This window comes from Pseudomonas sp. C1C7 (assembly GCF_013359595.1).
Lineage (GTDB): Bacteria > Pseudomonadota > Gammaproteobacteria > Pseudomonadales > Pseudomonadaceae > Aquipseudomonas.
In genome coordinates, this window is sequence record NZ_JABFMP010000001.1 from 1 (window position 1) to 55,460 (window position 55,460).

Consider the following 55,460-nt stretch of genomic DNA (forward strand, 5'->3'; position numbering starts at 1 on the left):
CCACTCCGGGCAGCCGAAAAGGACTGCTCTCACGAGAGGACTATCTGGCGCCTCCCGCTGTCCCGACAGGGCAACCACCCAAGGATGTGCTCAATACCATCTGGCGCAAGAACGAGGTGTTTCTCGATATCGGTTCTTACAGCATCGGCTCTTTTGTCATGGTGCTTTGGCCGGTGGTCTTGATCTTTATATGGATGGGGTGGGCGATGGGTTCGGAGTCGCTGGATGCTCTCTACTGGTATGGATTCATGTGTTTTTGCGGCTTTCCGATAATGATGCTCATCTACATTTTAAGATGCCCTGTGCCTCTTCCCGTGCGCTTCAACCGTCAACGCCGCGAAGTTTGTGTGCCATTCGAAGATGGTCGTTACTGGATCGTGCCGTGGGAGCAAGTCACTGCCCAAGCCGTGGCGATGGATTCAGTCGGCCAGCACGGAAAAATCACTCAAGGTCTATTGGTGGTGGGCTTTCGAAATCCCGACCCCGATGCGCCCGAAAAGGAGCGCGACTTCAGCCTGGGATTCAGTTGCGGCGGCGGTGAAACGGCAATGTGCCTCTGGGAGTGCATACGCAGTTATATGGAAGTTGGCGCAGATGCAGTCCCAGCGAGTCGATTGGGACGAAGGCCTTACGCGGAAACTCAAGTCGGTTCCATTGTTACCAGCTTGTTCAAGGGCGATGTTCTCGATGTCTTGCACGGCGTGTTTTTCATTACTTTCCTGGGAACATATTGGGCAGAGAAAGTGCAGAACTGGAAACTCGCGCCACCACCTGAGCTGACAAATCCCGACATCATCGAATGGTCCAAACCTCTGCCTCCCGAACAGTGGGTTCAACGCTCAGCGGAACTGGAGGTAGCCATCTCCATGCGTGAGGCCGAATTAGCTGCGCAGCAACATACCCATAGCAGTCGATTTACCTGACACAGCGCTCTCGCAGGAATTGGGGCGGCTTCGCCGCCCAACGGGGATAAATCCCCTCACCACAGAAATTACCCTCTTCACAGATAACCCGCCTCGCCCCCACAAAACGACACCACCCACCGGAGTTTGCAGCGCCAAAACAGTGCAGGCTTTCCACCGCGCCCATTTTCGTGCACTAATCGCTTCCGGCAATTTCCTGAATACCTTTTAAACGCTTGTTCGGCACTCTGGTTCGGAAATTGCTACCTTCATTAGGTCTTACGCGTACCAGTAACAATAATTCTGCGCCACAAGCGCTCATATTGGTTCTTAGGGATTGAATAATGAAAAAAGCATTGCTGACCCTGTCTGCACTGGCATTGTGCGTAGCTGCTGGCTCTGCGCTGGCGAAGGAATACAAGGAATTGCGCTTCGGTGTTGACCCTTCCTACGCACCGTTCGAGTCGAAAGCGGCCGACGGCAGCCTGGTAGGCTTCGATATCGATCTGGGCAACGCAATCTGCGCCGAGCTGAAGGTCAAGTGCAAATGGGTCGAAAGCGATTTCGACGGCATGATTCCGGGCCTGAAGGCCAATAAATTCGACGGTGTGATCTCCTCGATGACCGTCACTCCGGCCCGCGAAAAAGCCATCGACTTCTCCAGCGAGCTGTTCTCCGGCCCGACCGCCTATGTCTCCAAGAAAGGTTCCGGCGTGACCACCGACGTCGCGTCCCTCAAGGGCAAGACCGTCGGCTACGAGCAAGGCACCATCCAGGAAGCCTATGCCAAGGCCGTTCTGGACAAGGCTGGCGTGAAAACCCAGGCCTACCAGAACCAGGACCAGGTGTATGCAGACCTGATGTCCGGTCGTCTTGATGCCGGTATCCAGGACATGCTGCAGGCTGAACTGGGCTTCCTGAAGTCGCCACAAGGCGCCGGTTATGAAGTCAGCCAAGCGGTGGACAGCGAACTGCTGCCAGCCAAAACCGCCGTCGGCATTAAGAAAGGTAACACCGAGCTGAAGGCCCTTTTGGACAAAGGTATCAAAGCGTTACACGATGATGGCACCTACGCCACCATTCAGAAGAAACACTTTGGCGATCTGAATCTGTACAGCGGCAAATAATGCCCGGGCGCCCATCTCGCGATGGGCGCTTTTTTCTTCCGCTCAGGTTGCTGATTTATGTTCGAAAACCTAATACAAAATCTGGGGCTCTCAGCCTTCAGCCTCAAGGGCTTCGGTCCGTTGCTGATGGAAGGCACCTGGATGACCATCAAATTATCGGCGATGTCGCTGCTGGTGGCCGTGTTGCTCGGCCTGATCGGTGCCAGTGCCAAGCTGTCAAAAGTCAAACTGGTGCGCCTGCCTGCCCAGTGCTACACCACGCTGATTCGCGGGGTGCCGGACCTGGTGCTGATGCTGCTGATCTTCTACAGCCTGCAAACCTGGCTGACGTCATTCACCGACTACATGGAATGGGAATACATCGAGATCAACCCGTTCAGCGCCGGGGTGCTGACCCTGGGCTTCATCTATGGCGCGTACTTCACCGAGACGTTCCGTGGCGCGATCCTCGCCGTGCCCCGCGGGCAAGTCGAAGCGGCCACCGCCTACGGCCTCAAGCGCGGCCAGCGTTTCCGCCTCGTGGTGTTCCCGCAGATGATGCGTTACGCCCTGCCGGGCATCGGCAATAACTGGATGGTGATGCTCAAGGCCACCGCGCTGGTTTCGATCATCGGTCTGGCCGATCTGGTCAAGGCTGCGCAGGACGCCGGTAAAAGCAGCTATCAACTGTTCTACTTCCTGGTGCTCGCCGCCGTGATCTACCTGCTGATCACCAGCGCCTCCAACATCATTCTGCGCTGGCTGGAACGCCGCTACGCCGCCGGCACACGGGAGGCCGTACGATGATCGAACTCCTGCAGGAATACTGGAGGCCTTTCCTCTACAGCGACGGTCAGAACATCACGGGCCTGGCCATGACCATGTGGCTGCTCAGCGCGTCGATCTTCTTCGGCTTCATCGTCTCGATTCCGCTGTCCATCGCCCGGGTCTCGAGCCGCTTCTACATGCGCTGGCCGGTGCAGTTCTACACCTACCTGTTCCGTGGCACGCCGCTCTACATCCAACTGCTGATCTGCTACACCGGGATCTACAGCCTGGCTGCCGTGCGTGCGCAACCGCTGCTCGACAGCTTCTTCCGCGATGCGATGAATTGCACCATCCTGGCGTTCGCCCTGAACACCTGCGCCTACACCACGGAGATTTTCGCCGGAGCGATCCGCAGCATGGCCCATGGTGAAGTCGAAGCGGCCAAGGCTTATGGCCTGACCGGCTGGAAGCTGTACGCCTACGTGATCATGCCCTCGGCCCTGCGCCGCTCGTTGCCCTACTACAGCAACGAAGTGATCCTGATGCTGCATTCGACCACCGTGGCTTTCACCGCGACCATTCCGGACATCCTGAAAGTGGCTCGGGACGCCAACTCGGCGACCTTCCTGACCTTCCAGTCGTTCGGCATCGCCGCGCTGATCTACCTGGCCATCACCTTTACGCTGGTCGGCCTGTTCCGTCTTGCCGAACGCCGCTGGCTGGCCTTCCTCGGGCCGACCCACTAGCACCTATCCTGTTTCAGGGAACAAGCGATGCGCCACCAGATACATGACCTGCTGTCTCCGGTACCGGGGACAGCACGACAGATTCACAGCTTCCACTTCGGGCCGATCTCGGAGCCTACCGTGACAAGCCCACGAGGCAAGATCTACATCCAGTCGTCCCTTCACGCCGATGAAATGCCCGGCATGCTGGTGTCCTGGCACCTCAAGCAACGTCTGGCGGAGCTGGAAGCCGCCGGCCGTCTGCGCAGCGAAATCGTGCTGGTCCCGGTCGCCAACCCGGTCGGCCTGGAACAGGTGCTGATGGATGTGCCGCTGGGCCGCTACGAGCTGGAAAGCGGGCAGAACTTCAACCGCTGGTTCGTCGACTTGAGCGAAGAGGTCGGCAACGAGATCGAGGGCCAACTCGGCGACGATCCGCAACACAACCTGCAACTGATCCGCACCAGCCTGCGCCACGCCCTGGCCCGGCAGACCGCCAGTACCCAGCTGCAATCCCAGCGCCTGACCCTGCAACGGCTGGCCTGCGATGCCGACATGGTGCTGGACCTGCATTGCGATTTCGAAGCGGTCGCTCACCTCTACACCACTCCCGAAGCCTGGTCGCAGGTCGAACCGCTGGCGCGCTACATCGGTGCCGAAGCCAGCCTGCTGGCCACCGATTCGGGCGGTCAGTCGTTCGACGAATGCTTCACCCTGTTGTGGTGGCAATTGAAGGAACGCTTTGGCGAACACTTCGATATTCCGCTGGGCAGCTTCTCCGTGACCGTCGAGCTGCGTGGCCAGGGCGACGTCAATCATCCGCTGGCCAGCCTCGACAGCCAGGCACTGATCGATTACCTGACTCACTTCGGCGCCATCGCCGGCGAACCGGCGCCCCTGCCCGAGCTGCCCTACCCGGCCACCCCGCTGGCCGGCGTCGAGCCTGTCGCCACGCCGGTCGGCGGCCTGCTGGTGTTCACCGCGTTGCCGGGGGAATACCTGGAAGCCGGACAACTGATCGCCGAGATCATCGACCCCATTTCCGACAGCGTCACGCCGGTGCGTTGCACCGCCAGCGGCCTGATGTATGCCCGCTCGCTGCGGCGCATGGCCACTGCCGGCATGGTGATCGCCCACGTCGCGGGCGCCGAAGCCTATCGCAGCGGCTACCTACTTTCGCCTTGAGGATGCTTGTTCCATGTACAAACTGACCATTGAAGACCTGCATAAAAGCTATGGCGATCATGAGGTGCTCAAGGGTGTTTCGCTCAAGGCCAACACCGGCGACGTCATCAGCCTGATCGGCGCCAGCGGCTCGGGCAAAAGTACCTTCCTGCGTTGCATCAACTTTCTCGAACAACCCAACGACGGCGCGATGACCCTCGACGGCCAGTCGATCCGCATGATCAAGGATCGCCACGGCATGCACGTGGCCGATGCCGATGAGCTGCAACGGATCCGCACTCGCCTGGCGATGGTGTTCCAGCACTTCAACCTGTGGAGCCACATGACGGTGCTCGAGAACATCACCATGGCGCCACGCCGGGTGCTGGGCTGCAGCAAGCAGGAAGCCGAAGACCGCGCCCGCCGCTACCTGGACAAGGTCGGCCTGCCGGCGCGGGTGGCCGAGCAATATCCGGCGTTTCTTTCCGGCGGCCAGCAACAGCGCGTGGCGATTGCGCGGGCGCTGGCGATGGAGCCGGAAGTGATGCTGTTCGACGAACCGACCTCGGCGCTGGACCCGGAGCTGGTGGGCGAAGTGTTGAAGGTGATCCAGGGCCTGGCCGAGGAAGGCCGGACCATGATCATGGTGACCCACGAGATGAGCTTCGCGCGCAAGGTTTCGAGCCAGGTGCTGTTCCTGCACCAGGGCCGGGTGGAGGAAGAAGGTGCGCCGGAGGAAGTGCTGGGTAATCCGAAGAGCGAACGCCTCAAACAGTTCCTGAGCGGTAACCTCAAGTAAACACCACCCCGCGCAAGAGCTGCCGAAGGCTGCGATCTTTTGATCTTGTCTTTTAAAAGCAAAGTCAAAAGATCGCAGCCTTCGGCATCTCCTGCACGGGATCGTGGCGGGTCATTTAAACCTTTGCCATTGCCGTGTGGTCACTGAAAGAAGACTTTCAGAGCGCACACCACCGGCATGGGAAGCTCCTCCGACTTCGCAAGACAATGGTTCACCGCCCGCGACTGGAAGCCATTCGCCTTTCAGAAGCAGGTGTGGGCCGCCGTCAAGAACGGGCAATCCGGATTGCTGCACGCCAGCACCGGGGCCGGTAAAACCTACGCCGTCTGGTTCGCCGCGCTCAATCGCTTCGCCCGCCTCCCTCCTCCCGTTGAAACCCCGCGCAAACGCAAACCGCTCGCGGAACCGCTGACCGTGTTGTGGATAACCCCCATGCGCGCCCTGGCAGCCGATACGGCTCGCGCGCTGCAAACGCCCCTGACCGATTTGCAGATCCCCTGGACCGTCGGCCTGCGTACCGGCGACACCAGCAGCAGCGAACGGGCACGGCAGAGTCGACGCCTACCAACCACCCTGATCACCACCCCGGAAAGCCTGACCCTGATGCTCGCGCGGGCCGACGCGGAAACCGCGCTCGCGACCTTGCGCATGGTGGTGGTCGATGAGTGGCACGAACTGCTGGGCAACAAACGCGGCGTGCAGTTGCAACTGGCGTTGGCGCGTTTGCGTCGCTGGCAACCGCAGCTGATCGTCTGGGGCGTTTCCGCGACCCTGGGTAATCAATCCCACGCCGAGCAGGTGCTGATACCACAGGGCGGCGGCATCAGCGTTCAAGGTCAAACCCGCAAAACCTTGCAAGTCGACACCTTGCTCCCGCCTGCCGTCGAACGCTTTCCATGGGCCGGGCATATCGGTTTGAAGATGCTGCCGCAGGTGGTCGCCGAGCTCGAAGTCAGCGCCAGCAGCCTGGTGTTCACCAACACCCGCGCTCAGTCCGAGATCTGGTATCAGGCCTTGCTCGATGCCCGCCCGGATTGGGCCGGGCTGATCGCCTTGCACCACAGCTCGTTGTCCCGCGATACCCGCGACTGGGTCGAACGCGCGCTCAAGGACGGACAACTCAAGACGGTGGTCTGCACCTCCAGCCTGGATCTGGGCGTGGACTTCCTGCCGGTGGAGCGGGTGCTGCAGATCGGTTCGGCCAAGGGCGTGGCGCGCCTGATGCAGCGCGCGGGGCGTTCCGGTCACGCACCGGGACGGGTATCGCGGGTCACGCTGGTGCCGACTCACAGCCTGGAACTGGTGGAGGCCGCAGCGGCACGGGACGCGGTGACACAGGGCCGGATCGAGCCGCGCCTGTCGCCGGTCAAGCCACTGGATGTGCTGGTGCAGCACCTGGTCAGCATCGCCCTGGGCGGCGGGTTTGTGCCCGATGAGCTGTACGACGAGGTGCGCGGCGCCTGGGCCTATCGTGACTTGAGCCTGGCCGAATGGGCGTGGGCGCTGGCTTTCGTACGCCACGGCGGGCTTTCTCTGACGGCCTATCCGGATTACCGCCGGGTCGAACCGGATGATCAGGGCGTGTGGAGGGTGCCTGATGCGCGACTGGCGCGGCGGCACCGCATGAGCATCGGCACCATCGTCAGTGACGCGAGCATTCATCTGAAGTTCTGGAGCAAGGGTGGCGGCGGCAAACAACTGGGCAGCGTCGAGGAAGGTTTTATCGCACGCCTCAAACCCGGTGACGGTTTCCTGTTTGCCGGGCGTTTGCTGGAACTGGTGCGGGTGGAAAACATGACCGCCTATGTCAAACGCAGCACGGTGAAAAAAGCGGCGGTGCCGCGCTGGAATGGCGGACGCATGCCATTGTCCAGCGAACTGGCGGATGCGGTGGTCGCACGCTTTTCTGCGGCGGCCCAAGGCACGTTCGAGGGTCCGGAAATGCAGGCGGTGCGGCCGTTGCTGGAGGTGCAACAGCGCTGGTCCGGACTGCCCACCGAGCACAGTTTGCTGGCCGAAACCCTGAAGTCCCGGGAGGGTTGGCACCTGTTCCTTTATCCCTTCGCCGGACGCCAGGTGCATCTGGGGCTGGCCAGTCTGCTGGCGTGGCGAGTCAGTCAGCGCCAGCCGCTGACCTTCTCGATCGCGGTCAACGATTACGGTCTGGAGTTGCTCAGCGCCACCCCGATCGAGTGGGCGCGGGAGCTCGATAGCGCGCTGCTCAGTCCCGAGCACCTGCGCAATGATGTGCTGGCCAGCCTGAATGCAGGCGAGCTGGCCTTGCGTCGCTTCCGGGAAATCGCCCGGATCGCCGGGCTGGTCTTCGCCGGTTACCCCAGCGCACCTAAAAGCACGCGTCAGGTCCAGGCCTCCAGCGGATTGTTCTTCGAGGTGTTCAAACAATATGACGCGCAGAACCTGTTACTGGCTCAGGCCGGGGAAGAAGTGCTGGCTCAGGAGCTTGATATCCGCCGCCTGGAACAGACCCTGGAGCGGATCAACCGGATGAGGCTGGACCTGCACCCGATCAAACGCCCTGCGCCCCTTGGCTTTCCGCTGCTGGTGGAACGCATGCGCGAAAGCATGAGTTCGGAAAAACTCGCCGATCGCATCAGACGCATGGTCAGCGATCTGGAGAAAACCGCCGAAACCGGGAAGGAATGATGAGCACGCCCTACCCCATTAGCCTGGCGGGAGAAACCCTCTGGTTGTTGCCGGAAAAAGCCGTTTATTGGCCGGCGCAGCAGGCGCTGTTGGTGGCGGACGTGCATTTCGGTAAGGCGGCTGCCTATAGAAGCCTTGGCCAGCCCGTTCCTCGGGGCACCACCACGCACAATATTGCGGTGCTTGATGCGCTTGTGGAGGCCCTGCCCTGTCGGCAGCTGATTTTCCTGGGTGACTTTCTCCATGGCCCGGGCTCCCATGCATCGGCCACGCTGGATGCGCTGGCGTTATGGCGTGCGCGGCATGCTGATCTGTCGATGACGCTGATCCGGGGCAATCACGACAAACGCGCCGGGGATCCGCCGGCGTCGCTGGACATTCGAGTGGTGCCTGAGCCGATGCTGCTCGGGCCGTTTTCCTTGCAGCACGAACCGGATCCGCATCCTCGCCTGCATGTACTGGCCGGGCATGTGCACCCGGTGTATCGGCTGCATGGCAGAGGACGGCAGAGCTTGCGGCTGGCGTGTTTCAGGATTGGCGAGAAGGTGAGCCTGCTGCCGGCGTTCGGGGCGTTTACCGGGGGATATCAGGTCGAGCGCGGCGATGACTCTCGGATCTTCGTCATCGGCGACAACGAAATCTGGCCGCTGACCCTGTAGGAGCGAGCAAGCTCGCTCCTACATATAAAGGAAAATCAAACCACGGGCGCTGGCGGCGGTTCGTCCGGCAGGGTCGGCTCACCGGGTTCGGTGGGTTGTTCATTGGGGGTATCGGGATCAGGCTGGCCGGGAATGCCGCCTGCCATGCTGATCGGCGGGTGTGCCAACAAGGACCAGGCCAAAACGCCAACCTGATTGGGCTCGAGCCTTGCCAGTTCGGCAGTTATTTGCGGGTCGATCTTCATAAAGCACTCCTGAGCGATGGCCCGGTCCGCCTTGCGCGGATCGGGGCAGTACACTCCATAGAGTGTACGCCCGCTCAGGAATTCCCCTGTTTTGTCAGACGGCTGACTCAGGTCCGTGGCAGGGTCACGCCGCGCTGGCCCTGGTACTTGCCGCCTCGGTCCTTGTAGGACACTTCGCACTCTTCGTCGGACTCGAGGAACAGCATCTGCGCCACGCCTTCGTTGGCGTAGATTTTCGCCGGCAGGTTGGTGGTGTTGGAGAATTCCAGGGTCACATGGCCTTCCCACTCCGGCTCCAGCGGGGTCACGTTGACGATAATGCCGCAACGGGCATAGGTGCTCTTGCCCAGGCAGATGGTCAGGACGTTGCGCGGGATACGGAAGTATTCGACGGTGCTGGCCAGCGCGAAAGAGTTCGGCGGGATGATGCAGACATCGCTTTCGACGTCGACGAAGCTGCCGGCGTCGAAGTTCTTCGGGTCGACGATGGCCGAATTGATGTTGGTGAACACCTTGAATTTATTGGTGCAACGCACATCGTAGCCATAGCTGGACACACCGAAGGAAATCACCCGGCTGTCGCTCTCGCCGCGCACCTGGCGCTCGACGAAAGGCTCGATCATGTTGTGTTCCTGCGCCATGCGGCGAATCCACTTGTCCGATTTGATGCTCATGGCGGTGTCCTGAAATAGCGAGGTGGAAAAATCTGTCCGGCATCTTACCGGGGAGCGCCTTGCGGTTCAAAGCGCCGGGCACAATTCTCGACGATCACGCACGATGAACGGACCTTCGAAACAATAGGGCGCACCGTCGATCATGAAAACCGAGAAACCTTCGCAAGAAGCATTGGCACCTTTGGGAAAAACAGTTAAGGTGGCGCCACTGTGTTGCTTGTGTCACTGAGAATCTCTGCACGATATGTTGAATTTCGATCCAACCATCTACAAGAATTTTTCCTGCTCTTTGCACTCAGTCTCGGCCAGGGTTCTTCCTGAGTCGCAGTTATCTTTGTTCAAGGAGTTACACCATGTCTAATCGCCAAACCGGTACCGTTAAGTGGTTCAACGATGAAAAAGGCTTCGGCTTCATCACTCCACAATCCGGTGACGACCTGTTCGTTCACTTCAAAGCTATCCAATCCGACGGTTTCAAAACCCTGAAAGAAGGCCAGCAGGTTTCTTTCATCGCTACTCGCGGTCAGAAAGGCATGCAAGCTGAAGAAGTACAAGTTATCTAACTTGTCCTTGCTTTAGTAAAAAGCCCCGCCCTCAACAGCGGGGCTTTTTTGTGCCTGTCGGCTTCTCACAGGCAAAAAAAATCGCAGCCTTCGCCAGCCCGTGCAGGCGCCGGCGAAGGCTGCGATCCTTTGCTCTATTACCAGGTCACGCCAAACCCCGCGGTGTACCGGGTCTTGTCCAGATCGGCATCGTCGGTGCCATCGATGATGTCACGCTCGGCCTTGATATTGAGCGACGCCCAATCCGTGACCTTGTAGCGCAGCCCCACCTCCGAATCCAACGCATATTCGGCCACGCCGGACAGCGGCTTGCCCACTTCGCCATTGGTGAAGAACTCGACTTTCTTGCCAATCAGGTAGCGGTTGTAATCCCACTTCATCGCCACGGAATAGAAGTTTTCCTTGCTGCCGTCAGCGAACTCGTAGTCCGTGCGGTTGACCAGCGAACCGAGGGAGAACGCGCCCAGTTCGTCATCCCAGAACTGGTAGCCGGGACCGGTACCGACGGTACGCTGACGGGACAGGTCTTCGACCTTGTCGCGCTTGTAGACCAGTCGACCCTGCCAGAACCACTTATCCGTCAGGAAGCGATCGAGAGAATACTCGGCCCGCCAGTTGTCAGTGGTGACCACGTCATCCTGGAACTCGCGGTTGTACTCGCCTTCGGCCGTGTGCCGCCAGCGACCGTGGCGCGCGGTGGTCTTGAAATCGATGTCGTAATCGTCGGTGTCCTTGTCGGCCCGCTGGTAATCGAGGGCCGCATCGATGTTGCCCTTCCACACCAGATCCTCGACCACAGGCTTGGGCTTGAGGATCTGCTGGACGCTCGCCAGTTCCACGGTCTTCGGCGCATCGCCGTTGGCCAGGGTCACCTTGCCGTCTTCGGCGGCGTGCAGCGATTTGGCCTTTTCACCGGTGTAGGCGTCCTGCTTGACCAGCAGTTCCTGATCGCTCTCCAGGGTCTTGACCTGCTTCCAATCGATCGGGACGGCGCCGGCGTATTCGGTCTGGACCAGCAACTTGCCACCGTCGAACAGGATGATCTTGCCGCTCAGCTTGTCACCGTTCTTCAACCAGACGGTATCGGCGAGCAAGGGAGTGGAAGCACTGATAACAGCGAGGCACAGCAGTGTTCTGGACAACATAAGCAACAACGAACTCGGGTTTGCGAAAAAAGTCAGCATTATCCTGGAAATAACGCCCTGGTTAGGACTGACCCGACTATTTCTATTGAGTTCATTTCTCATCTCGTCATCCACGATTTACTCTACAGACGGTACTGTGAATTTTTTCAGGAATACCCGCACGTGAAAGAACCCACCCCTGACGCCGAGAGCGAGGCACAAATCCGACGCACGGCGCTCTACCTGACCCTCGCGCAAGTGCCCGAAGGCAAGGTGGTGAGCTATGGTCAGTTGGCCGAGCTTGCAGGCTTGGGCCGCGCCGCCCGCTGGGTGGGCCGGACATTGAGCCAGCTGCCCGGCGACAGCAAATTGCCCTGGCACCGGGTGCTGGGTGCAGGTGGACGCATCAGCCTGCCCGCAGGCAGTCCTTCCGGGGATGAACAACGCGCTCGATTGCGCATGGAGGGCATCAGTATCCTGAATAATCGTGTTGATATTCGGCGTCATGGGTGGCGCCCGGTAGAGCACAGCGGTTAGAGTGCGCGCTTTGTTTTCGTATTTCTTGAGGCAGACTCCAGCCCATGCCCCGTAAAACCTGGCGCGCCGCGCTCGCTGCCTATGCCAGCCCCTCGACGCTTGTACTGCTGCTGCTGGGTTTCGCTGCCGGCTTGCCCTACATGCTGGTGTTCTCGACGCTTTCGGTCTGGTTGCGCGAAGCCGGTGTGGCTCGCGAAACCATCGGCTATGCAAGCCTGATCGGCCTGGCCTATGCCTTCAAATGGGTCTGGTCACCGCTGCTCGACCAATGGCGCCTGCCGTTGCTCGGCAAGCTGGGACGACGACGCTCGTGGCTGGTGTTGTCCCAGGGCCTGGTGATCCTGGGCCTGATCGGCATGGGCTTCTGTGACCCGCAAAAACATCTCTCCTGGCTGATCGCCATCGCGGTGATCGTCGCCTTTGCCTCGGCCACGCAAGACATCGCGGTCGACGCCTATCGCCTGGAAATCGCCGAAGACAATCGTCAGGCAGCCCTGGCGGCCAGCTACATGTCCGGCTATCGAATCGCCGCGCTGCTCGCTACTGCCGGCGCCCTGTACTTCGCCGAAGGCTTCGGCTCCACCGGCTTCAACTATCAACACTCCGCCTGGGCCGGCACCTACATCCTGTTCGGCGTCCTGATGATCCCGGCGCTGCTGACCAGCCTGTTCATGCGCGAACCACCAGTACCGCTGCGCACCCAGCTGCAGGCCGGACGCTACAGCTTCGTCCACCAGCTGGCGTCGGTCTTCGTGCTGATCGTGCTGCTGGTGTCCGTACCGGCCATGTTCACCCAGCTCTACAACACCGACTTCGCCAGCGTGCTGTTCGACGGCGTGAGCCTGCTCGACCTGCTGCTCCAGGACCGCGCCTTCCTGCGCGCGATCCTCTACATCACCCTCACCGCCCTGTGCCTGTCGTCCATGGGACGCCGCGGCCTGGCGCCGGTGCTGACGCCGGTCAACGACTTCATCCTGCGTTACCGCTGGCAGGCATTGCTACTGCTCGGACTGATCGCGACCTACCGGATGTCCGACACGGTGATGGGCGTAATGGCCAACGTGTTCTACATCGACCAGGGCTTCACCAAGGACCAGATCGCCAGCGTCAGTAAAATCTTCGGCCTGATCATGACCCTGGTCGGCGCCGGCATGGGCGGCCTGCTGATCGTACGGTTCGGCATCCTGCCGATCCTGTTCATCGGCGGCGCCGCGTCGGCCGCCACCAACATCCTGTTCCTGATGCTGGCCGACATGGGCCCCAACCTGAAGATGCTGATCGTCACCATCTCCCTGGACAACTTCAGTTCCGGGCTGGCGACTTCGGCGTTCGTGGCTTACCTGTCGAGCCTGACCAACCTCAAGTTCTCCGCCACCCAATACGCCCTGCTCAGCTCGATCATGCTCCTGCTGCCACGCCTGATCGGCGGCTACTCCGGGGTGATGGTGGAGAAGTTCGGCTACCACCAGTTCTTCCTGATCACCGCCCTGCTGGGGGTTCCGACCCTGGTGCTGATCGCCCTGCACTGGTTCCAGGAGAGCCGCCGGGAAGGTCCGAAGCCAACGCCGGAGCCTGTTCCAGGCCAGGTTGCGGAAGAGTCATAAGAAAAAAACCGCGAGGGCGCAGCGACATTCGCCCTCTGCCACACCACCGACCGCACGCCTGTACGCCAGCGGATCTCGCCCGTACAATGCTCCGTCATTTCTCGTCATCAGCTATCGATAACGGCCAACCATGCGTACCAGTCAATTTTTGCTCGCCACACAGAAAGAAACGCCTTCCGACGCGGTCGTGATCAGCCATCAGCTGATGCTGCGCGCCGGCATGATCCGTAAACTCGCCTCGGGCCTGTACACCTGGCTGCCGATGGGCTTGCGAGTGATGCGCAAGGTCGAAGCCGTCGTCCGCGAAGAAATGAACGCCGCCGGCTCCCTTGAAGTGTATATGCCGAGCACTCAGCCGGCCGAGCTGTGGCAGGAATCCGGTCGCTGGGAAGAGTACGGTCCTGAACTGCTGCGCTTCAAGGATCGCCACGGTCGCGACTTCTGCGCCGGCCCGACCCACGAAGAAGTCATCACCGATCTGATGCGCAACGAGTTGAGCAGCTACAAGCAGCTGCCAATCAACCTGTACCAGATCCAGACCAAATTCCGTGATGAAATCCGTCCACGCTTCGGCTTGATGCGCGGTCGCGAGTTCGTCATGAAAGACGCCTATTCGTTCCACGCTGACCAGGCTTCGCTGCAGGTCACCTACGATCGCATGCACCAGGCCTACTGCAACGTGTTCACCCGCCTGGGCCTGAAATTCCGCCCGGTTGAAGCCGACAACGGTTCGATCGGTGGCGCCGGCTCCCACGAGTTCCACGTACTGGCCGAATCCGGCGAAGACGATATCGTCTTCAGCAACGGTTCCGACTACGCGGCGAACATCGAGAAAGCCGAAGCCGTGCCACGGGAAACTTCCCGTCCCGCACCGTCTGAAGAGCTGCGCCTGGTGGACACCCCGGACACCAAGACCATTGCCGCGCTGGTGGAAAAATTCAATCTGCCGATTGAAAAGACCATCAAGACCCTGATCGTGCACGCCGAGGAAGAAGGCAAACTGATTGCCCTGATCATCCGTGGCGACCACGAACTCAACGAAATCAAGGCCGCCAACCAGCCTGGCGTTGCCAGCCCGCTGGTCATGGCCAGCGATGCCGAACTGCGCGACGCCATCGGCGCCGGCGCCGGTTCCCTCGGCCCGCTGAACCTGCCACTGCCGATCATCATCGACCGTTCGGTCGAGCTGATGAGCGACTTTGGCATCGGTGCCAACATCGACGACAAGCACTACTTCGGCGTGAACTGGGAGCGTGACCTGCCGGTGCCGACCGTTGCCGACCTGCGCAATGTGGTCAGCGGCGACCCAAGCCCGGACGGCAAGGGCACCCTGGAAATCAAGCGCGGCATCGAAGTCGGGCACATCTTCCAGCTGGGCAACAAGTACAGCAAGGCGATGAAGTGCGAAGTGCTGGGCGAGAACGGAAAGCCGGTCACCCTGGAAATGGGTTGCTACGGCATCGGCGTTTCCCGCGTGGTGGCCGCCGCCATCGAGCAGAACAGCGACGACAAGGGCATCATCTGGAGCGACACCCTGGCGCCGTTCCAGATCGCCCTGGTGCCACTGCGCTACGAAACCGATCTGGTGCGCGAAGCCACCGACAAGCTGTACGCGGAACTGACCGCCGCCGGCTTCGAAGTGCTGCTGGACGATCGCGACAAGAAAACCAGCCCGGGCATCAAGTTCGCGGACATGGAACTGATCGGCATTCCGCACCGGATCGTGGTCAGCGACCGCGGCCTGGCCGAAGGTAACCTGGAATACAAGAGCCGTACCGAAGCCGAGCCGCAAGCGCTGCCGGTCGCCGACGTACTGTCGTTCCTTCAGGCCCGTATCCGCCGCTGAATCCAGATAGAGACGTCATGTTCAAGCGAAACACCTTAGGCCTCGGTGGTGCCGCCCTGTGCGGCACCCTGATGGTCAGCGGCTGTGCCAATCACATGTCGCAGCGCAGCGAACACGAGGAACGTGTCGAGCGCAAACTGCTTGATCACAGCCTGCAGATCGATGTCGGCGAGCCCAAGGTGCTTGAGCTGCCGCAACGTCGGGTGAAGATCCACGAGCAGAAGACTTTCGAAGTCACCGAGTTCGAAGTCACGCGTCATTACGATCGCTATACGCCTTACCAACCCTGGCGGGAGATCTATGAGATCCCGCTGGGTGCGGTAGCCGTGGTGGGTGGTATCGGTGCGAATGTGGTCAACGTGTTCGCCTTCGGCAACCTGCCCGATAGCATGACCAAGGACTGGTTCAACTATGGCTTTGCCGGCCTGAACCCGTTCATGAACACGCAATCCAACGGTCGCGCCCAGCAGAACCTGGCCGGGATCGATGAGGTTCAGCTGGACAAGCGCACCGAATACTCGAGCCTGCCGTGGAGCGAGCGTCCGGTTGAGGTCAAGGCCGGAAAGGAAACCTTCGAGCTCAGTACCGACAAGAATGGCGTGCTGCGCCTGAACCTGCTGGACAGCCCGTTCGCCGAATACGACCTGAACCATCTGACCCGATTGCAGATCCGCGTCGAGAACCCTGCTGATGACGTGCACACCGATTCGTCCCTGGCCGTCAGCAGCAAGCTGCGCGGCAAGTTGCTCGAAGCGCACGGACTGATCTACGACGACCTCGAAGACGATGAAGTGAGCCAGTGGGTACACCGGGTCAAGCGTCTGTCGGAGCTGGGTCTGGAAGAAGAAGCCGTCGAGCTGGAACAGAGCCTGATCGAACTGACCCGCAACGATCCAGAACTGCAGACCGAATTCCTCAAGTCCTTGACCAAGGATGCCGGGCGGTTGGTGGCGGATCCGGGGCCGCATTAATCGCAAAAAGCTTCGCGGGCAAGCCTTGCTCCTACGTAGGAGCGAGGCTTGCCCGCGAAGGCATTTTCATTTTCACCACTATCTTTCAAACAACTCCATCTGCTCAAACCCGCCCCGCAAATCCTCCAGCCTCACCCCCACCCCCAACAACCGCACCGGCTTGCCGCCACGATTGAACGCCTGGGTCAGCAACAGCTGATAACTGCCCAGATCCCGCCCTGCCCCGGCCTGCTCCAGTGTGGTCTGGGTGAAATCATGGAACTTCACTTTGACGAACGGCTTGCCCGGCCGGTAGCTGCTGTCGATTCGCGCCATGCGCCCGGCCAGGGTCTCGAGCAACTCTGGCAATTTATCCAGGCAGCTCTTCAAGTCCGGCAAGTCGGCGTCGTAGGTGTTTTCGACGCTGATCGACTGCCTGCGACTGTCGTTATGCACCTGCCGCTCGTCGATGCCACGGGCCAGGCTCCAGAGACGCTCGCCAAAGCTGCCGAATTCGCGCACCAGGGCCAACTTGTCCCACTGGCGCAACTGCGCACAATCGGCAATCCCGAGCTTGCCCAACTTGTCGGCGGTGACTTTGCCGACCCCGTGCAGCTTGCTCACGGGCAAACCGCTGACAAAGTCCTCGACCTGATCCGGCGTAATGACGAACAGGCCATTGGGCTTTCTCCAGTCGCTGGCGATCTTGGCGAGAAACTTGTTCGGCGCCACACCCGCCGAGACGGTGATGTGCAACTGATTCGACACCCGCCGCCGGATGTCCTGGGCGATGCGTGTTGCGCTACCGCCGAAATACGCGCTGTCCGACACATCCAGGTAAGCCTCGTCGAGGGAAAGCGGCTCGATGATGTCGGTGTAATCGCGAAAGATCGTATGAATTTCCTTCGACGCTTCTCGATAGGCATCCATACGTGGCTTGACGATGGTCAGGTCCGGACAGAGCTTCAACGCATGCCCCGAGGACATGGCCGACCGCACGCCATAGGCCCGAGCCTCGTAATTGCAGGTCGCAATCACGCCACGGCGATCCGCCGCACCGCCCACGGCCAGCGGCTTTCCGGCCAGTCGCGGGTCGTCGCGCATCTCGATGGCGGCGTAGAAGCAGTCGCAATCCACGTGGATGATTTTTCGCTGGCTCATATCGAAGCGGTATTCAGATGAAGAAAAGGCGATAGGTCGTGTCAGGTCGGCAGTATCTCACTGACACCTGTATATAGCACCAGTAGTCTGAATCTTCTCCGATGACTGTAGGAAAAAGCAGCGGGAAAATTTATTTTCTCAATCAGCCGCTTCCGACTGATAGAGCCGGAACCCTTGCCCTGCCTGCCTCTCAGGCCGATCCGCCGACGTTTGAAACAGCTAAGCAATTGAACCAGAACAGGTTTTATCGGTCTTGAAGGTTGACAGCCTGCGAATCCTCTGTAGAATGCCGCCTCATCAGACGCGGGATGGAGCAGCCTGGTAGCTCGTCGGGCTCATAACCCGAAGGTCGTCGGTTCAAATCCGGCTCCCGCAACCAAACATCAGAAAAGGCCATTCGAAAGAATGGCCTTTTTTGTGCGCGCCTGTTTTGTCTACAAACACCTGCCCTCAAGTTTGTGCGCAAACGAGAATCCTTTCAGATTCCGAAACTTAAGCCTGCCGTGCGACCACTTAACGTTTATTTGACCCGCTTTGAGATTAACGGTTGACACCCCGGCGTATCTCTATAGAATGCCGCCTCACAGACGCGGGATGGAGCAGCCTGGTAGCTCGTCGGGCTCATAACCCGAAGGTCGTCGGTTCAAATCCGGCTCCCGCAACCAAACGTCTGAAAAAGGCCACTCGAAAGAGTGGCCTTTTTTGTGCCCGATGAAAAAGTCCTTTCGCAACAATGATCTGTCACCGTGTCGCAAGCCTTCGAAGGTCACCAGGTCGCCAAGTTCAGACTATGCTGAAATCGCGCCCCGAACACCCGGCGACTAGCGATTCGCCATCGCCGAGACTCGGTGATAGGCGTTAATATTTGTGATTATTTTTTTCCACAGGGATTGGTAACTTGGCTGGATACCTCCATCCTGTCGCGCACAATCCAAGAGGTGATTGATGCGCGCCAACTCGTCTGACTCTCAAGACACCGCGACAGCGACACAACCGATCAAGGCTGAACGGTTGCGCTTGCTTGATCTCATCAGCAAGTACCGACAGCCCATCGGCCTGGCGGTCACGCTGCTATTGTTTGCCATTGCACTGGTTGCCTGTCGCCACCTGCTGAGCGAACTGGATCTGGATGCACTGCATGACTCGATCCTGGAAGTGCCCAAACCCGCCCTGCTCGGTGCACTGGGCGCGACCGTGGCAGGTTTCATCATTCTGCTGGGCTACGAATGGTCGGCCAGCCGCTACGCCGGCGTGACGCTGGCTCCTCGCACACTCGCACTGGGCGGCTTCACCGCGTTCGCCATCGGCAATGCCATCGGCCTTTCGATGCTTTCCGGTGGCTCGGTTCGTTACCGCCTGTATGCACGCCATGGCCTGGGGGCTGGCGAAGTTGCCCACATGACGCTGTTCGCCAGCCTCTCCCTGGGCTGCGCCCTGCCGCCACTGGCCGCGCTGGCAACCTTGAGCAACCTGCCCGGTGCTTCCGTGGCCCTGGGGCTCTCGCAAACCTTGCTGGGCACCATTGCGGCCGTCGTGTTGCTGCTGTCCGCCGTGCTCGCGGTGGGCATCTATCGCCGGCGCCTGCCGGAGCAACCCTATCCCGACAACCTGCTGGTCAAGATCGGCCGGCGCACCTTGCGCCTGCCGGGTCGCCGCCTGACGTTCCTGCAACTGGTGATCACCGCGCTGGACGTCGCCGCCGCCGCCACGGTGCTCTATCTGCTGCTGCCCGAAGCACCACCGTTCGGCGCTTTCCTCCTGGTTTATCTGCTGGCGCTGGCGGCAGGCGTGCTCAGCCACGTACCGGGCGGTGTCGGGGTGTTCGAAGCGATTCTGCTCGCAGCCTTTTCCGATACCCTGGGCGCCGCGCCACTGGCCGCTGCCCTGCTGCTGTATCGCCTGACCTACGTCGTGCTGCCGATGCTGGTGGCGTGCCTTTTGTTGTTGATCAACGAAGGCCAGCGCCTGTTCCAGACGCGCCAGACCCTGCGCGCCGCCTCGGGCCTGGCCGCACCGATCCTCGCCGTGCTGGTGTTCCTATCGGGCGTGGTGCTGCTGTTTTCCGGCGCCACTCCGGAGATCGACACCCGCCTGGAACACATCGGCTTTCTGATCCCCCATCGCCTGGTCGATGCCTCGCACTTTGGCGCCAGCCTGATCGGCGTGCTGTGCCTGCTGCTCGCCCAGGGCCTGCGCCGGCGACTGTCGGCGGCGTGGATGCTGACCACCATTCTGTTGCTGGTGGGCGCCCTGCTCTCCCTGCTCAAGGGTTTCGACTGGGAAGAAGCCACACTGATGACCCTGACCGCCGCGCTGCTCGGGGTTTTCCGCACGTCGTTCTATCGCCCCAGCCGCCTGACCGAACTGCCGTTTTCGCCGATGTATCTGGTGGCCAGTGTTTGCGTGCTCGCCGCTTCGATCTGGCTGCTGCTGTTTGCCTATCAGGACGTTCCGTACAGCCATCAACTCTGGTGGCAATTTACTCTGGACGCCGACGCCCCCCGTGGCCTGCGCTCGCTGCTGGGTGCCGCGGTACTGCTGATGGTCATATCCCTGACCTGGCTGCTGCGCACCGCGCGCCCGGTGATCCATCTGCCGACGCCCGACGAACTCGAGCGCGCGCACAAGATTCTCATGGCTTCGGCGCAACCCGATGGCGGTCTGGCACTGACCGGTGACAAGGCGCTGTTGTTCCACCCCAACGACGAGGCGTTCCTGATGTACGCCCGCCGCGGCCGCAGCCTCGTGGCCCTGTATGACCCGATCGGTCCGGGCCAGCAGCGGGCCGAGATGATCTGGCAGTTCCGTGACCTGTGCGACATCCACCACGCGCGCCCGGTGTTCTACCAGGTCCGCGCCGAGAACCTGCCTTATTACATGGACATCGGCCTGACCGCGATCAAGCTCGGTGAAGAGGCCCGCGTCGACCTGCAGCGCTTCGATCTCGAGGCTAAGGGCAAGGAGATGAAGGACCTGCGTTACACCTGGAACCGTGGCACCCGCGATGGCCTGTCGCTGGAGATCCATGAGCCGGGGCAGGCGCCGATGGATGAGCTCAAGGTGATTTCCGATGCCTGGCTGACCGGCAAGAACGTGCGCGAGAAAGGTTTCTCCCTCGGCCGATTCAGCGACGACTACCTCAAGTATTTCCGCATTGCGGTGATTCGTTTCGAAGGGCGCCCGGTGGCGTTCGCCAACCTGCTCGAGACCCACGGCCATGACCTGGCCAGCCTCGACCTGATGCGCGCGCACCCGGACGCCCCCAAGCTGACCATGGAGTTCATGATGGTCGGCCTGATCCAACACTATAAGAGTCACGGATACGCGCGCTTCAGCCTGGGCATGGTGCCACTGTCGGGGTTGCAACCCCGCCGCGGTGCACCCCTGACCCAGCGCCTGGGCTCGATGGTTTTCCGCCGTGGTGAGCAGCTCTACAACTTCCAAGGCTTGCGCCGCTTCAAAGACAAATTCCAGCCTGACTGGGAACCCCGTTATATGGCCGTGCCCGCCGGACTCGATCCGCTGGTTGCGCTGGCCGACACTGCTGCCCTGATCGCGGGCGGCTTGACTGGATTGGTGAAACGCTGATGATTCAACGCTCCTTGCGCTACATACTCGGCACGCTGATTGTGCTGGCCGTGATTCTCGGTGGTGGCTACTGGTACCTGAAACGCCCGGCTCCGGAGCCGACACTCGAACAACTGACCCCGACCGACGGCCCGGCGATGACCCGCGTCATTCCGGGGAACACGCCACGCGCCCAGGTGCTGGTGGCGGTCAATGAAGACCAGAAACTCAGCGACAAGCAATTGCTGACCCTGAGCCGCAGCGGCTCGGCACAGATCGTCCAGGTGATCCTGCCCAAGGACTGCCTGCTGCAAAGCCGCGCCCTGCAAACCGGCCTGCGTGAACTCAAGGGCCCGGCGACCCTCGTCAGCGGCATCGGCCCGGGCGCCGTGCTGGCGTGGCGCTGGTTGTCCGAACAGAAGAACGACAAGGCCCAGGCCGTTTCGGTGGACCTGGCCCTGGAAAAACCCGGCTGCACCCACCTGCTGCCCAAAAGCGCCGCCCACGGCCACTGGCTGGTGGCGTGGAACGACAACCCCGATGACACCAGCGCCGGCTTCGTGCGTGACCAGCCGAACGCCGAAACCAGCATCAGCGACTACGACATCAACCTGCCGCAAGTGCTGAACAACGAACTGCGCAAAATCCTCGTCGGCGGCGACAAGGCGGCCGGCGGCCTGCAAATCCCGGTGGTCGAAGTCCCGGCCGGACAAGCGAAAGACACCGTGACCCTGTTCCTGTCCGGCGACGGCGGCTGGCGCGACCTGGACCGCGATGTGGCGGGCGAGATGGCCAAGATTGGCTATCCGGTAGTGGGCATCGATACCCTGCGCTACTACTGGCAGCACAAGAGCCCTGAGCAAAGCGCCCTGGACCTGACCGAACTGATGCAGCACTACCGGCAGAAATGGGGCACCAAGCGCTTCATCCTGACCGGCTACTCGTTCGGCGCCGACGTCCTGCCAGCCATCTACAACCGCCTGCCCGAGTCCGAGCAACAGCGGGTCGACGCAATCATCCTGCTGGCCTTCGCCCGCACCGGCAGCTTCGAAATCGAAGTCGAAGGCTGGCTCGGCAACGCCGGCAAGGAAGCCGCCACCGGCCCGGAAATGGCCAAACTGCCACCAGCCAAAGTGGTGTGCATCTTCGGCGAAGAGGAAATCGACGAAAGCGGCTGCACCGACAAGACCGCCGTGGGCGAAACCATGAAACTGCCCGGCGGCCACCACTTCGACGAAAACTACCCGGCCCTGGCCAAGCGCCTGGTGGATGTAATCGAGAAGCGCCAGGCCAAGGAAACCGAGGCTCAGGAATAATCTGAAGCCCGAAAAAAAAGCCCCCGCTACCGAACCGGTAGCGGGGGCTTTGTCTGCGGAGCCTTACATCTCCACCTGCGTCCCCAACTCAATCACCCGGTTCAACGGCAGATTGAAGAAGCGCAAATTACCGTTGGCGTTCTGCAACATGAACGCGAACAAGGCTTCGCGCCAGCGGGACATGCCGACCAGTTTGGAGGCGATGACCGTTTCGCGGCTGAGGAAGTAGGTGGTGCGCATCGGGCTGAAGTCCAGCTCGGCCAGATGGCACAGCTTCAGCGCCTGTGGCACGTCCGGTTCGTCGGTGAAGCCGAAATGCAGGATCACCCGGAAGAACCCTTCGCCGTAGGCTTCGACTTCGAAGCGCCGGTTCGTCGGCACCCGCGGAATGTCTTCGTACACCACGGTCAGCAGCACCACTTGCTCGTGCAACACCTGGTTGTGCAGCAGGTTATGCAACAAGGCGTGGGGCACGGCGTCGGGTCGCGCGGTGAGGAACACCGCGGTGCCCTGCACGCGATGTGGCGGCTGTACGGCGATGCTGCTGATGAAGATATCCAACGGCAGCCCGCCCTCATCGATACGGTCCACCAGCAACTGCTTGCCGCGCTTCCAGGTGGTCATCAGCACGAACAGCGCGAGGCCAGCGATCACCGGGAACGCACCACCCTGAACAATTTTCGGCACGTTGGCGGCGAAATACACGCCGTCCACCAGCAGGAACCCGAGACAGACCGGCACCGCGAGCACCGGCGGCCATTTCCACAGCAACAACATCACCGCCGACACCAGGACGCTGGTCATCAGCATGGTCCCGGTCACCGCCACCCCGTAGGCCGAGGCCAGGGCGTTGGACGATTCGAAACCCAGCACCAGCAGCACCACACCCACCATCAGCGACCAGTTCACCGCGCCGATGTAGATCTGGCCCTGCTCGGCGCTGGAGGTGTGCTGGATGTGCATGCGCGGAATGTAACCGAGCTGGATCGCCTGGCGAGTCAGGGAGAAGGCACCGGAAATCACCGCCTGGGAGGCAATGACGGTGGCCATGGTCGACAGCGCCACCAGCGGAATCAGCGCCCAGTTCGGCGCCAGCAGATAGAACGGGTTGCGCGCGGCCTGCGGATCACCCAGCAGCAACGCTCCCTGGCCGAAGTAGTTCAGCACCAGCGCCGGCAGCACCAGGATGAACCACGCACGGGCGATCGGCTTGCGGCCGAAGTGGCCCATGTCGGCGTACAGCGCTTCGGCACCGGTCAAGGCCAGCACCACCGCACCGAGGATGGCCACGCCCATGCCCGGATGCACGATGAAGAAACGCACACCCCAGACCGGATTCACCGCCTTGAGCACTTCCGGGTGCTGCATGATGCCGTAGACACCCAGGGCGCCGAGCACCACGAACCAGGTGACCATGATCGGCCCGAACAGAATGCCGATGCGCGCGGTGCCGTGGCGCTGGATCAGAAAAAGCCCGACCAGCACGATCAGCGACAGCGGCACCACCCAGTGATCGATGCCTTCGAACGCCAGACCCAGCCCCTCGATGGCCGACAGAACGGAAATCGCCGGGGTGATCATGCTGTCGCCATAGAACAGCGCCGCGCCGATCAGCCCGCACACCACCAGCAGGGTGCGCAGCTTTGCACGCCCCGCCGCCGCTCGCCGGGCCAGCGCGGTCAGGGCCATGATCCCGCCTTCGCCCTGGTTGTCGGCGCGCAGCACGAACATCATGTATTTGATCGACACGACCCAGATCAGCGACCAGAAGATCAGCGCCAGAATGCCCAACACGCCGTCGTGGTTGACCGGCACGCCATAGCCGCCGGAAAACACTTCTTTGAGGGTGTACAACGGGCTGGTGCCGATATCGCCATAAACCACCCCGACCGCCGCCACCAGCATCCCGATCGGATTCACCGTCGAATGCCCCGCGCCCGCCGCGTGACTACTTGCCTGACCCATCCAACACTCCTGATTCCCAGATCGGCTTCTTCGAACGAAGCACTAAGCTTTGTAATGCAGCATGGGCTGTTTTACCCCTTGTTACAGACGTTTTGTTGACTGTAAAAAAACGGTAAGGCCCAACGGCGCGAAGCATAGCGCAGCACTCGTCGTATTTCCCTGCATAAAGCTGGTCAAGTGAACGTCTCATCGATAGAATTGCGCACTTTTTGATCAGAGGCGCAAAAAAGCGTCCGTCTGTCGCCTTGCCCCTGTTGGCTTGAGGCGTCCCAAAATACCGAGGTTAGACATGTCCACCACTCCTGCGCCGGCCAATCCGAAAGTTGGCTTCGTATCCCTGGGTTGCCCCAAAGCACTGGTCGACTCCGAGCGCATCCTGACTCAGCTGCGCATGGAAGGTTATGACGTTGTGTCCACCTACCAGGACGCGGATGTCGTGGTGGTCAACACTTGCGGCTTCATCGACTCGGCAAAGGCAGAGTCCCTGGAAGTGATCGGCGAAGCGATCAAGGAAAACGGCAAGGTCATCGTGACCGGCTGCATGGGCGTGGAAGAAGGCAACATCCGCGACGTGCACCCGAGCGTGCTGGCCGTGACCGGTCCGCAGCAGTACGAGCAAGTGGTCAGCGCGGTGCACGAAGTCGTGCCACCCAAGCAGGATCACAACCCGCTGATCGACCTGGTGCCGCCACAAGGCATCAAGCTGACCCCACGTCACTACGCCTACCTGAAGATTTCCGAAGGCTGCAACCACAGCTGCAGCTTCTGCATCATTCCGTCGATGCGCGGCAAGCTGGTCAGCCGCCCGGTGGGTGACGTGCTCGACGAGGCCCAGCGCCTGGTCAAGTCCGGCGTCAAGGAGCTGCTGGTGATCTCCCAGGACACCAGCGCCTACGGCGTCGACGTCAAATACCGCACCGGTTTCTGGAACGGCGCGCCGGTGAAAACCCGCATGACCGAACTGTGCGAAGCCCTGAGCACCCTCGGTGTCTGGGTGCGTCTGCACTACGTTTACCCGTACCCGCACGTCGACGAGCTGATCCCGCTGATGGCCGCCGGCAAGATCCTGCCGTACCTGGACATCCCGTTCCAGCACGCCAGCCCGAAAGTGCTGAAGTCGATGAAACGCCCGGCGTTCGAAGACAAGACCCTGGCGCGAATCAAGAACTGGCGCGAAATCTGCCCGGACCTGATCATCCGCTCGACCTTCATCGTCGGCTTCCCTGGCGAAACCGAAGAAGACTTCCAGTACCTGCTGGACTGGCTGACCGAAGCCCAGCTCGACCGCGTCGGCTGCTTCCAGTACTCGCCGGTCGAAGGCGCTCCGGCCAACGATCTGGATCTGGAAGTGGTACCGGACGACGTGAAGCAGGACCGTTGGGAGCGCTTCATGGCGCACCAGCAGGAAATCAGCTCGGCGCGTCTGCAAATGCGCATCGGCCGTGAAATCGAAGTGCTGGTCGATGAAGTCGACGAGCAAGGCGCGGTCGGCCGCTGCTTCTTCGACGCCCCGGAAATCGACGGCAACGTGTTCATCGACAACGGCAGCAACCTCAAGCCTGGCGACAAGGTCTGGTGCAAGGTGACCGACGCCGACGAATACGACCTCTGGGCCGAACAGATTTAAACGCTGAAATTATGAAAAGCCCCGCTCTTTTGACGAGATGCGGGGCTTTTTTACGGCTATCGTTTGGTGGATGAATGGATTCTCAAGTTCGTTAACGACGGCAATCGAAACAAGGAGCAGCCGGGAATGCGCCAACATTCGGTCATCCACACGCCGAAACTGAGTGACTACCAGGAATTGACCCGGGTCTGGGAAGCGTCGGTGCGCGCCACCCACGACTTTCTGCCGGACAGCTACATCGAGCTGCTGAAGAACCTGGTGCTGACCCGCTACCTCGATGCGGTGATGCTGATCTGCACCAAAGACTCGCGCCAGCGCATCACCGGGTTCGCCGGGGTTGCGGCGGGCAAGATTGAAATGCTGTTCATCGACCCTGCGCATCGCGGTCAGGGCCTGGGCAAGCAGCTGTTGCGTTATGCCATGGAGCATTTGAACGCTGACGAACTGGACGTCAACGAACAGAACCCGCAGGCGCTGGGGTTCTATTTCAAGCAAGGGTTCGAGGTGATCGGACGGTCGGAGGTCGATGGCATGGGGCAGCCGTATCCGTTGCTGCACATGCGTTATCGCCAGCCCGAACAGCTGACGCGCAAGGCCTGACACGACACGGATCAAATGTGGGCTTGCTCGCGAATGCGGAGTGTCATTCAACACATTTGTCGTCTGATCCACCGCTTTCGCGAGCAAGCCAGCTCCCACCCAGTCGCCCTGCGACGAAATGGGATCGCGATTAACTCGAGCCATGCAGGTACAATGCCCACCCTTTTTTTCTCACGGCCCCGACATGACTGACCCGATTCGACTTTCCAAACGCCTTATAGAACTCGTCGGCTGCTCCCGTCGGGAAGCCGAACTGTTCATCGAAGGTGGCTGGGTGACCGTTGACGGCGAAGTCATCGACGAGCCGCAATTCAAGGTCGGCGACCAGAAAGTCGAACTCGACAAGGACGCCAAGGCCACCGCACCGGAGCCGGTGACCCTGCTGCTCAACGTGCCCGCGGGCATGGACGCCGAGTCCGCCATGGCCACCTTGGGCGCCGACACCTTGAGCGAAGAGCACCGCTTCGGCAAACGCCCGCTGCGCGGCCACTTCCTGCGCCTGACCGCCAGTGCCGATCTGCAACCCGGCGCCAGCGGCCTGCTGGTGTTCACCCAGGACTGGAAGGTGCTGCGCAAGCTCACCGCCGATGCCGCGAAAATCGAGCAGGAATACGTGGTCGAGGTCGAAGGCGACATGATCGAGCACGGTCTCAACCGCCTGCAGCACGGCCTGACTTACAAGGGCAAGGAGCTGCCGCCGGTCAAGGCCAGCTGGCAGAACGAGAACCGCCTGCGCTTCGCCTTGAAGAACCCGCAACCGGGCGTGATCGCCCTGTTCTGCCAGGCCGTGGGCCTGAAGGTCGTGGGCATCCGCCGCATCCGTGTCGGCGGCGTATCCATCGGCAAAGTGCCGTCGGGGCAATGGCGCTACCTGTCCGGCAAAGAGAAGTTCTAAGGTTTCTCACGCCGCCACACATTTCGGCAGCGCGCCCTGGTGCGCTGCCCACAGCTGAATATCAGGACTGCACACATGATTCATAACGACGTACTGCGCAGCGTGCGCTACATGCTCGACATCAGCGACAAGAAAGTCGTCGAGATCATCAAGCTCGGCGGCATGGACGTGAAGCTGCAAGACGTGGTGACCTGGCTCGACAAGAAAGAGGAAGACGAAGAAGGCTTCGTACGCTGCCCGGACGACGTCATGGCGCACTTCCTCGATGGCCTGGTGGTGTTCAAACGCGGCAAGGACGAAAGCCGCCCGCCCATGCCGATCGAAGTGCCGGTGACCAACAACATCATCCTGAAAAAGCTGCGGGTGGCCTTCGAACTCAAGGAAGACGACATGCACGCGATCCTCAAGGCCGCCGAGTTCCCGGTATCCAAGCCTGAGCTGAGCGCGCTGTTCCGCAAGGTCGGCCACACCAACTACCGTCCGTGTGGCGATCAGTTGCTGCGCAATTTCCTCAAGGGCCTCACGCTGCGCGTGAGAGCGTAAGGCAGCCGCAAGCTACGAGCTGCAAGCGCTTTTACTTGCAGCTTGCAGCTTGACGCTCGCAACTGGGCCGAATGGCCCTCCATTCCGCGTAAAAATAGTGGCTCCGCTTCCAGCGGCTGACGACTAGGGTGTAATGACCTTCAGCTCTCAGGATTCGCCATGCACCACTACTTCTCCCTGCAAGGCCGCATCGCTCTGGTCACCGGCGGTACCCGTGGCATCGGCAAAATGATCGCCAAGGCCTTTGTCGAAGCCGGCGCCACCGTTTACGTCTGCGCCCGCGACGTCGAAGCCTGCCAGCAAACGGCCGACGAACTCGGCGCCTATGGCCGCTGCCATGGCGTGGCGGCCAACCTGGCCACTGAAGAGGGCGTGCTGCAACTGGTCGCGCGACTGGGCGAACAGATCACCCACCTCGACATTCTGGTCAACAATGCCGGCACCACCTGGGGCGCACCGCTGGAGAGCTACCCGATCAAGGGCTGGGAAAAGGTCATGCAGCTGAACGTGACGTCGGTATTCAACTGCATCCAGCAATTCCTGCCACTGCTGCGCAAAGGCGGTTCGGCGGCCAATCCTGCGCGGGTGATAAACATCGGCTCGGTCGCCGGCATCACTTCCCACGGCGAGCAGGCCTACGCCTACGGCCCCAGCAAGGCGGCCCTGCATCAACTGTCGCGGATGCTCGCGCGGGAACTGGTGGGCCAGCACATCAACGTCAACGTGATCGCACCGGGACGTTTCCCGAGCAAGATGACCCAGCACATTGGCAATGATGAGCGGGCGCTGGCGGAGGACACGGCGCTGATCCCGATGAAGCGCTGGGGACGTGAGGAGGAAATGGCGGCGTTGGCGATCAGCCTGGCGAGTACGGCGGGGGCCTACATGACCGGGAATATCATTCCGCTGGATGGGGGGTTCAGTCTCTGAGGTCGGTGGTGTGGCCTTCGCGGGCAAGCCTCGCTCCTACAGGGTTTCGTAGTGAACACAAGATATGTGTACACCCCAAACCCCTGTGGGAGCGGGCCTGCCCGCGAAGACTGACTAACAGGCAACATCGAACCACCAGTCGATCGGGTTATGATGCCCACCTCATTCCCCCTCGACCGCCACCCATGACCTACAGCGTTTCCCCCATCGGCTTCGTCCACTCCTGCTTCAAGGAGAAGTTCGCCATCCCGCGCCAACCGCAACTGGCCCCGGCTGCCCGCGGTGTCCTGGAACTGGTGGCGCCCTTCGATCAGGGCGATGCGGTGCAGGGCCTGGAGCAGGTCAGTCATGTGTGGCTGCTGTTTCTGTTCCATCAGGCGCTGGAAGAAAAGCCGCGCCTGAAGGTCCGCCCTCCCCGCCTGGGCGGCAACAAGTCCATGGGCGTGTTCGCCACCCGCGCGACACATCGGCCCAACGGCATCGGCCAGTCCGTGGTCAAACTGGACAAGGTCGAAGCCAATCGCCTGTGGATATCCGGCATCGATCTGCTGGACGGCACGCCGATTCTGGATATCAAACCCTACGTGCCCTACGCCGACATCATCGACACGGCCTCCAACAGCATCGCCAGCGCTGCGCCGCAGTTGATTGAGGTGCAGTGGAGCGACAACGCGTTGCAACAGGCTCACGGACACGCTCAGCGCCTTGCGGAGCCATTGGTCGAGCTGATCGAGCAGTGCCTGGCGCAGGATCCGCGCCCGGCGTACCAGACACCGGCGCCGGAGCGGGAATATGGCGCGCAATTCTGGGACGTGGACGTGCGCTGGCACTACCCGACGCCGGAGTTGATCCGCGTACTGGAAGTCGTCCTGAAACCCGACCTACAGCGTTTTGCGTCGGAAACAAAAAAGCCCGCGCTGCCTTGAGGCAACGCGGGCTTTTTGGTGTTGCGCCGTCTTACTTCTCGACGAACGCACGCTCGATCAGGTAATCACCCGGCTCGCGCATACGCGGCGAAACGGTCAGGCCGAAGCTGTTCAACACTTCGCTGGTCTCGTCAAGCATGCTCGGGCTGCCGCACAGCATGGCGCGGTCGTCCTGCGGGTTGATCGGTGGCAGGCCGATGTCGCTGAACAGCTTGCCGCTGCGCATCAGGTCGGTCAGGCGGCCCTCATTCTCGAACGGCTCGCGGGTCACGGTCGGGTAGTAGATCAACTTGTCACGCAGCGCTTCGCCGAAGAACTCGTTCTGCGGCAGGTGCTCGGTGATGAACTCGCGGTAAGCGACTTCGTTGACGTAACGAACGCCGTGGCACAGGATCACTTTTTCGAAACGCTCGTAGGTTTCCGGATCCTGAATGACGCTCATGAACGGCGCCAGACCGGTACCGGTGCTGAGCAGGTACAGATGCTTGCCAGGCTTCAAGTCATCCAGCACCAGGGTGCCGGTTGGCTTCTTGCTGATGATGATCTCGTCGCCTTCCTTCAGATGCTGCAGCTGAGAAGTCAGCGGACCGTCAGGCACCTTGATGCTGAAGAACTCGAGATGCTCTTCCCAGTTCGGGCTGGCAATCGAGTAAGCGCGCATAAGCGGGCGGCCGTTTGGCTGTTGCAGGCCGATCATCACGAACTGACCGTTCTCGAAGCGCAGGCCCGGATCGCGGGTGCACTTGAAGCTGAACAGAGTGTCGTTCCAGTGATGAACACTGAGGACACGCTCGTGGTTCATGTTGCTCATGTACGGGGACTCCTGGAGATTATCTGCGCGTGCTCCGAACTCTCTGGAAGGGTGCGCAATTGCATCGCATTCTAATAGCAGAGAGAATATCTGTTAAATGGATTATTAAGATAAGGGTTATCGGTTATATCGATATGCGATTTACTCTTCGTCAACTTCAAGTCTTCGTCGCCGTCGCCCAGCAGGAGAGCGTTTCCCGCGCTGCAGGCCTGCTCAATCTCTCGCAATCGGCGGCGAGCACCTCGATCACCGAACTGGAGCGTCAGTCCAGTTGCCAGCTGTTCGATCGCGCCGGCAAACGGCTGAGCCTCAACGCCCTCGGCAAGCAGCTGCTGCCGCAAGCGGTGGCCATGCTCGACCAGGCCAAGGAAATCGAAGACCTGCTCAACGGCAAATCCGGTTTCGGCTCGTTGGCAGTCGGCGCCACCCTGACCATCGGCAATTACCTGGCCACCCTGCTGATCGGCGGCTTCATGCAGCGCCACCCGGAAAGCCAGGTGAAGCTGCATGTACAGAACACTGCCAATATTGTGCAACAGGTCGCTCATTACGAAATTGATCTGGGTCTGATCGAGGGCGATTGCAACCACCCGGACATTGAAGTGCAGAGCTGGGTCGAGGACGAACTGGTGGTGTTTTGCGCCCCTCAGCACCCTCTGGCCCAACGCGGCACCGCGACCATGGACGAACTGAGCCAGGAAGCCTGGATTCTGCGCGAACAGGGTTCGGGGACGCGGTTGACCTTCGATCAGGCCATGCGTCATCACCACAGCGCGCTGAACATTCGCCTGGAGCTGGAGCACACCGAAGCGATCAAGCGCGCGGTGGAGTCCGGGTTGGGGATTGGCTGCATTTCACGGCTGGCACTGCGCGATGCGTTCCGTCGTGGCAGCCTGGTGCCGGTGGAGACGCCGGATCTGGACCTGGCGCGGCAGTTTTACTTCATCTGGCACAAACAGAAGTACCAGACCTCGGCGATGCGCGAATTCCTCGATCTGTGCCGCGCTTTCACCGCAGGGGTCCAGCGCAGCGACGAGATCGTACTGCCGGCAATCGCCTAGAGCAGAATCACGGCCCAGACCAGGGCAATCATGGTCAGTGCCACCAATTGCGCGGCGCTGCCCATGTCCTTGGCGTTTTTCGACAGCGGGTGTCGTTCGAGGGAGATGCGGTCGATCGCCGCTTCCACTGCCGAGTTGAGCAACTCGACGATCAGCGCCAGCAGGCAGACTGCGATCAGCAGCGCCTGTTCGACGCGGCTGACGTTCAGGAAGAACGACAAGGGAATCAGAATGACGTTGAGCAGAACCAGCTGCCGAAAAGCCGCTTCGCCGGTAAAGGCGGCGCGCAGACCATCAAAGGAATAGCCGGAGGCATTCAGGATGCGTTTAAGGCCGGTCTGGCCTTTGAAAGGGGACATAAGAGTAGGCAACTGACCAGAAAAGGAGTGAGGAAACTAGATTAACCCAAGTCAAAAAAGCGTGAAGACGCCAACCCTCAGTGGCTCGAAATTGACTCAAGTTGTTGCAGGAGCAACGCTGCCTGGGTCCGGGTTCGTACGTTGAGCTTGCGGAAAATCGCCGTCACGTGCGCCTTGATGGTCGCTTCGGAGACACCCAGCTCGTAGGCGATCTGCTTGTTCAGCAAACCTTCGCAGACCATGGTCAGCACCCGGAACTGCTGCGGGGTCAGGCTGGCAAGGCCTTCACTGGCCGCCTTGGCTTCTTCGGAAACGGCAACGGCTTCAAAGGCCTGCGCAGGCCAGTACACGTCACCATCGAGCACCGAACGCACGGCTTTCTGGATCACCTTCAAGTCGCTGGACTTGGGAATGAAGCCGCTGGCGCCAAACTCTCGGGACTTGACCATCACCGAGGCTTCTTCCTGAGCCGATACCATCACCACCGGAATCTGCGGGTATTGGCCGCGCAACAGCACCAACCCGGAAAAACCGTAGGCCCCGGGCATGTTCAGGTCCAGCAGCACCAGATCCCAGTCGGCCTTTTCGGTCAGACGGGTTTCCAGTTCGGCAATGCTTGCCACTTCCACCAGACGGACATCCGGGCCAAGACCCAGGGTCAACGCTTGATGCAAGGCGGAACGAAAAAGCGGGTGGTCATCGGCAATCAGGATTTCGTATGTGGCCATGCTCAAGTGATCCTGTTTTCAAACAACGCCAAGTTTCAAACAACGTCAGGTACGGCCACGGAGCTGCACCCACGGGGCACGTTCAACACCAGTACATAAGGTGTATCAAATTCAGGCCGTGCCCTAATCGGCGCCAAGCATGCCCAGCGAAACCGGGGTGGTCAAGCCGCATTCCGAGTACAGATCTTTGCAGTATGGGCGACAATCAGCCCATGACCGCGCCGTTGTTTTGCACAAACGGCAACAACTCGGCATGCGCCGGTGTTTCAACATTCATGTCCAATTGTCGCTTGGCATCGAGGTAATGCTGACTGAACACATCGAAATAGGCTTCCAGGGCCGACGCGGCCTGGACATCGCCCGCCAGATCCAGGCACAACGCCGCGACTTCGGCCGTGCACAGGTGCTCGCTGCGGGTCGAACGACGCAACTGATAGCGCGAGAGTTTTTCGGGCAGCAGGCTGAGGATCGGCAGCGCGTCGAAATAAGGGCTTTTGCGGAAAATCTTGCGGGCTTCGGTCCAGGTCGCGTCCAGCAGAATGAACAGCGGGCGCTTGCTGCTATCGGACGTCACCGTGTTGGTCACGCGCTCAGGCGCCACGTACTCGCCGGGGAACACCAGGTAAGGCTGCCATTGCGGATCCGACAGCAGCGCCAGCAATTGCTGATCGACTTCAGTCCGCGACCAGATGAACGCATGGTTGTCGCGCACCACATCGGCAATCAGCCAACCGGTGTTGCTGGGCTTGAACACTTCCTTGCTGGTCATGATCAGGCAGATGCCGGAACGGCTCTCGACCTGCGGGCGCCAGGCGCACAGGCAATGGCTCTCGATCACCCGGCAGGCACGGCAACGGGGCGCGCGCCAACCGCGGGCCTGAAGCGGCTTGACACCTTCATCTTCACGTTGATCACGCAGGCGGGCTACGGCGTTGGGGGCGTGGTTCATCAAAGGCAACGCCGGCAGACAGGGAAACTCGACACGAACGGCACTCGGGAAGGCAATAAAGACCGGCAGTTTACCAGAGCCGCCGGTGCAAGCCTGTACCGTCCAGACGGGCTCCCCTATAATTCGCCGCCACTGAACGCACAGTCACGTGGCTGGTCGAACCACCAGTCACTGAACCAGGAGAGTTTCATGCTGCGCCTTATCGTCCCCACCGCTGCCATTCTGCTGGCGTCGCCCTTCAGCGCTCAGGCTGCGTCCCTGAGTGAGCAGAATCTGAACAAAGAGCTGCGCAATGTCGCCGTACAAAGCAGCGTTGGCACGCCACGGGCGATCAATGAAGACATTCTTGATCAGGGCTACACCGTCGAAGGCAACACGCTGATCAACCACCTGAGCGTGCAGAGCAGCCACGCCCAGAAGATGCGCGCCGATCCAAAGGCGGTGTATTTCCAACTCGGCGCCTCGGTCTGCAACAACCCCGGTTTCCGCAAGCTGATGGCAAAAGGCGCGGTGATGCGTTATGACTTCACCGAGATCAAGACCAATCGTCCGGTAGGCTCGGCAAGCTTCCAGGAATCGGACTGCCCGAAAGCAACGCCGAAGAAAAAGTAATCAGTGGGATTTGGCGCGCCGCTGTTCATCCTCGGCGCGCAGTTCTGCCAGCAGTGCCTGCAAGTAACGCGAACGATGCTCTCCCCCCTCCAGTCGTCGGCAGCACTCTTCTTCAAGACTCAAATGATTGGTCTCAGCCGATGACTTGAGCAATCGATACAGTTGCGTATCGATCTCTATTTCCAGAACGACTCTGGCCATGGTTCCCGCCTCCTTGCAACTCGCTCTTGTTGAGCGATCAATCCCTGTACCGCTTGAACCTTAAGCCCTGCTTTGACGCAAAGCTGTCGTATGACGCCTGTAAATTAGTAAATCAGAGTGGCAGACGCACGGTGCAGCTTCAGACGAGCGGTGAAACTACCTTGTAAATAGTCAATAAGCGGTTGCCAGGAAAGACTTTGCGGCGCAATGATCAAGTCAGCGCAAATCACCACAAGGGTCTAGATTTCAAGGTATCGATCGTTATGTTTCAGGGCTGAAGGGGGCTGCCCGTTACCCGTTGTGTCATGCGAACGTTTCTTTCATCCAAGGGAAAAACAGAGCCTGTATGGATGACCCGATGTTGTTCGGGTCAAGTGGATCGCCCAGGCATGGGCCTGGGCAGACAGCGACACAGGACGTGTCGTGGCGTCGACGAATGCGTTGTCGACGCCTTGGGTTCTGTGCAGAAGGAGAAGTTGAATGCCTTACCAACCGAATGACCTCCTGAGCCGTCATTTTCAGGAAAGCGGCCACGACCTCATCAGCAAGGTCGAAGAACAACTCAACCTGGTTTCACCCAACAGCCCGAACATCCCCATCTACCGCGACATGATCCTGACCGTGCTGCGCATGGCCCAGGAAGATCACAATCGCTGGAATGCCAAAATCACCCTTCAAGCCCTTCGTGAACTGGAGCAAGCGTTCCGGGTACTCGAACAGTTCAAGGGGCGACGCAAGGTCACGGTATTCGGCTCAGCCCGCACACCGATTGAACACCCGCTGTACGCCATGGCCCGGGAACTCGGTGCCGCGCTCGCCCGCTCGGAGATGATGGTCATCACCGGCGCCGGCGGCGGCATCATGGCCGCAGCCCACGAAGGAGCCGGACGGGACAACAGCCTGGGCTTCAACATCACCCTGCCATTCGAACAGCACGCCAACCCCACCGTCAACGGCACGAGCAACCTGCTGCCGTTCCACTTTTTCTTCACCCGCAAGCTGTTCTTCGTCAAGGAAGCCGATGCCCTGGTGCTCTGCCCGGGCGGGTTCGGCACCCTGGATGAAGCGCTGGAAGTACTGACACTGATCCAGACCGGCAAAAGCCCGCTGGTGCCGGTGGTGTTGCTGGATGTACCTGGCGGCAAATTCTGGCAAGGAGCGCTGGACTTCATCCACCAACAGTTGGAGGAAAATCGCTACATCCTGCCTACAGACATGAAACTGGTGAGACTGGTCCACACCGTCGAGGAAGCGGTCGAGCACATCAACCAGTTCTACAGCAACTTCCACTCCAGCCGGTGGCTGAAGCATCAGTTCGTGATTCGCATGAATCACCGGCTCAGTGATCGAGCACTTGAACACATGCAGGAGGCGTTCGCCGACTTGTGCCTGAGCGATCGGTTCCACCAGCACGCCTACAGCGGTGAAGAGCACGATGAAGCGCAGTTCAGCCATCTGGCCCGGCTGGCCTTCGCCTTCAACGCCCGTGATCATGGCCGGCTGCGAGAGTTGGTGGATTACATCAACCTGCCGGAAAACTGGGAGCAATCTCAGTCTCAACTTCAGGCCCAAACTCAACCGCAAGTGCAGCAACGCTCGCGGGAAACGTCGAAAGAAATCTGAGGCAAAAAAGGCCCGCTATCGAAATAGCAGGCCTTTTTTATTCAGTCAGTAGTCCATGCCTCGGCCGCTGAGCAAGCGGCTGATCATGTCCATCGAGTATCCCCGATAGGCCAGGAACCTGCCTTGCTTGGCGCGCTCCCGTGCGTCTATCGGCAACTCGGAAAACTTGCGCCGCCAGGTGTCTTTCAGCTGCTCTTGCCAGTCGATACCGCATTCGCGCAAGGCCAACTCGATATCGCTGCGTTGCAGGCCACGCTGGCTCAACTCTTCACGGATGCGCAAAGGGCCATAACCGGAACGGGCACGGTAGGAAACGAAGCTTTCGAGATATCGGGATTCGGAGAGCAAGCCCTCTTCCGTGAGTCGGTCGAGCGCTGTTTCGATCAGTTCGGGGAGAGCGCCGCGCTGACGCAATTTACGCGTCAGCTCGACTCGACCGTGCTCGCGTCGAGCGAGCAGGTCCATGGCGGTTCGCCGCACCGCGACGAGTGTATCGAGTACGGCGGTCGTCATCGGATCAATCAGATGTCAGCGTCAGCCAGATCGTCTTCGGTCTCTTTAACCGCAGAGGCCTTGGATTCAGCTACCGCAGATGGAGACAGCAGCTTGTCACGCAGTTGCTTCTCGAGCGCCGCTGCAACGTCCGGGTTATCCGCCAGGTACTTGGCCGAGTTGGCTTTACCCTGACCGATCTTGGTCCCGTTGTAGGCATACCAGGCACCGGATTTTTCAACGAAACCGTGCAGAACACCCAGGTCGATCATCTCGCCATTGAGGTAGATGCCCTTGCCGTAAAGAATCTGGAACTCGGCCTGACGGAACGGCGAAGCCACCTTGTTCTTCACAACCTTGACGCGGGTTTCGCTGCCGACGACTTCATCACCTTCTTTCACCGCGCCAGTGCGACGGATATCCAGACGAACCGAAGCGTAGAACTTCAGCGCGTTACCACCGGTGGTGGTTTCCGGGCTGCCGAACATCACACCGATTTTCATACGGATCTGGTTGATGAAGATCACCAGGCAGTTGGCGTTCTTGATGTTACCGGTGATTTTACGCAGCGCCTGGGACATCAGACGGGCTTGCAGGCCCACGTGCATGTCACCCATTTCGCCTTCGATTTCAGCCTTTGGCACCAGCGCCGCCACGGAGTCGACGATGATCACGTCAACCGCATTGGAACGCACCAGCATGTCGGTGATTTCCAGAGCCTGTTCGCCGGTGTCCGGCTGGGAAACCAGCAGGTCGTCGACGTTGACGCCCAGCTTGCCGGCGTATTCAGGGTCGAGGGCGTGTTCGGCGTCGACGAATGCGCAGGTCGCGCCAGCTTTTTGAGCCTGGGCGATCACAGACAAGGTGAGAGTGGTTTTACCGGAAGATTCAGGACCGTAGATTTCAATGATGCGGCCTTTTGGCAGACCGCCAATGCCCAGAGCGATGTCCAGACCCAGAGAGCCAGTAGAAATGGCCGGGATCGCCTGACGGTCCTGATCGCCCATACGCATTACGGCACCCTTGCCGAATTGACGTTCGATCTGACCCAGGGCCGCAGCCAAGGCTTTCTTCTTGTTGTCGTCCATTAAAGTCCTCACGTAATCAATAAGGCCTGACGGCCAACACCTGTATAAGTAGCCAGTATTATTCCACAGCGTTTGTGGATCGCCTACCCCTGATTTGAGATTTCTGCCGCGGCATACCGCAGCAACCCCTCTAGCGCGGCCTTCACCGTTTGTCGGCGGACCTCGTCGCGGTCACCGGCGAAGTGCTGCAGCTCGCTGAATACCCGCTCGCCCACGCCCCAGGCCAGCCATACCGTGCCCACCGGCTTGTTCGGCGAACCGCCGTCCGGCCCGGCAATGCCACTGACCGCCACCGAGAAAAACGCCCGGCTTTTCTCCTGCGCGCCCCTGGCCATCGCCTCGACCACCTCCTGACTGACAGCGCCCACCGTCGTGAACAACTCGACCGGGACACCCAGCTGCATGTTCTTCTGCAAGTTGGAGTAGGTGACATAACCGGCCTCGAACCACGCCGAGCTGCCTGGAATGCGAGTGATGGCCTCGGCGATCCCGCCACCGGTACAAGACTCGGCCGTGGAGACATGGGCGTTGAGCATCTGCAAGTGCCTGCCAAGGTCGGCGGCCAATTGGGTGGTTACTTTCACGGTCATCTCCTGATGGGCGGAATGAGACCTACCGTACACGAGCGCATCGCGCTTGCAAGTTACAGGGTCAGTCAAAAATGTTAGCGGATTAGCGCCCTCACATAAGCCTGACACGCCTGCAACGCAATCAGTCCCCGGTCGCCGGCATCGGTGATGGCGATAATTCGCTGAGCATGCGCCGGGTCAAGTCGGGCGCGTACGGGGCCAGGATCCACGCCGCCGGGGCCGGAGGCGGGCGGCACTGCACGGATTGAAGCCGCGTCAGCGGCATCGAGGAGGACTGACAGCCGCACATCAGCAGTGGCAAGACGATCGCGCAGGCGATCCTGATCACGTTGGACATCGCTCAACACTCGGAAATGGTTTTGTTCGCTGGTCGACAGCTGCTGCTCGAGAGTCAGGCGCTTGCCCTGCTCGATCTGTTGCTGCATCGCCGCCGCCAGATTCAACTGATTCAGCGCTTCACCGTGCAATCGAGCCTGCTCCGCCAGTTGCCGGCCATAACGCCAATCCTGAATCCGCCAGGCCAGCGCCGCCGAGCCACAGGCCAACACGAGCAGCACCACGACAGCACCGAACCATCGATAGGCCGCAGGCATCAAACCGAAGGCTGACATAACACCGCCCTCGCCCGCGCCCAGAGCTGCAAACGATCCTGCAACCCGTTCAAGCCCCCGTTGATACGCCGCGTGATGCTGTTGAACTGGCCGCGATCGGCCAGTTCATTGAGGCCGTTCTGCTCCCAAAACCACGCCGCGGACTCGGCGGCCCACTGCGGTTGCTCGAGCAGTTCCGGCAAGGCCAACAAACGCTCATCACCAAACAGGCCAAGGCTGCACTGGCGATAGTTATTGCGCCCGGTGATCTGAATCAGACCCCGACCCCGAAAACGCTGACCATCGCCGTCCGGCGCCGGCGTATTGCCCAGGCGAGCAGCCAGGACGCCGGTGTCGTACTTGCTCAGGTATTGGTCGCTGCCCAGCTCACGCACGTACTGCAATTGCCCGGATTCATGACCGATTTGTGCGAGGAATGCGGCGATGCGTTTGGGTGAGTTGATTTTGCGGCGAGCCATGGCGGCGTTGAGGGGGGAAAGGAAAACGCCCGCTTGGGGGCGGGCGTTGGGAAACAGCTGCTGTAGTTGTTCAGATGTAAGCGGCATGGATTACCCTCCGCTAGCCGTAGCCTGCAACCAGAGCGGTGCCGCGGGCTTACTGAAGTCTTTGGGAAAGTTGCCGTTCAACGGCCAGTCGCGCAGGTCTTGCCGGTAATCGAGCAGCTCATGGTATTGATCGGTGCTCAGGGTCATCGGGGTACCGGCGGCTTGCTCGTCGCGATCGCGATCAACCAACCATTGGCTGGCAGCCAGTTGTTCGTTGCGCCAAAGACGCGCACGCACTGTCGGATCAGCGTCGGCCACCGGAACAATGCTGACCATGGCCGGCAATGGCGTGCCGCCGCTCGCCAGCCATTCCTGATACGTATCCCAGAACCGGTGATGCCGAGGCACGGTGGCACCGTCGGACAGTCGAATGACCGTGTCTGGATCTGTCGTCAATTGATAGCTCACAAGATCTCCTTAAAGCTCGGCATCGGCTGTGGCATGGATGTAGTAAGTCTGGGTGACCAGCGCGGTATCGAAGTTGTCCACCCAGACCCCTCGAGTTGATGCACCAAGTGCTCGTGCGCTGGCCGATGACACTTCATCGCTACCTGAACGCCATTGCCCCGGCGTGCCCTTCGAAGTAGGGGCAAAAAGGCTGATGCTCGGAACGCCTCTCTTTTCGACCTTGAAGGTCCACTGCGCCAATGGTTGTGCGGAAAAACTCGCCTGCCCCAGCCTCACTGTGGATATCAATGATCCATACGCCCCGATGAAAGTGCCAGGCGACACTTCCTGGCTGTAGGTCTTTTCGTAGTAGCGCTGACACAGCATCAACTCGTCCCCCGGACTGCGCAATTCGAAGAGCGTCGAAACCGGTCCTTCCTCCAACTGCACCTGTGCGAGATCGATCACCTGCAAGACGTTCAACGGCAAGTCGAACGAAAGCCGCAAACAATCATTGCCTCCACTGCCCAGCACCTTGCCGGCCAGCGAAGGCAATTGCACCGTGGCACTGAATCGGGTCCATGAGGTTTTCAACTGGAAACTACCGACAGGCGTCACCGTCTCCCCTCCACCACCGCCCGTGCCCGGAAACTGCCCCAGGGTGACATTGACCTGACGCGTCGTATCAGCCTTGGCCCAAAAGGTGAGCGTTGCGGTTTTACCCGCCAGGGTCCGGACCGATTCGATCGCCTGGGAAATCCGATGTATGCTCCCACCTGCCCCCGCTGTGACTTGCTGCCAGCGAAAGAAAAAACGCGGTTCGTTCGGCACTTCACCCTGTCCCGGAACAAAGTTCTGCCGCGAGATATTGACCCCGGCATTGCCGTTCCAGTCGCAACGAAAGCGATCGGCAATATAGGCCCCGATATTGGGCGCCAAGTTAACTGCGCCACGCTGCCAGATATCAAAGTTGCCGTTGATGATCAGGTTCTTGCGATAGACCTGAACCGGAAAACGCTGTTGCGGATCGAGCTTCGCCAACTCCTTGATCGCCAGGCTCAACTGATCCGTCTGATTCTCGGAGGGCACCAGCCCGGCCCCACTGATTACGTTGAGGATTTCCTGAGTAACAGCGTTGCCCCAACTGGCAGGGATCAGGGAACCGGGCGTGCCGGCAATTGGATCTTCGTCGACGAACCTGCCGTTTGCCAGGCCGGCGCCGGGGGTATTTTTTGGATAGTCCATCATTCAACTCTTGAGTGGGTTCTGAAAGGCAGGCTGTAGACCGTTTGGCCCGGGTACAGCTATCGAGCTAGCGGAAAAAAGAAAACGCCCGCTTGTAGGCGGGCGTTGACGGTTCGATGTTCGCTGCTGATTCCAGCCTCGCCCGAAACTCCAGGTATCGTTGGTCATCCAGAGAGACAGCCCCCTGATTAGTCCAGGCTGTGGAGTCCTGAGACGCTGAAAACGCAGCCACGATGACCTCTCTCTTTTCGTCCTCGAACTGCACATTGATTACATCCATGATCACCCCTATCAACTGAACGAATAACTGGAGATATACAACTCAAATACCGGTAACCCAGCCGTACTTTGGCAGCTCATATAGATGGTTTGGTTTCCAAGCACGGGCATTGAGTAATTTCCTGCCAGGCCTGCACCACTCCCTAGATGACCGGCAATTATCTGTTGCCCCAATCCGATTCCATTGGCGTTCAATACCATGTTGATATAGGACAATGTTGTAGAGCCATTGGAGATCACCATTTCCCCTGCAAACTCATACGCATTGACGGGAATGACACCTGCAACGGATAAGGGGGAGCCATTCAGGATTGCCGATCCCAGGTAGGCTTGTGTCAATGACAAATAGACTTTGCGCCCTCTCTGAGCCCCAACCTTGAATTTACCCGTGGCATCGGTGGGCCAGACGCTGATCAATGCCGAGGCGTCATAACCCGTCGGCATCTTTGCGCCTTGATAAACACGCGGTGCAAAGACTGACGTGCTATTGACCGCCAGAATATTGCTCTCGCCAGTCAACGAGTTGCAGATCGCATAGAGAGCCACAAACCCGCTTGTCGGAGCAGGCCCGACGTCCATGCCGCCGGCTCCTGTCATCGCAAGATTGATCGTCTTGCTGAAATTGGCCATGCGATAACCGGCGCCACCCGATGCTGGCTGTACCGTGAGTTCATCGGCCTTGAAAATGCCGCTCGCAGCGGCTGTTGGTATTGAAAACGATGCGTTCCGCAACAGACCGGAAACAGTCCCAACCCGCTGAGCAGAAGTGCTCATGAGTTTGTTGATCGCTTCCAGCAATTGAGTGTTGTTCGACTCGGCAGCCACCATTCCGGCACCGGCGATAACGCCCCGAATTTCATCGGTCACACCGTTGCCCCAACTCGCAGGAATCAATGAACCGGGCGTACCCGCTACGGGATCCTCGTCGACAAACCTGCCATTCACCAGACCGGCGCTGGGCACACTTTTGGGATAGTCCATTACATTTTTCTCCGTGAAATCACGCGCCTGCGGGTGTGCCTGGCGTGATAGGCCACATCACCTCATTGGGAAATCCGGCCTGCATTTCGATGCGGTTCAACTCGACGCTGTAGAGCTTCAATTCAAGCAACGCCAGTTGCTCATCCTGTGAGGCATCGCCGATGTCTTCGGCGTACTGAAGCGGTGCAATTCGCAGGACGGCATCGCGAAGCAGAACGTCGCGTCGAACCAGGATTTCGGCCTTCAAACCGGACAAGCGCGCCGCCTCGTCGAGCTTCCAGGTGCCATCTCCCCAGACGAAGTAGTCGCCCGGCGAAGGTTCGATGGTGTAGGTATCCGGCAATTCACCAAACTCGGTCCATTTCCGCCGGGCGCCGTTTTCCTTGAGATAAACCTCACCACGTCGATCAACCAACTCTCGAGGCACACCGCTCACAAACACCCACGTACGGCCGGGTTCGGCGGGTGGCAATTCGAACGAAAGTTCTATGGCATTGGCGGGTAATTGAACGCCTATACCCGGCGTGACCGGAAACTTCACGGGGCCGGTCAAAGCCCCCGCACTATCAAGCAGATAATTGAACATGGGGCACCTCAGATAAGTTTGATACGACCGGGATAGGCGATGTTGCGGGGGCGGGATTTGAAGGCATACAGCAGCGTATTGGCAGTATCCGTCTGGTAAACCGTACCGGCGGGATAGACAGGTCCTCCATTCAACAATCCGCTAACGTATTGCGGCTCCTCCCGGGTCGCCGCACCAAATCCGGTGAGACTGTCGGACCAACGCGAACCCACAGCGCCTGCCCCGTTCGCACCTTGCGCATAGGAGTGGATAGAACCTGACTGGGCACTGCCCATATCCCGTCCACTGTCCACCCCGCGCCCCTCGTCCAGAACCCTCAGGAACTCCCCTCGATTTTCAGGACCACGGAAAGTCAACGAACCATCGCCTGCCGTCCATTTGCCTTCATTGCCGACCCGCGCGGCTTCGGTGCCAAGCATTCCCGATTGCTGAGCGTGATCCCACAACCATGGCCACTGCGCGCGATTCATCACGGCGCCATTGAGCGCGCCATAGCCGCCGGGATTCAGAACCGAGGTCGTCTCGAAAAAAGGGCGCCCCAAAGGTGTGCTGTCAAACCGGCCCACTGGCCACCAACTGCCCGCACCGTCACTGCGCAGGTGCCACCAATCGCCCGCCCCCATCAATACCAGGAAGGAATATCCGGCCGCGGACAGGTGGGTATGGAACCTGATTCGATCCGTACCGACCGCCTGCACGACCAGGCGGTTGCCGCTGTTATCCAGTCGGCGAACGATGACATCACGAACCCCCAGTGCGACGTTGGCCGCCGGCAAGCTGATCGTGGCGGCTGCCGAGCCGGAATCGATCAGTACCAGCCCCAGTTCCTGACCCGACAACGTCTTCGATGCTGTTACCTGGGTGATCACTGAGCGCATCGGGTTGCTCGCGCCGATGATTGACTGAATCGCCTTGAGCAACTGGCCATTGTCTGATTCGGACGGAGTCAAGCCACCGCTGGAAATGACGCTCACGATCTCTTGAGTGACCGCGTTGCCCCACACCGCCGGTATCAGCGAACCGGGTGTACCTTGCACCGGATTTTCATCGACAAACCGGCCATTGACCAAGCCGACACTGGGGACGCTTTTTGGATAGTCCATAGATATGTGTTCCTCTGAAATAACAAACGACCCGAGCCATGGCATCGCCGCAGCGACACCGCTCAGAGTCAATCTCCTGAAAAGAAAAAGCCCACATTGAAGTGGGCTGAGTGAAGCGGGACAGGGAAAGGATCTAGCTGGATTGACTGGTAATCAGTTCGCGAATCAGCACCAACGCTTCATCGCTGACACTGCGTGCCAGATCCATCTTGCCCTTGGCTGCATGCGTGCGGATCTGTGCCTTGGCCTTCAGGCGCAAGGTGCGCAACGTCAGCAAATTGTCGGTCAACTGTTGGGCCTTCCCGAGGATCTGCTCGGCAGCCTGTCTGGCCGTACGCCCCTTGATGACCCATGCAGCAACTGACAATGGCACTTCTTTTTTCGGGTAACCGGCGTCCTGATAAGCCTGAGCGTCGGCTGCGGCCTGGGCGTACTCCATGGCCTTGAGCGGGTCGCCGGCCAGGAAGGTGCGGGCATTGTCAGCGGCGTTATCGACATTGGCACACAGACGCTCGACTTCCTGCTGTTTCTGCATTGCATTAGCGGAAGCATCGAACACCCATTTTTCACCATCCCATACATGAGCGAAGGAAGGTTGTATCGGTCGCAGCCCTTCTTCAAATTGATGCAGTTCTTGAATGACGTTCATCGAATCAACTCCCAGGAAAGGCTGACATTGACCGCCGCACTGAAGTTAACCGCGATACCCACGGAGTAATCAGTGATCGGATGATTTTTGATCCCCATGGCAAACAACAACTCATCGCTGACGGCACTGGTCGATCCAAGCGTGTGTTCGGCTTGATAGGACTGCCACAGAGAGCGCAATTGGTTGTGATCGAAACTGGCGGTAAGGGTCGTGACGGTGGCGTCGTTGACAAAATTGTTGGTAAAGATCGTGCAGGGTGACGGAGTCGTCCAACCCGTGTCGTAGTTGGAACTGGTGGTCAGCGCCGGAGAGAGGAAGCAGTAGTTGGCTCCAATCCACCCTGCTGGTGCGAATGACACCCCTGAGATCTCAGTTGGCAATGGTGTCGGGTTACCAACCACCAGACGTGCCGCTCGGGCATGGGGATCCAGGGGAAGGTAAACCACACCATTGCCATTGACGGTCTGCGTCCACGATAGCCGATGGCGGTTGTAAATTGGCCTGATGACGGGCACGGAACCCGGCGCTGCCGTGAATACCCAAGCAAGGCAGATGTCCAGCGGCGTGGACTGAAATCCGCCGCCTGCTGCAGCATTAGCCGTACCCTTCAATCCTTCAGGAACAACGTCATAAATTGTTCCCCGCTGCATATAGAACGTCAGCAAATCGCCAATCACCTGGGCTCGCAGAAAATAGCTGGTCGACGGAAGCAGCTCAGCCGTGCTCCATGCCTGAGTGGTAAATGTACGCATTCTCCCCAGCTTTCCTGCCACGACCTCCTGACCGATGCTGACCAGTACTCCAGCTGGAACCGAAACCTTCCCGCCATTGACCGAGGCAATTGCTGTTACAGCCAGGCGGCCATCGGCAGTTGCAACGGTAGGTTGTGGCAAAGAGGCAATCGGTAGCGCCGAATCCAGGTTCCAGCCCTTGGCCGAAACAATCTGGATCGCCAGCAACAACTGATCAAACCTCGTCTCATCCGGCATCAGATCCCCGGCCTTGATCACATTGACGATTTCCTCCGTCACACCATTGCCCCACGCCGCCGGAATCAACGACCCTGGCGTTCCGGTGAGCGGGTTTTCATCGATGAACTTCCCATTCACCAAACCGGCGCTGGGCACGCTTTTCGGATAATCCATTTCACTTTTCCCTAGTCATAATTGATGTGCACCTTGGTGTGCGCGGGCGCGCTGCGGTGGATCAGGCATTCCAGGGCGGAGCCCGGATTCATGCCGAAACGCTCGCCCCAGTAGCTCGCGCCGAAGCGCCGCCCAAGTAGCAGGCGACCGCCGGTGTTGAGCGTCCACATGAACTGCGCTTCCCAGGTGCCGAAATGCGCCGAACCAAAGCGCGATCGCCCCATGCGCGGTGCTTCAAGCTCAGTGATGGAGGCGTTCGGGTAGCCCTGGCCCTTGGCCATTTCCAGGTAGTAACCGATGGCCTGACTGCCAACCGTCAACAATCGGCGACGGACCGCCAGGCGCCGGTCGTCGAACAACGGCGTGGCACCAAGACAGGGATCAGGCAGTTCCATCACCCGCTCCCAATCCGGCACCAGTTCGCTGATGCCGGCCGGGTCCATCTCGTTGAGCAGATCGGCGGCACGGGCGTCGAGGCGGGCCAGTTCGACGGAGACTCCTTGCAACACCTCTTCCAGCTCCGGCACTTGCTCCGGATCCCACGCAGGGCCGCTGGGCAGCAGCGCACGCAATTGCGTCTGGTATTGCGCGGCGGTTCGTATTACCCCCATACACAACCCCCGAAAGTCAGAAGTTGATTGGGCGCGGCGCTGACATCGGCCACCGGTGACGTCAGGATGTGATCGTTTTCGCCGCTGGTGCTGCTGATGGCCTCGCGGATGTGGCTGATCAACAGCTTTTCGCCCAAGTCAGCCTCGCGGTTGTGCAGATCGCGCAATTGCGCTTCGACGGCGGCGCGCACGACGCTGGTGTCCGGGGTCAGCTTCAGTTGATAGACCACCGGAACCTGCACCGGCGCCTGCACATGCACTTCGGCGGTCACCGGACGCAGGGGGTCGATATAGGCCTGCACTTGCGCCAGTTGCTCGGCGTTCGGCACCGGTTGCGGATCATCGTCGCGCATGATGTAGACGCCGACCGTGCCCGGCCCGAGAAAGCCGCCGCGACACCAGGCGCGGGTGACGCCCGGCACTTCCAGCGCCCAGGTTTCGTAGTCGTTGGCCGAGCCGCCGTGGGGGATGACCCGGTAGGAGCGGATCACTCGCGAACGCAGCGCTTCAAGGCTTTCCCGAGCCACGCCACCGCTCAGGCCCGACGCCAGCACTACGAAGCTGTTGCCGACAATGCCGGCGATTGGCTGCACCGGGGTCAGCGTCAGCCCTGCATCGGCGTTGCCCAGGCTGCCAGCCTCGAGCGCAGCGATGGTGGTGCTGTTGACGCCGCTGATGCTGGTGCGCGCGGCGGTGACTTTGTAGGTGCGCCCATCGCTGGCCTGCAGAAGCGTATCGACATCCAACACCGCACCGGCGGTCGCACTGAAGCTGACGCTGCCAGTGGCGACTTGCGCCGGTTTACGCGGCTGGTTCAGGCGCAGCGCGGCGATGCGTTCCAGGGTCGATTCATCGGCGGTGTCCGGCAGGATCTGCTCGGCAATCCAGTCAAGGTAGCCATAGAGACCGTACGCGGCACCGCTCAAAGTGCGGGCCAGCACTTGCGCATCGGACTGGCGCAGCGAGTCGCTGGCCAGGTCGCTTTGGGTGCGCTTGATCAGCACCGGAAGCGAAGGGGTTTCAAACGGCATAGATCACCTGCCAACTGTTATCGGGGTTGATGTCCAGGCGCTCGCCGTCGGCCAGGGTCAGGACCGTGCGCAGGTTCAGGCGCTGGGCATCGAGGCGTTCGCTGATGATGTCGATGGCGCTGCAATGGCCGTCATCAATCAGCCATTGCAGTGCTTCGCGGGCATAGAACTCAGCGTCCATCCGGGTCTGGCGGGTCAGCTTGACCCGGCGCAGCAGCCACAGCCGCGAACCGATGCGGTCGTCGGCCACAGTGGGAAAAGTGTCGCCCCACCAGCCGTAACGCTCCTCGTCGTCGAGGGCATCGTCATTGGCAGCGCGGCGCCAGGTGAACAGGCTGATCAGGACCGCGCGGGTCAGTGCGGCGTGCAGGTTCTGGCTGATGAACATCAGGCACCTCCCACCGGCGCCGCGGTCTGGCCGCCGCCACCCTGAACGCCGCCATGCACGTGTTTGATCTGGCTGATGCCGCCTGCGACCTGATCGCCCTTGGAAACGAGCTTGCCGGTCTGGTTGATCACCGGCGTGTCGAAATTGACGGAGGTACTGGCGCGGATGTTGAGCGTGGCGGTGTCGATGTCGATGATCCGTCCGCGCTTGAAGTGAATCCGGTCGCCCTCGTCGGTGTAGATCGCCACTTCACCGGCCGCCAGGGATTGCAGGCGATAGCGCCGGTCGGCAACCACCAGGGCGATGGCATGGGAGCGATCACCGCCGAGAAAGGTGACGACGCCCTCGGCGCCAGCGAGGGGGTGGCTGGTGAAACCGTACGGTTCGAAGTGCTCCATGTCATCGTTCACTTCGCCGGCGGTGAGGCGCATTTGCAGCGATTGCAGTTTGGATGCCGAACTGGCGAGCACGACAGTGCCGCGCGCCAGCAGGCGTGTCAGTAGGCTCATGAAATTTCCTCAAGGTTTCGGATCCGACACCGCCCCTGTGGGAGCGGGCTTGCTCGCGAAAGCGCTGGGTCAGACAAATGAATGTTGAAGCTGCCACCGTCTTCGCGAGCAAGCCCGCTCCCACAGGTTCGGTATCACGCCGAGTTTTTCTTTGGGGATGGATTGGCATCAAAGGAATGCGGCGGTGCAACCTGCAGAGTGGTCACCGAGCCCTGCGCCGACAGCGAGTAAGTCACCCGCGAGATCAGCATGTCCTCGTCGAACCCGAGCACCGGATCCTTGACCCGCACCAGGGTGTTGTGGCGCCACAGATCGCCGTTGGCCTGGCGCCAGCCCTGCACCTGATAGGTGGTGGTCAGCGCCTGGCCCATGCGGGTGGCGCTTTCCCACAGGGCCCTTTGCTGCGCCAGTTCGAAGGTCAGTTGCGTGCCTTCGTTGATGACCGTGGTGCGACGGCGTTTGAAGGACAGGTCGGCAGCCGTCGCCTGAACCTCGCTGACCGCCGCCCCGCTTTGCTTGTCGGAACCTTTTTGCTGACCGATCACCCGGTATTCGGAGAACACCTGGCTGTAGTCCATCGGGGCATTGGCCGACAGGATGTTCTTGCCCAACTCCAGCGCATCGCTGGCCCGCCCGGCGCTGCCCGGCCTGGCCAGCACCAGCCGCCCCTGCTCGTCATCGGTGGAAAACACCCGGAACAGCGACAGCAGGCGATCGATCGACTGGAACACCGTTTCTCCCGGCACAATCGTGTGCTTGGCCAGCCGCGCGGTTTCGGGGATCTCGTTGACCACGTACAACGAATACTCCATGGCCAGCGCCTGGACGATGCCCAGCAAGGGTTGTTCCTGCCATTGATTCGGCCGGTTGGTTGCCGCGCAATCCACCAGGTCCCGGGTTTTGGAACTGCCTTCGATACTCAAGCTGACCTGCTGCCCGTCATAACGGATCGGCGCCTTGAACACGTACCCGGTGAGAACCAGATCCTTGCCGATCTTCACCTCGCACGGAGCACCGGCCCTGATCCGCTGATCGACCGTCTGCCCGGGCCATTGCCAGGTGATATCGAGTTTGAAGCTGCGGAACTGACGCTCCAGATCGGCAGTGATTTCCACGCTTTTCCAGCCGCCGTATTCAATGCCGTCGACCGTCAGCGTGACGCGGTTGTCCATCTCGTTCATGGCTCACTCCCTTGAGACTCTCACATCGTTGGGTGAGAACACCGGATGGACGATGCCGTTGCGCTGAGTCACCTCCGTGACCCGGGTCGCATCGGCAAACTGCCGATAAGCCACCACCAGCGCCGGCAGGCTTTCCTGAAACGATTTGCTGACCAGCCGTACACCGGATGAAGCCACCGCCTTGAGGTGCGCAGCCAGCGCTTCCTTCACGTCGCTGATGGCCAGGTAGTGCGCCGGATCTGCCTTGTTCTGCGCCTGCAAGAGTGCGTCGTTCAATTGCTTTTGCAGGGCCTGCAGATCGTCGGTGACCGGGACTTCCTGGCGGGTGACTGGTTGATTTGCCTGCTGCGCCACGGTTGGTATCGACGGCAGCTTCACCGGCGGCGTCGCCACCGGCATCGAGGCGACCCATTGCGCGACTTTCACGATCAAGGTGTCCTGCACCAGGTTGGCCAACGCCTGCGCAGCAGCGGTCGTGTCCTTGCCGGTGGTGAGCTTCGGCGCATCTGCCTTGCGGATGGCTTCGATCTGTTGGGACACGTCGGCAATCACGCCACGGTAGCCCTCCTTCGCGAACGCCTTGAGCTCCTTGATATCACCCAGCAACCCCTTGAATTCCGCCGCCACTTCCTTGGGCAGTTCCTTGACCGCCTTCACCAGCTCAGTGATCCGCCTGTACTGCTCGATCAGCGGCTTAAGCTGCTCCTTGATCACGTCATAAACCCCGGTGAGGCTGTTGCGCAGATTGGTGATGCCGATCCGTGCGGCCTTGATCAGGATCATGGCCTGTTCGAAGCGTGCCACCGCCGAGCCGAGCAAGGTGTCTGCCTTGGCCAGCAGGATTTTTTGCGTGCTGACGGTGGCCGTCGGAAACGGCAGCGGCAGGTCGGGATAGAACTTCAGCGTGAACGTCACCAGCCCGCCATCCTGGCGGGTGTGAGTCATGTCGCATTCACCGACCTTGACCTGTAGACGCCCAAGCCACGGATGCACCAGCTCGCCACTGCCCTGCTCCAGCACCTTGAGCAATTTGTCGCGCTGCTCCAGGCAATCGGGGCCGACGATGAATGCCGTCAGGTCGTGGGTCCTGGCCTGTTGACCAAGGTCCTCGAAAAACGGCAGGTCGCGTTGCGGATACTCATGCAACTGACCTTTGCGGCCGACCGGGGTTTTCGCCTGGTCGACCCAAAAACCGACACCGCGAAAGGATGCCGGCACCAAACGGTCACGCCAGTCCATTGGAACCTCCCATCGACAGCGAGCGATAGCCGATGCGCGAAGACAACGCCAGGCCCGGCTGGTTGGTTTGCGGTTGATCGGTGCGCAGCCCCGCCGGCGCATTTTCGAAGCGCACGGTCAGGCCGCCTTCGAGTTGCGTGCGGTTGTTGGCGGCGCTTTGCTGGATCAGGGTACTGGAGGTTTGCGGCAGTGGACTGGACAATCCTGAAGTACCCGGGGAGGCGACAGTGCCGTTACCGGTGATCGTTGCGAAGAAGCCTGAAAAACTGCCACCCACCAAATCCTTTACCTGCCCGACGATGCTCTGCAGCTTGCTCCAGAACTCACCGAACCAGCCGAGGATCGGTTCCCAGACTTGCTTGATCGATTCCAGTGGAGACTGATTGAACAGCTCTCCGAACGAGGTCTTCATCGATTGTGCATTCGTGGTCAACGATGCCCACAAATCGGAAAAATACCCCTTGAGCTCGTCCCATTTCGCAATGGCGGCCTCCACGGGATTGCCGTCGAACAGGCTCTGAAAATCAACTTTCAGCGATTGCGCGCCAGCCCTGAGGACATCCCACAAAGCGGCAAACACGTCGCCAAGGGGTTGCCATGTGCTTTGCACCAAAGCGCTTGGGGATCGGGAGAAAATCGATTTCAACTGTTCCCATTGAATCGACACTCTTGCGGTCAGGCCGGCCAGCACCTCCGAAAACAGCCCTTGTATCGATTGCCAGGCGTCGGCCGCTTTCTGGCGCAGCGAAAGTCCGTCGAATGTCGCCTGAATCGCCGCCCATCCTGCGGAGGATGCCTGTGTGGTGGAATTCCAGAATCCGCGAATCCTTGTCGCTGCCGAATTCCACCCCGCCGCCATCGAATCCCAGATCTGCCGGGCACTGGCGCCCAGGTCGTCCCAGCCCTGTTTGACCGTATCGACCCCCGAATGGAATGAGCCGCTGATTGACGACCAGAGGCCACTGAAAAACCCGGAGATCGAGGACCAGTTATTAGTAATTAGCCGTGCGCCTATCACGATGATCGCCACTACCGCCGCTATGCCAGCAGCAATCGCGCCCAGTGGTGAAGTCAGAACTCCCAACACCCCCACCAATCCCAGTACGCCAACCGTGACTACCGTGAATGCCACCGCGGCAGCCGCCAGCCCCTCTGCGAGGAATGGAGCGTCCGCAATAAGCTGCGCTATCGAAGTGACGACTGGTGTGAGTGCCGTCACGATGCTATTGACTGCCGGCAACAGGGCCTCGCCGACCTTCAGGGAAATGTCATCCAGTGACTTGTTGAATTTCTCGAGATTGACCGACGTTTCGCCCTGAACAACTTTCGGTAGCTTCAGCCCCTGTTGAGTGGTGGACTTTTTCGCCAACTCATCCTGGGCTTCGATGGCCCTTTTGATGCCATCCTGAAACGGCTCGAGCAACCCACCACCGGAAATGAAACCGGAGACGTCCAGCGGCTCGAGGCCGTTGCCTTCCATGTCTTTCTTGAATGCCGCGACCTTGCCACGCAGCCCCTTCATCTCGGCCTCCATTTTCATGGCGCCCTTGAGCGTCACAAGCATTTCTTCCGTGAGGGAAAAGCACAGCGGGGTCGGGCAGGTTTTTTTCTTGGCCATCACTGCACCTGCTGCATCGCATTGATCCGTTGCGCGTGCTCCAGCGATTCGCGGAGCACATCCAGTGGCCTGGCCATCATCTGTTCAGGGTCAACCTTCCAGAACCAGGCCAGGTCATAGGCGACTGCGATCAGGTCGGTGATGGCTCCGACGCCGCACTCATGAAAAAACTCGCAACAGCCCAGCTAAGCGTGTTGAGGTCGACCAGATCCAGCTGGTTGACCGACGAAGGCGGAATGCCGGCGCACACGGCGATGTATTTGGCCGCCACATCCATGTCGAGGCTGACCTCTTCACTCTTGTCGATCTTGTACGGCAGCGCCTTGATCGCTCGCACTTCCTGCACCGTCGGACGGCGCAGGACGAGCTCGGTCAGGGGCTCGCCATGAGCTTCGATCGCAACTTGAAGCTTCACGGCGCCGCTCATTGCCAGGTCCCCTTGATGCCTTCGAACTTCAGTTCGATGGTGGCGTCGTCCGCCTTGGAAACCGGCTCTTCCACCAGATACGCACCGGCCAGCACATAGACTTTGCCGTTGCTGAATTCACAGGTGACCGTGATATCGGTGCCCTCGATCAGCTTCTTCAGCGGGAAGTCCGCGGTGTGCAGCGCCGTCACCTTGAACGACGGCGCGATGTCGGTTTCCTTGTAGAAACCGGGTACGACGGTTTCCCGTTTCACGGCCATCAGCGGTGCTTCGCAACCGCCGTTGATGGTCAGTTGGGCGCCGTCCACTTTGACGTAGCAGGTGCCTGCGATCAGTTGACCCATGGTGTTACTCCCTTCAAATAAAAAGCCCACGCAAGGTGGGCTGTAATCGAGCAGTCAGAGGCGGCGATCAGGCCACGTCGTCGTACTGCAGACGGAACTGGTTGAGCAGCGCGAATACGCGCAGACCGTTGATGTAATCCGGCGGGAACAAAACGTTCACGCGGCTAGGATCCTGCACGTCGCGCTCGACGATCAGGTGCTCGGCGAACAGCTCGGCGTTCTCCACATGGCCTTCCAGTTCGAGCTTGGCGTACTGGGCGATCAACTCGCCACGCAGGGTGCTCGGCGTGACGATCGGCTGGCCGGCACCGAAGCGGGTACCGTCGGAGGCCAGCTTGTGGCGACCGTACTTGCTGGTAATCACGCTCTGCAGGCGACGCACGATGTACGCCGACTGGTGCATGGTTTCGCTGTCCAGGTAGGAGTTGTCAGCCTGGCCGTAGGCGTTTTTCTGGTAGGTGGTGATCGAGCGCTGGATGCGCACGTAGCCGCCTTCGTAGTACGCCGTGGCGATGCCGTAGTTGAGTAGCGACTGACGCTCGGTCAGGGTGAAGCGCTCGCTGGCCGGTGCCGGATCGACACCCGGCAGGCTGCCGCTCTGGGTCGGACGGCTGGCATCGGCGGAGATGAACACCGATGTGCGCGCGGCCAGCGCCGCGGCCTGCACCCAGACCGGTTGCGGTACGCCCGGCTCCAGCGCCTGAATGGTCATGTGCTGGTCGTTGCGGGCCTGACCGGCCGCCACCAGGGTGCCGACGGTGCCACGCTTGGCGCTGTAGACGTGACCGAACAGTTGCTTGGCCCACGACCAGCGACCGGTGCTGTCATCCATCACAGCCTGCCAGGTGTTGAGTGTGCTCAGGTCGGACCACGGCAGGGCAATGAACTCGAAGGGCTCGTCGCCCAGCGCCGCGACCGCTTCCACCTGATCAGGCACACCGGCACCGCCGCCCATGACGGTGATCGCCGTGGTCAAGCCTGCAGGTGTTTCTTCGCCATTGCTCTTGCCCAGGCGGTTGAACTGCAGACTGATGTCATTGCCGCTGTCGCCGGTCCATTTGGCACTCAGGGTCACCACGCCGTCGACTGCAGCCGCGCTGACCGGCAGGTCGGCCGCAGCGTTGACCTTCAACGCCAGGGCGGTGGCCGCCTGTGCCGCGGTGGCGCCGTTGACGATTGCGGCCTGCACCCGAACGCCACCCACGTAAAGATTGAGTACGCCGGCCTGGGTCGCCGTGCCGGTCAGCGTCACCACGCCCTTGGCGACGCTACCTTCGACGTTATGCAGTGGCAGACACCAGATCTCGCCGACCGGATCTGCCTTGCGGAAGGTTTCGTACATGGAAGCCAGCATCGAACCCTGGCCGCCAATGCTTCGGGCCAGCGCCACGCTGGACACCAGCACCAGTTTGCCGACATCGGCCGGGGTTACGTTGTCGTTGACCTGGGCGACGATCAAACGACGCATGGTCGACGACGCGCTATTGGCCGCCGAATTGTCCATCTCGGCATAGAACAGCGGAACACGAATGTCCGCGGGGATATTGCTGAATCCGATCGCCATTACTTGGCTCCCTGTGGTTTGGCCGCTTTTACGGCTTTGGTGGTGATATCGCCATCGGCCAGACGTCGGCGCCACCAGGCGTTGTCAGGCACTTCACGGCCCTCGAGGGGCAACAGATCGCCCGCTTCCGGGTCCGGCACGGCGCGGCCCGGGGCCGGCAGTACGGTGATGCGTTTGCTCATGGGGTTACGTCTCCAGAGAAGGTCAATTCCAGGCGCCCGTCGGGGCCTGGACGTTGCAGATTGGGGTCCGCCGGATCGATCGCATCGACCCGGACGGTCATCCCGGTAAAGGACGACAAGGCGTCCAGTTCACGCTCGTGCCAGCTTTCGGCCGGATCGGTTGCCCGATTGCGGCCGAGCTGGAATTCGGCAAAAAAGCGCAGGCGATAAATCGCCCGGTTGGCGCCGGCGGACGCCAGCTCCCCACCCTCGTAAGCGATGGCGCTGTAAGGCTCGCCGGGCTTGAAACCCACCAGTGCCCGCCACAGTTCGGCGCGCAGGTCGTGCAATAGATCCAGCGCTTTTGTGCTGTCTGTGGTGTCGAGCACCAGGGCGATGTCAAAGCGGTCGCGAACGATTTGCCGCGTAACGTTTTGCGCAGGGTTTACGCTGCTGGTGTCGGCGGTCGGCACGACGAAAGC

Annotated in this window: 58 protein-coding genes and 2 tRNA genes (1 of these 60 running past the window's edge); 26 read left to right on the forward strand and 34 right to left on the reverse strand. The window is 60.4% G+C overall.

The features are described from left to right. Positions 1-23: 23 nt before the first annotated feature. The 8 genes from HNO86_RS00005 to pdeM all read left to right on the forward strand — a co-directional run bounded on the left by HNO86_RS00005 (position 24) and on the right by pdeM (position 8,787). A complete protein-coding gene (locus HNO86_RS00005; protein WP_372242502.1) occupies positions 24-923 on the forward strand; it encodes a hypothetical protein in 900 nt (299 codons plus the stop codon). A gap of 323 nt (positions 924-1,246) precedes the next feature. Next, a complete protein-coding gene (locus HNO86_RS00010) occupies positions 1,247-2,029 on the forward strand; it encodes a transporter substrate-binding domain-containing protein (RefSeq protein WP_175374991.1) in 783 nt (260 codons plus the stop codon). A gap of 57 nt (positions 2,030-2,086) precedes the next feature. Continuing rightward, positions 2,087-2,815 (forward strand): ABC transporter permease, encoded by a 729-nt coding sequence (locus tag HNO86_RS00015; RefSeq protein ID WP_175374992.1) that lies wholly within the window; start codon positions 2,087-2,089, stop codon positions 2,813-2,815. Next, entirely contained in the window at positions 2,812-3,522 is a 711-nt protein-coding gene (locus HNO86_RS00020) for an ABC transporter permease (protein ID WP_175374993.1), read from the forward strand. The genes HNO86_RS00015 and HNO86_RS00020 overlap by 4 nt, the downstream gene beginning before the upstream one ends. Positions 3,523-3,549: 27 nt before the next feature. Continuing rightward, positions 3,550-4,686, forward strand: a complete 1,137-nt coding sequence (locus HNO86_RS00025; RefSeq protein WP_175374994.1) for a succinylglutamate desuccinylase/aspartoacylase family protein — start codon at positions 3,550-3,552, stop codon at positions 4,684-4,686. Between the two features lie 13 nt (positions 4,687-4,699). Further along, positions 4,700-5,464 (forward strand): ABC transporter ATP-binding protein, encoded by a 765-nt coding sequence (locus tag HNO86_RS00030; RefSeq protein WP_175374995.1) that lies wholly within the window; start codon positions 4,700-4,702, stop codon positions 5,462-5,464. A gap of 177 nt (positions 5,465-5,641) precedes the next feature. Beyond that, positions 5,642-8,128, forward strand: a complete 2,487-nt coding sequence (locus tag HNO86_RS00035; protein WP_175374996.1) for a ligase-associated DNA damage response DEXH box helicase — start codon at positions 5,642-5,644, stop codon at positions 8,126-8,128. Beyond that, the gene (gene pdeM, locus HNO86_RS00040) at positions 8,128-8,787 is read left to right on the forward strand and encodes a ligase-associated DNA damage response endonuclease PdeM (protein WP_175374997.1); all 660 of its coding nucleotides are present in this window, start codon (positions 8,128-8,130) and stop codon (positions 8,785-8,787) included. The genes HNO86_RS00035 and pdeM overlap by 1 nt, the downstream gene beginning before the upstream one ends. Positions 8,788-8,822: 35 nt before the next feature. Here pdeM and HNO86_RS00045 read toward each other — a convergent pair whose 3' ends face one another. Both HNO86_RS00045 and dcd read right to left on the reverse strand, forming a co-directional pair. Beyond that, positions 8,823-9,032: a hypothetical protein gene (locus tag HNO86_RS00045; RefSeq protein WP_175374998.1), complete on the reverse strand. Its 210-nt coding sequence runs from the start codon at positions 9,030-9,032 to the stop codon at positions 8,823-8,825. A gap of 107 nt (positions 9,033-9,139) precedes the next feature. Next, positions 9,140-9,706, reverse strand: a complete 567-nt coding sequence (gene dcd, locus HNO86_RS00050; RefSeq protein WP_175374999.1) for a dCTP deaminase — start codon at positions 9,704-9,706, stop codon at positions 9,140-9,142. Positions 9,707-10,059: 353 nt separating this feature from the next. Between dcd and HNO86_RS00055 the strand changes: the two genes are divergently transcribed. Then, positions 10,060-10,269, forward strand: a complete 210-nt coding sequence (locus HNO86_RS00055; protein ID WP_044461546.1) for a cold-shock protein — start codon at positions 10,060-10,062, stop codon at positions 10,267-10,269. Positions 10,270-10,406: 137 nt separating this feature from the next. Here the strand turns inward: HNO86_RS00055 and HNO86_RS00060 are convergent, their stop codons facing one another. Then, complete coding sequence (locus tag HNO86_RS00060; protein ID WP_175375000.1) at positions 10,407-11,414, reverse strand: DUF481 domain-containing protein; 1,008 nt, start codon at positions 11,412-11,414, stop codon at positions 10,407-10,409. 162 nt (positions 11,415-11,576) lie between these two features. Here HNO86_RS00060 and HNO86_RS00065 point away from each other — a divergent pair, with 162 nt between their 5' ends. From HNO86_RS00065 to HNO86_RS00080, 4 genes are all read left to right on the forward strand, one after another. Continuing rightward, complete coding sequence (locus HNO86_RS00065) at positions 11,577-11,930, forward strand: MGMT family protein (protein WP_175375001.1); 354 nt, start codon at positions 11,577-11,579, stop codon at positions 11,928-11,930. Positions 11,931-11,974: 44 nt separating this feature from the next. Next, positions 11,975-13,534, forward strand: a complete 1,560-nt coding sequence (locus tag HNO86_RS00070) for an AmpG family muropeptide MFS transporter (protein ID WP_175375002.1) — start codon at positions 11,975-11,977, stop codon at positions 13,532-13,534. A gap of 130 nt (positions 13,535-13,664) precedes the next feature. Next, on the forward strand, positions 13,665-15,380 hold the full coding sequence (locus HNO86_RS00075) for a proline--tRNA ligase (RefSeq protein WP_175375003.1): 1,716 nt from the start codon (positions 13,665-13,667) through the stop codon (positions 15,378-15,380). 17 nt (positions 15,381-15,397) lie between these two features. Beyond that, positions 15,398-16,351 (forward strand): hypothetical protein, encoded by a 954-nt coding sequence (locus HNO86_RS00080; protein WP_175375004.1) that lies wholly within the window; start codon positions 15,398-15,400, stop codon positions 16,349-16,351. 78 nt (positions 16,352-16,429) lie between these two features. On the opposite strand, the gene dinB is transcribed toward HNO86_RS00080, so the two are convergent. Next, positions 16,430-17,491 carry a DNA polymerase IV gene (dinB, locus tag HNO86_RS00085; RefSeq protein WP_175375005.1) on the reverse strand — a complete coding sequence of 354 codons (1,062 nt, stop codon included), beginning with the start codon at positions 17,489-17,491 and terminating at the stop codon, positions 16,430-16,432. Between the two features lie 302 nt (positions 17,492-17,793). On the opposite strand from dinB, the gene HNO86_RS00090 reads away from it, so the two are divergent. The 4 genes from HNO86_RS00090 (at position 17,794) to HNO86_RS00105 (ending at position 22,374) form a co-directional block, all read left to right on the forward strand. Next, positions 17,794-17,870, forward strand: a tRNA-Met gene (locus tag HNO86_RS00090). Between the two features lie 209 nt (positions 17,871-18,079). After that, positions 18,080-18,156, forward strand: a tRNA-Met gene (locus HNO86_RS00095). Positions 18,157-18,436: 280 nt separating this feature from the next. Further along, positions 18,437-21,079: a bifunctional lysylphosphatidylglycerol flippase/synthetase MprF gene (mprF, locus tag HNO86_RS00100; protein ID WP_175375006.1), complete on the forward strand. Its 2,643-nt coding sequence runs from the start codon at positions 18,437-18,439 to the stop codon at positions 21,077-21,079. Then, on the forward strand, positions 21,079-22,374 hold the full coding sequence (locus tag HNO86_RS00105) for a virulence factor family protein (RefSeq protein ID WP_175375007.1): 1,296 nt from the start codon (positions 21,079-21,081) through the stop codon (positions 22,372-22,374). Before mprF ends, HNO86_RS00105 begins: the two co-directional genes overlap by 1 nt. Positions 22,375-22,437: 63 nt before the next feature. Here the strand turns inward: HNO86_RS00105 and HNO86_RS00110 are convergent, their stop codons facing one another. Further along, a complete protein-coding gene (locus HNO86_RS00110) occupies positions 22,438-24,339 on the reverse strand; it encodes a potassium transporter Kup (RefSeq protein WP_175375008.1) in 1,902 nt (633 codons plus the stop codon). Positions 24,340-24,628: 289 nt separating this feature from the next. Here HNO86_RS00110 and rimO point away from each other — a divergent pair, with 289 nt between their 5' ends. From rimO to tsaA, 6 genes are all read left to right on the forward strand, one after another. Beyond that, the gene (gene rimO / locus HNO86_RS00115; protein ID WP_175375009.1) at positions 24,629-25,966 is read left to right on the forward strand and encodes a 30S ribosomal protein S12 methylthiotransferase RimO; all 1,338 of its coding nucleotides are present in this window, start codon (positions 24,629-24,631) and stop codon (positions 25,964-25,966) included. Between the two features lie 126 nt (positions 25,967-26,092). After that, positions 26,093-26,566 (forward strand): GNAT family N-acetyltransferase, encoded by a 474-nt coding sequence (locus tag HNO86_RS00120; RefSeq protein WP_175375010.1) that lies wholly within the window; start codon positions 26,093-26,095, stop codon positions 26,564-26,566. Positions 26,567-26,750: 184 nt separating this feature from the next. Then, on the forward strand, positions 26,751-27,461 hold the full coding sequence (locus tag HNO86_RS00125; RefSeq protein WP_175375011.1) for an rRNA pseudouridine synthase: 711 nt from the start codon (positions 26,751-26,753) through the stop codon (positions 27,459-27,461). A gap of 75 nt (positions 27,462-27,536) precedes the next feature. Further along, positions 27,537-28,004, forward strand: coding sequence for a DUF1456 family protein (locus tag HNO86_RS00130; RefSeq protein ID WP_175375012.1), 468 nt, complete (start codon positions 27,537-27,539; stop codon positions 28,002-28,004). 159 nt (positions 28,005-28,163) lie between these two features. Further along, the gene (locus tag HNO86_RS00135; RefSeq protein ID WP_175375013.1) at positions 28,164-28,934 is read left to right on the forward strand and encodes an SDR family oxidoreductase; all 771 of its coding nucleotides are present in this window, start codon (positions 28,164-28,166) and stop codon (positions 28,932-28,934) included. A 185-nt stretch (positions 28,935-29,119) separates the two neighbouring features. Continuing rightward, positions 29,120-29,860, forward strand: coding sequence for a tRNA (N6-threonylcarbamoyladenosine(37)-N6)-methyltransferase TrmO (gene tsaA, locus HNO86_RS00140; protein WP_175375014.1), 741 nt, complete (start codon positions 29,120-29,122; stop codon positions 29,858-29,860). Positions 29,861-29,891: 31 nt separating this feature from the next. Here the strand turns inward: tsaA and fpr are convergent, their stop codons facing one another. After that, positions 29,892-30,671 carry a ferredoxin-NADP reductase gene (gene fpr / locus HNO86_RS00145; protein WP_002554680.1) on the reverse strand — a complete coding sequence of 260 codons (780 nt, stop codon included), beginning with the start codon at positions 30,669-30,671 and terminating at the stop codon, positions 29,892-29,894. A gap of 134 nt (positions 30,672-30,805) precedes the next feature. Between fpr and HNO86_RS00150 the strand changes: the two genes are divergently transcribed. Beyond that, positions 30,806-31,732 carry a LysR family transcriptional regulator gene (locus HNO86_RS00150; protein WP_175375015.1) on the forward strand — a complete coding sequence of 309 codons (927 nt, stop codon included), beginning with the start codon at positions 30,806-30,808 and terminating at the stop codon, positions 31,730-31,732. On the opposite strand, the gene HNO86_RS00155 is transcribed toward HNO86_RS00150, so the two are convergent. The 3 genes from HNO86_RS00155 to HNO86_RS00165 form a co-directional block, all read right to left on the reverse strand. After that, positions 31,729-32,091, reverse strand: a complete 363-nt coding sequence (locus tag HNO86_RS00155) for a diacylglycerol kinase (RefSeq protein WP_095197038.1) — start codon at positions 32,089-32,091, stop codon at positions 31,729-31,731. The two genes, HNO86_RS00150 and HNO86_RS00155, sit on opposite strands and share 4 nt — an antisense overlap. A 77-nt stretch (positions 32,092-32,168) precedes the next feature. Next, a complete protein-coding gene (erdR, locus tag HNO86_RS00160; RefSeq protein ID WP_175375016.1) occupies positions 32,169-32,819 on the reverse strand; it encodes a response regulator transcription factor ErdR in 651 nt (216 codons plus the stop codon). Between the two features lie 205 nt (positions 32,820-33,024). Continuing rightward, positions 33,025-33,768, reverse strand: a complete 744-nt coding sequence (locus tag HNO86_RS00165; protein WP_175375017.1) for a tRNA-uridine aminocarboxypropyltransferase — start codon at positions 33,766-33,768, stop codon at positions 33,025-33,027. A gap of 189 nt (positions 33,769-33,957) precedes the next feature. Between HNO86_RS00165 and HNO86_RS00170 the strand changes: the two genes are divergently transcribed. Continuing rightward, the gene (locus tag HNO86_RS00170) at positions 33,958-34,380 is read left to right on the forward strand and encodes a PA3611 family quorum-sensing-regulated virulence factor (protein WP_175375018.1); all 423 of its coding nucleotides are present in this window, start codon (positions 33,958-33,960) and stop codon (positions 34,378-34,380) included. On the opposite strand, the gene HNO86_RS00175 is transcribed toward HNO86_RS00170, so the two are convergent. Continuing rightward, positions 34,381-34,581 (reverse strand): hypothetical protein, encoded by a 201-nt coding sequence (locus tag HNO86_RS00175; protein ID WP_175375019.1) that lies wholly within the window; start codon positions 34,579-34,581, stop codon positions 34,381-34,383. It lies immediately after the preceding gene. A 480-nt stretch (positions 34,582-35,061) separates the two neighbouring features. Between HNO86_RS00175 and HNO86_RS00180 the strand changes: the two genes are divergently transcribed. Continuing rightward, positions 35,062-36,204: a TIGR00730 family Rossman fold protein gene (locus tag HNO86_RS00180; RefSeq protein ID WP_175375020.1), complete on the forward strand. Its 1,143-nt coding sequence runs from the start codon at positions 35,062-35,064 to the stop codon at positions 36,202-36,204. A 45-nt stretch (positions 36,205-36,249) separates the two neighbouring features. On the opposite strand, the gene recX is transcribed toward HNO86_RS00180, so the two are convergent. From recX to HNO86_RS00300, 24 genes are all read right to left on the reverse strand, one after another. Continuing rightward, positions 36,250-36,717, reverse strand: coding sequence for a recombination regulator RecX (gene recX / locus HNO86_RS00185; protein WP_175375021.1), 468 nt, complete (start codon positions 36,715-36,717; stop codon positions 36,250-36,252). Positions 36,718-36,725: 8 nt separating this feature from the next. Continuing rightward, positions 36,726-37,784 carry a recombinase RecA gene (recA, locus tag HNO86_RS00190; RefSeq protein ID WP_175375022.1) on the reverse strand — a complete coding sequence of 353 codons (1,059 nt, stop codon included), beginning with the start codon at positions 37,782-37,784 and terminating at the stop codon, positions 36,726-36,728. A gap of 83 nt (positions 37,785-37,867) precedes the next feature. Then, the gene (locus tag HNO86_RS00195) at positions 37,868-38,368 is read right to left on the reverse strand and encodes a CinA family protein (protein ID WP_175375023.1); all 501 of its coding nucleotides are present in this window, start codon (positions 38,366-38,368) and stop codon (positions 37,868-37,870) included. Positions 38,369-38,448: 80 nt separating this feature from the next. Next, positions 38,449-38,985 carry a lysis system i-spanin subunit Rz gene (locus HNO86_RS00200; protein ID WP_175375024.1) on the reverse strand — a complete coding sequence of 179 codons (537 nt, stop codon included), beginning with the start codon at positions 38,983-38,985 and terminating at the stop codon, positions 38,449-38,451. Continuing rightward, complete coding sequence (locus tag HNO86_RS00205) at positions 38,967-39,530, reverse strand: glycoside hydrolase family 19 protein (RefSeq protein WP_175375025.1); 564 nt, start codon at positions 39,528-39,530, stop codon at positions 38,967-38,969. The genes HNO86_RS00200 and HNO86_RS00205 overlap by 19 nt, the downstream gene beginning before the upstream one ends. 3 nt (positions 39,531-39,533) lie before the next feature. Continuing rightward, on the reverse strand, positions 39,534-39,938 hold the full coding sequence (locus HNO86_RS00210; protein WP_372242500.1) for a phage tail assembly chaperone: 405 nt from the start codon (positions 39,936-39,938) through the stop codon (positions 39,534-39,536). Positions 39,939-39,947: 9 nt separating this feature from the next. Then, a complete protein-coding gene (locus HNO86_RS00215; RefSeq protein ID WP_175375026.1) occupies positions 39,948-41,162 on the reverse strand; it encodes a carbohydrate-binding protein CenC in 1,215 nt (404 codons plus the stop codon). Positions 41,163-41,453: 291 nt separating this feature from the next. Next, entirely contained in the window at positions 41,454-42,422 is a 969-nt protein-coding gene (locus tag HNO86_RS30150) for a hypothetical protein (RefSeq protein ID WP_256672522.1), read from the reverse strand. 19 nt (positions 42,423-42,441) lie between these two features. Continuing rightward, positions 42,442-43,008, reverse strand: a complete 567-nt coding sequence (locus tag HNO86_RS00225) for a tail fiber assembly protein (protein ID WP_175375027.1) — start codon at positions 43,006-43,008, stop codon at positions 42,442-42,444. 8 nt (positions 43,009-43,016) lie between these two features. Further along, positions 43,017-44,111: a phage tail protein gene (locus tag HNO86_RS00230; RefSeq protein ID WP_175375028.1), complete on the reverse strand. Its 1,095-nt coding sequence runs from the start codon at positions 44,109-44,111 to the stop codon at positions 43,017-43,019. Between the two features lie 133 nt (positions 44,112-44,244). Continuing rightward, on the reverse strand, positions 44,245-44,760 hold the full coding sequence (locus HNO86_RS00235) for a phage tail protein (RefSeq protein ID WP_175375029.1): 516 nt from the start codon (positions 44,758-44,760) through the stop codon (positions 44,245-44,247). Then, a complete protein-coding gene (locus HNO86_RS00240; protein ID WP_175375030.1) occupies positions 44,757-45,905 on the reverse strand; it encodes a phage tail protein in 1,149 nt (382 codons plus the stop codon). Before HNO86_RS00240 ends, HNO86_RS00235 begins: the two co-directional genes overlap by 4 nt. Before the next feature lie 11 nt (positions 45,906-45,916). Then, complete coding sequence (locus tag HNO86_RS00245) at positions 45,917-46,516, reverse strand: YmfQ family protein (protein WP_175375031.1); 600 nt, start codon at positions 46,514-46,516, stop codon at positions 45,917-45,919. Further along, on the reverse strand, positions 46,507-47,547 hold the full coding sequence (locus HNO86_RS00250; RefSeq protein ID WP_175375032.1) for a baseplate J/gp47 family protein: 1,041 nt from the start codon (positions 47,545-47,547) through the stop codon (positions 46,507-46,509). Before HNO86_RS00250 ends, HNO86_RS00245 begins: the two co-directional genes overlap by 10 nt. Beyond that, positions 47,537-47,935, reverse strand: a complete 399-nt coding sequence (locus HNO86_RS00255; protein WP_175375033.1) for a phage GP46 family protein — start codon at positions 47,933-47,935, stop codon at positions 47,537-47,539. Before HNO86_RS00255 ends, HNO86_RS00250 begins: the two co-directional genes overlap by 11 nt. Next, complete coding sequence (locus tag HNO86_RS00260; protein ID WP_175375034.1) at positions 47,935-48,444, reverse strand: phage baseplate assembly protein V; 510 nt, start codon at positions 48,442-48,444, stop codon at positions 47,935-47,937. The genes HNO86_RS00255 and HNO86_RS00260 overlap by 1 nt, the downstream gene beginning before the upstream one ends. 134 nt (positions 48,445-48,578) lie before the next feature. Next, positions 48,579-49,625 carry a phage baseplate assembly protein gene (locus HNO86_RS00265; RefSeq protein WP_175375035.1) on the reverse strand — a complete coding sequence of 349 codons (1,047 nt, stop codon included), beginning with the start codon at positions 49,623-49,625 and terminating at the stop codon, positions 48,579-48,581. Positions 49,626-49,628: 3 nt separating this feature from the next. Next, positions 49,629-50,864, reverse strand: coding sequence for a DNA circularization protein (locus HNO86_RS00270; protein ID WP_175375036.1), 1,236 nt, complete (start codon positions 50,862-50,864; stop codon positions 49,629-49,631). Next, positions 50,851-52,482 carry a hypothetical protein gene (locus tag HNO86_RS00275; RefSeq protein WP_175375037.1) on the reverse strand — a complete coding sequence of 544 codons (1,632 nt, stop codon included), beginning with the start codon at positions 52,480-52,482 and terminating at the stop codon, positions 50,851-50,853. Before HNO86_RS00275 ends, HNO86_RS00270 begins: the two co-directional genes overlap by 14 nt. A gap of 130 nt (positions 52,483-52,612) precedes the next feature. Beyond that, positions 52,613-52,909 (reverse strand): phage tail assembly protein, encoded by a 297-nt coding sequence (locus HNO86_RS00280; RefSeq protein WP_175375038.1) that lies wholly within the window; start codon positions 52,907-52,909, stop codon positions 52,613-52,615. Further along, on the reverse strand, positions 52,906-53,253 hold the full coding sequence (locus HNO86_RS00285; RefSeq protein WP_175375039.1) for a phage tail tube protein: 348 nt from the start codon (positions 53,251-53,253) through the stop codon (positions 52,906-52,908). Before HNO86_RS00285 ends, HNO86_RS00280 begins: the two co-directional genes overlap by 4 nt. Before the next feature lie 67 nt (positions 53,254-53,320). Beyond that, positions 53,321-54,817, reverse strand: coding sequence for a phage tail sheath subtilisin-like domain-containing protein (locus HNO86_RS00290; RefSeq protein WP_175375040.1), 1,497 nt, complete (start codon positions 54,815-54,817; stop codon positions 53,321-53,323). After that, positions 54,817-54,999 (reverse strand): DUF2635 domain-containing protein, encoded by a 183-nt coding sequence (locus HNO86_RS00295; RefSeq protein WP_003198311.1) that lies wholly within the window; start codon positions 54,997-54,999, stop codon positions 54,817-54,819. Before HNO86_RS00295 ends, HNO86_RS00290 begins: the two co-directional genes overlap by 1 nt. Continuing rightward, a protein-coding gene (locus HNO86_RS00300) for a hypothetical protein (protein ID WP_175375041.1) crosses the window boundary here: on the reverse strand, positions 54,996-55,460 show its 3' portion. Its footprint extends 120 nt past the window's final position; 465 of the gene's 585 nt are visible here — the last part of the coding sequence; the start codon falls outside the window, past its right edge — the gene reads right to left on this strand; its stop codon occupies positions 54,996-54,998. Before HNO86_RS00300 ends, HNO86_RS00295 begins: the two co-directional genes overlap by 4 nt.

Bases quoted from the DNA above. Each gene is read 5' to 3' on its own strand.
- HNO86_RS00010 (WP_175374991.1), top strand. From the start codon at position 1,247: ATGAAAAAAGCATTGCTGACCCTGTCTGCACTGGCATTGTGCGTAGCT.
- HNO86_RS00015 (WP_175374992.1), top strand. From the start codon at position 2,087: ATGTTCGAAAACCTAATACAAAATCTGGGGCTCTCAGCCTTCAGCCTC.
- HNO86_RS00020 (WP_175374993.1), top strand. From the start codon at position 2,812: ATGATCGAACTCCTGCAGGAATACTGGAGGCCTTTCCTCTACAGCGAC.
- HNO86_RS00025 (WP_175374994.1), top strand. From the start codon at position 3,550: ATGCGCCACCAGATACATGACCTGCTGTCTCCGGTACCGGGGACAGCA.
- HNO86_RS00030 (WP_175374995.1), top strand. From the start codon at position 4,700: ATGTACAAACTGACCATTGAAGACCTGCATAAAAGCTATGGCGATCAT.
- HNO86_RS00035 (WP_175374996.1), top strand. From the start codon at position 5,642: ATGGGAAGCTCCTCCGACTTCGCAAGACAATGGTTCACCGCCCGCGAC.
- pdeM (WP_175374997.1), top strand. From the start codon at position 8,128: ATGAGCACGCCCTACCCCATTAGCCTGGCGGGAGAAACCCTCTGGTTG.
- HNO86_RS00045 (WP_175374998.1), bottom strand. From the start codon at position 9,032: ATGAAGATCGACCCGCAAATAACTGCCGAACTGGCAAGGCTCGAGCCC.
- dcd (WP_175374999.1), bottom strand. From the start codon at position 9,706: ATGAGCATCAAATCGGACAAGTGGATTCGCCGCATGGCGCAGGAACAC.
- HNO86_RS00055 (WP_044461546.1), top strand. From the start codon at position 10,060: ATGTCTAATCGCCAAACCGGTACCGTTAAGTGGTTCAACGATGAAAAA.
- HNO86_RS00060 (WP_175375000.1), bottom strand. From the start codon at position 11,414: ATGTTGTCCAGAACACTGCTGTGCCTCGCTGTTATCAGTGCTTCCACT.
- HNO86_RS00070 (WP_175375002.1), top strand. From the start codon at position 11,975: ATGCCCCGTAAAACCTGGCGCGCCGCGCTCGCTGCCTATGCCAGCCCC.
- HNO86_RS00075 (WP_175375003.1), top strand. From the start codon at position 13,665: ATGCGTACCAGTCAATTTTTGCTCGCCACACAGAAAGAAACGCCTTCC.
- HNO86_RS00080 (WP_175375004.1), top strand. From the start codon at position 15,398: ATGTTCAAGCGAAACACCTTAGGCCTCGGTGGTGCCGCCCTGTGCGGC.
- dinB (WP_175375005.1), bottom strand. From the start codon at position 17,491: ATGAGCCAGCGAAAAATCATCCACGTGGATTGCGACTGCTTCTACGCC.
- mprF (WP_175375006.1), top strand. From the start codon at position 18,437: ATGCGCGCCAACTCGTCTGACTCTCAAGACACCGCGACAGCGACACAA.
- HNO86_RS00105 (WP_175375007.1), top strand. From the start codon at position 21,079: ATGATTCAACGCTCCTTGCGCTACATACTCGGCACGCTGATTGTGCTG.
- HNO86_RS00110 (WP_175375008.1), bottom strand. From the start codon at position 24,339: ATGGGTCAGGCAAGTAGTCACGCGGCGGGCGCGGGGCATTCGACGGTG.
- rimO (WP_175375009.1), top strand. From the start codon at position 24,629: ATGTCCACCACTCCTGCGCCGGCCAATCCGAAAGTTGGCTTCGTATCC.
- HNO86_RS00120 (WP_175375010.1), top strand. From the start codon at position 26,093: ATGCGCCAACATTCGGTCATCCACACGCCGAAACTGAGTGACTACCAG.
- HNO86_RS00125 (WP_175375011.1), top strand. From the start codon at position 26,751: ATGACTGACCCGATTCGACTTTCCAAACGCCTTATAGAACTCGTCGGC.
- HNO86_RS00130 (WP_175375012.1), top strand. From the start codon at position 27,537: ATGATTCATAACGACGTACTGCGCAGCGTGCGCTACATGCTCGACATC.
- HNO86_RS00135 (WP_175375013.1), top strand. From the start codon at position 28,164: ATGCACCACTACTTCTCCCTGCAAGGCCGCATCGCTCTGGTCACCGGC.
- tsaA (WP_175375014.1), top strand. From the start codon at position 29,120: ATGACCTACAGCGTTTCCCCCATCGGCTTCGTCCACTCCTGCTTCAAG.
- fpr (WP_002554680.1), bottom strand. From the start codon at position 30,671: ATGAGCAACATGAACCACGAGCGTGTCCTCAGTGTTCATCACTGGAAC.
- HNO86_RS00150 (WP_175375015.1), top strand. From the start codon at position 30,806: ATGCGATTTACTCTTCGTCAACTTCAAGTCTTCGTCGCCGTCGCCCAG.
- HNO86_RS00155 (WP_095197038.1), bottom strand. From the start codon at position 32,091: ATGTCCCCTTTCAAAGGCCAGACCGGCCTTAAACGCATCCTGAATGCC.
- erdR (WP_175375016.1), bottom strand. From the start codon at position 32,819: ATGGCCACATACGAAATCCTGATTGCCGATGACCACCCGCTTTTTCGT.
- HNO86_RS00165 (WP_175375017.1), bottom strand. From the start codon at position 33,768: ATGAACCACGCCCCCAACGCCGTAGCCCGCCTGCGTGATCAACGTGAA.
- HNO86_RS00170 (WP_175375018.1), top strand. From the start codon at position 33,958: ATGCTGCGCCTTATCGTCCCCACCGCTGCCATTCTGCTGGCGTCGCCC.
- HNO86_RS00175 (WP_175375019.1), bottom strand. From the start codon at position 34,581: ATGGCCAGAGTCGTTCTGGAAATAGAGATCGATACGCAACTGTATCGA.
- HNO86_RS00180 (WP_175375020.1), top strand. From the start codon at position 35,062: ATGCCTTACCAACCGAATGACCTCCTGAGCCGTCATTTTCAGGAAAGC.
- recX (WP_175375021.1), bottom strand. From the start codon at position 36,717: ATGACGACCGCCGTACTCGATACACTCGTCGCGGTGCGGCGAACCGCC.
- recA (WP_175375022.1), bottom strand. From the start codon at position 37,784: ATGGACGACAACAAGAAGAAAGCCTTGGCTGCGGCCCTGGGTCAGATC.
- HNO86_RS00200 (WP_175375024.1), bottom strand. From the start codon at position 38,985: ATGTCAGCCTTCGGTTTGATGCCTGCGGCCTATCGATGGTTCGGTGCT.
- HNO86_RS00205 (WP_175375025.1), bottom strand. From the start codon at position 39,530: ATGCCGCTTACATCTGAACAACTACAGCAGCTGTTTCCCAACGCCCGC.
- HNO86_RS00215 (WP_175375026.1), bottom strand. From the start codon at position 41,162: ATGGACTATCCAAAAAATACCCCCGGCGCCGGCCTGGCAAACGGCAGG.
- HNO86_RS30150 (WP_256672522.1), bottom strand. From the start codon at position 42,422: ATGGACTATCCCAAAAGTGTGCCCAGCGCCGGTCTGGTGAATGGCAGG.
- HNO86_RS00225 (WP_175375027.1), bottom strand. From the start codon at position 43,008: ATGTTCAATTATCTGCTTGATAGTGCGGGGGCTTTGACCGGCCCCGTG.
- HNO86_RS00230 (WP_175375028.1), bottom strand. From the start codon at position 44,111: ATGGACTATCCAAAAAGCGTCCCCAGTGTCGGCTTGGTCAATGGCCGG.
- HNO86_RS00235 (WP_175375029.1), bottom strand. From the start codon at position 44,760: ATGAACGTCATTCAAGAACTGCATCAATTTGAAGAAGGGCTGCGACCG.
- HNO86_RS00240 (WP_175375030.1), bottom strand. From the start codon at position 45,905: ATGGATTATCCGAAAAGCGTGCCCAGCGCCGGTTTGGTGAATGGGAAG.
- HNO86_RS00245 (WP_175375031.1), bottom strand. From the start codon at position 46,516: ATGGGGGTAATACGAACCGCCGCGCAATACCAGACGCAATTGCGTGCG.
- HNO86_RS00250 (WP_175375032.1), bottom strand. From the start codon at position 47,547: ATGCCGTTTGAAACCCCTTCGCTTCCGGTGCTGATCAAGCGCACCCAA.
- HNO86_RS00255 (WP_175375033.1), bottom strand. From the start codon at position 47,935: ATGTTCATCAGCCAGAACCTGCACGCCGCACTGACCCGCGCGGTCCTG.
- HNO86_RS00260 (WP_175375034.1), bottom strand. From the start codon at position 48,444: ATGAGCCTACTGACACGCCTGCTGGCGCGCGGCACTGTCGTGCTCGCC.
- HNO86_RS00265 (WP_175375035.1), bottom strand. From the start codon at position 49,625: ATGAACGAGATGGACAACCGCGTCACGCTGACGGTCGACGGCATTGAA.
- HNO86_RS00270 (WP_175375036.1), bottom strand. From the start codon at position 50,864: ATGGACTGGCGTGACCGTTTGGTGCCGGCATCCTTTCGCGGTGTCGGT.
- HNO86_RS00275 (WP_175375037.1), bottom strand. From the start codon at position 52,482: ATGGCCAAGAAAAAAACCTGCCCGACCCCGCTGTGCTTTTCCCTCACG.
- HNO86_RS00280 (WP_175375038.1), bottom strand. From the start codon at position 52,909: ATGAGCGGCGCCGTGAAGCTTCAAGTTGCGATCGAAGCTCATGGCGAG.
- HNO86_RS00285 (WP_175375039.1), bottom strand. From the start codon at position 53,253: ATGGGTCAACTGATCGCAGGCACCTGCTACGTCAAAGTGGACGGCGCC.
- HNO86_RS00290 (WP_175375040.1), bottom strand. From the start codon at position 54,817: ATGGCGATCGGATTCAGCAATATCCCCGCGGACATTCGTGTTCCGCTG.
- HNO86_RS00295 (WP_003198311.1), bottom strand. From the start codon at position 54,999: ATGAGCAAACGCATCACCGTACTGCCGGCCCCGGGCCGCGCCGTGCCG.